Here is a 57,671-nt window from a genome sequence, read left to right as displayed (position 1 = left end):
AAAAGACGGTCACGATATTCCGTTTGAAACCTTCCTTGGATTTAAAGGGGACAAGGTTCCGGATATCGATTTGAACTTCTCGGGGGAGTATCAGCCAAATGCCCACAACTATACAAAGGTTCTATTCGGTGAGGACAACGTATACCGTGCTGGTACAATCGGAACTGTTGCCGAAAAGACCGCTTATGGGTATGTTAAGGGATACGCGAATGATCATCAGCTCCAAATCCGTGGGGCAGAAATTGATCGTTTGGTCAGTGGATGCACCGGTGTGAAAAGAACAACCGGACAGCATCCGGGAGGAATCATCGTAGTGCCGGATTACATGGATATCTATGATTTCTCACCTATCCAGTTTCCTGCGGACGATTCGAGCTCGGAATGGAAAACGACGCATTTTGACTTCCATTCAATTCATGACAACCTTTTGAAGCTGGACATTCTTGGACACGATGATCCGACTGTCATACGGATGCTGCAGGATCTGTCGGGAATCGATCCTAAAACGATTCCGACAGATGATCCTGAAGTGATGAAAATCTTCAGCGGTACCGAATCACTTGGAGTGACGGAAGAGCAAATCATGTGTAAGACCGGTACTCTAGGTATCCCGGAATTCGGGACGAGGTTCGTCCGTCAGATGCTTGAAGATACTAAGCCGACAACTTTTTCCGAGCTTGTCCAAATTTCTGGCCTTTCCCACGGTACCGATGTGTGGCTTGGAAATGCACAAGAGCTCATTCATAACAACATATGCAACCTGAGCGAAGTGATCGGGTGTCGTGATGATATTATGGTATATCTGATCTATCAAGGGCTCGAGCCTTCACTTGCCTTTAAAATCATGGAGTTTGTACGTAAAGGGAAGGGTCTGCAGGATGAATGGGTGGAAGAGATGAAGAAGAACGGGGTACCTGACTGGTACATTGACTCATGCTTGAAAATCAAGTACATGTTCCCGAAAGCCCATGCTGCAGCTTACGTATTAATGGCCGTTCGTATCGCTTATTTCAAAGTCCATCACGCTCTCCTTTACTATGCGGCTTATTTTACCGTCCGTGCAGAGGATTTCGACATCGAAGCGATGGTAAGAGGTTCTCAGGCTGTAAGAGCCAAGATAGAGGAAATCAATAGTAAAGGCCTGGATGCTTCTCCGAAAGAAAAGAATACTTTGACGGTCCTTGAGTTGGCACTTGAGATGTGTGAAAGAGGGTATAAGTTTCAGAAAGTAGATCTTTATCGTTCAAAAGCCGCCGAGTTTGTGATCGATGGAGATACACTGATCCCTCCGTTTAATTCTATACCGGGACTTGGGACCAATGCTGCCATCAATATCGTGAATGCAAGGAAAGATGGGGAATTCCTATCAAAAGAGGACCTTCAACAAAGAGGCCGCGTATCCAAGACCATTATAGAATATCTTGACAACCACGGATGCCTGGAAGCTTTACCTGAAAAGAATCAGTTATCCCTCTTTTAAGTTGATACCATGGGAATTGTTTGCATAAAAATGTTGATTATGGTATATTTTTATTGGAAATACTAAAGATAGCTCTAAAGGTAGAAGAGTGGGGTCGCACCCCACTCTTTCGTTATTACATGGAGATTTTTTGAACTATCATTTCTAGTCTTGGTGCAAGATTTTCCTATAGACCAGGAGGTAAGTATGAGCAAAATAACAACACTTGTAGAAGAAATTGTTACACCAATCTTAGATGACATGTCTTTAGAACTCATCGACATGGAATATGTAAAAGAAGGATCCAACTGGTTTCTTCGTGTATTCATCGATAAAGATTCAGGTGTTGACATTGAAGAATGTGGAATAGTAAGTGAAAGACTTAGTGAAAAGTTAGATGAAATTGACCCAATTCCTCATAATTACTTTTTAGAAGTTTCTTCACCGGGGGCTGAACGTCCTTTAAAGAAAGACAAGGACTTCGAGAAAGCCATTGGCAAAAACGTTTATGTAAAAACGTATGAGCCTTTGAACGGCGAAAAAGCCTTCGAAGGGACACTTCTTTCCTATACTTCAGACCAATTATCACTAGAAGTAACCATTAAGACTCGAAAAAAGAAGGTTGAAATTCCAACAGATAAGATAGCCATTGCACGATTGGCTGTTACATTTTCATAGGAACGAACCGCATTATAAAGGGGGATGAAACCACCATGAGCACGCAGTTATTAGATGCTCTAACTGTTTTAGAGAAAGAGAAAGGCATTGCAAGGGATGTCATCATTGAAGCGATTGAAGCAGCCCTTGTTTCAGCTTACAAACGAAATTTTAACCAAGCACAGAATGTCCGTGTAGACCTTAACCTTGATACGGGGACGATGAGAGTCTTCGCCCGGAAGGAAGTCGTAGATGAGGTATTTGATTCACGTCTGGAGATTTCAGTGGAAGATGCAGGAGAAATCAATCCAAGTTACGAAGTAGGAGACGTTGTGGAACTTGAAGTGACTCCTAAGGACTTTGGGCGTATTGCAGCTCAAACGGCTAAACAGGTTGTGACTCAACGTGTGAGAGAAGCAGAAAGAGGAATTATCTATTCTGAATTTGTTGACCGTGAAGAAGACATTATGACAGGTATCGTTCAACGCCAGGATAATCGTTTCATCTATGTGGCATTAGGAAAGATCGAAGCACTTTTACCTGTAAGTGAGCAAATGCCAAATGAAACATATAAACCTCATGACAGGATTAAAGTGTTCATTACGAAAGTAGAGAAGACGACAAAAGGTCCTCAGATTTTTGTTTCAAGGACACATCCTGGATTATTGAAACGACTATTCGAAATTGAAGTTCCAGAAATCTTTGATGGAACAGTGGAAATTAAATCAGTGGCACGTGAAGCCGGCGACCGCTCTAAAATTTCTGTTCATGCGGAAAACCCTGAAGTGGATCCGGTAGGTGCATGTGTAGGAACCAAAGGTGCCCGTGTTCAAGCCATTGTAAACGAATTAAAAGGTGAGAAGATCGATATCGTTCAGTGGTCGGAAGACCCAGTGACTTTCGTCGCCAATGCCTTAAGCCCATCCAAAGTATTGGATGTACAGGTGAATGAAGAAGATAAAGCAACCAGGGTCGTCGTTCCCGACTATCAACTGTCCCTTGCGATCGGTAAACGCGGTCAAAATGCTCGTCTTGCAGCTAAGTTGACAAACTGGAAGATTGATATCAAGAGTGAGACAGATGCAAGGGAATTAGGGTTGTATCCTCGCGAAGAGGCCTTTTTACCTCAGGATGAAGAGGAAGAGTACGACAACGAGCCTTTAAATATTGATTTTGAAAATCAAGATTAAGAGGTGAGTAAGATGGGTGTTAACAAGAAGATTCCTTTGCGCAAATGTGTAGCAACGGGTGAAATGAAACCAAAAAAAGAAATGATTCGTATTGTTAGATCCAAAGAAGGCGAGGTTTCCATCGATCCGACGGGAAAGAAATCCGGACGTGGTGCTTATCTTTCGAAGGATAAAGACGTCATTTTACAAGCTAAAAAGAAAAATACTTTAGCCAATCAATTACAAGCGAAAATAGATGAATCTCTTTACGATGAATTGATTAGCCTTGTGGAGAAGGAGTAACGTTTAGCGTATGAATCAGAATCGTTGGATGTCACTTTTAGGATTGGCAAATCGGGCACGTAAGATTATTTCAGGTGAAGAGCTTGTTATTAAAGAAGTTCGTAGTGGACGAGCGAAACTTGTCATTCTTTCCAAAGATGCTTCTGCTAATACAAACAAGAAAATCACGGACAAATGTAAATCGTATCATGTCCCGGTATGCTTAGTGGAAAACAGGCATGATCTAGGTCAAGCCATAGGAAAAGAGGCAAGGGTAGTCGTAGCCATCATGGATGCAGGCTTTGCCAAAAAATTATCCGAACTGCTCGATGAATCTCAGTGGGGGTGAACATATGAGCAAGACGCGTGTTTATGAATATGCAAAAAAATATAATGTTTCAAGCAAAGATGTAATCGAAAAATTAAAGCAACTTAATATTGAGGTATCAAACCATATGGCAACTATAGAAGATGACGCAGTAACGAAATTAGACGCAATGTATAAAGGTGATTCCAAAGGGCAATCTGCCCAAAAAGATTCAAAAACAAGTGCAAAGTCAGAAGATGCTCCTAATAAGGAGAAAGTAAAGACAGCGCCTAAAAGCCGTGAAGGAAAAAAACACGAGCAACAGCACCAATCAAAGGAGAAGAAGGTCTTCAATAATAACAATAACAACAAAAACAAAAATAACAGACAAAATAAGCAAAACAAAAATTTCAAACAGGCTCCTCAGCAACAACAGCCTGCCAAGAAAAAAGAACTTCCTTCAAAGATAACGTTCTCCGAGTCATTAACGGTTTCAGAACTTGCTAAAAAGCTTCATAAGGAGCCTTCTGAAATCATAAAAAAATTATTCATGCTTGGTGTCATGGCAACCATCAACCAGGAGCTGGATAAGGACTCAATCGAATTGATTGCAGGGGAATACGGAGTCGAAGTAGAAGAAGAAATTAAAGTGGATGCTACAGATCTGGAAGTTTATTTCACTGAAGATACTGAAGATCAGGTAGAAGAACGTCCTTCTGTTGTAACCATCATGGGTCACGTCGACCATGGTAAAACCACTCTGCTTGATTCAATCCGTAATACGAAAGTAACTGCGGGGGAAGCTGGCGGGATCACTCAGCATATTGGTGCTTATCAAGTGGAAGTGGACGGCAAGAAAATCACGTTCCTTGATACTCCGGGACATGCTGCCTTCACGACTATGCGTGCACGTGGTGCCAAAGTAACGGACATTGCGATTATCGTTGTAGCGGCTGACGACGGTGTCATGCCTCAGACGGTTGAAGCAATCAACCATGCGAAAGCGGCAGAAGTACCGATCATCATTGCTGTTAATAAAATGGATAAAGAAGCTGCCAATCCAGATCGTGTGATGCAGGAATTAACCGAATATGAATTGGTGCCTGAAGCATGGGGTGGAGACACTATCTTCGTACCATTATCTGCATTATCAGGTGAAGGGATCGACAATCTTCTAGAAATGATCGTTCTTGTAAGTGAAGTGGAAGAGCTTAAAGCAAATCCAAATCGTCTTGCACAAGGAACTGTCATTGAAGCTCAATTGGATAAAGGCCGCGGGTCTGTAGCTACTCTACTCGTTCAGAATGGAACGTTGAAAGTAGGGGATCCAATCGTAGTAGGAACTACATTCGGACGAGTCCGTGCAATGGTCAATGACCTTGGCCGCCGTGTGAAAGAAGCCGGACCTTCTGCTCCAGTTGAAATCACTGGTTTGAATGATGTTCCACAAGCGGGAGATCGTTTCGTCGTATTCGAAGATGAAAAGACTGCCCGTTCTGTTGGAGAAGCACGTGCATCCCAGGCGCTTCAAGCCCAGCGTGGAGAAAAGTCCAAGGTAAGCCTTGAAAACCTGTTCGAACAAATGAAACAGGGGGAAATGAAAGACTTGAACCTTGTGCTTAAAGCGGATGTTCAAGGATCGGTTGAAGCATTGGCAGCCTCGTTAATGAAGATTGAAGTTGAAGGTGTAAATATCCGGATCATCCACACAGGTGTGGGGGCTATCAATGAATCTGATATTACACTGGCTTCAGCTTCTAATGCCATTGTGATCGGTTTTAACGTTCGACCTGATGTAAATGCAAAACGTACGGCAGAAGCAGAAGGCGTAGAGATTCGACTACATCGCATCATCTATAAGGTAATGGAAGAAATCGAAGCCGCTATGCAAGGGATGCTTGACCCTGAATTCGAGGAGAAGATCATTGGTCAGGCAGAGGTCCGTCAAACATTTAAAGTGTCTAAAGTCGGTACGATTGCGGGAAGCTATGTAACAGAAGGTAAGATTTCACGAGATAGCGGAGTTCGACTAATCCGTGACGGAATCGTTATCTTCGAAGGTGAACTGGATGCCCTTAAGCGCTTTAAGGATGATGCAAAAGACGTAGCTAAAGGTTACGAATGCGGTATTACAATTAAGAACTTTAATGATGTGAAGGAAGGCGACGTCATCGAAGCCTTCATCATGGAAGAAATCACACGTAAATGATCACATATGTTGAATGTGAGTGCATGATTTATGACTCTCACTCATTGAAAGAAAAGAGGGCTGTCCTGCAAAGGATCATGACACGCCTTAAACAAAAATTCAATGTATCGGTTGCTGAAATCGGGCATCAGGATGTTTGGCAGCGTACCAGGATTGCCATCGTTGCCGTCGCTTCTTCCAAAGGAGCGAGCGAACGGGAGATCGAACACGCATTGAAATTCATGGATTCTTTTCCTGAGTGGGAACGACTGGATACCCAAATCGAGTCGCTATAATAAACGGGCTTATATCAACATATAACCATTAACGAAATATAAGAGGTGATATTGATGAGCCATCGTGCGAATCGTGTTAGCGAGCAAATGAAGAAAGAGCTCAGCGATATTATCGGACGCAAAATAAAGGATCCACGCATTGGCTTTGTAACGGTTACTGATGTACAAGTATCCGGGGATTTACAACAGGCAAAAGTGTATATTACCGTTCTAGGTGGGGAAGACCAGAGAGAAAATACTCTTAAGGGCCTCGCGAAGGCAAAAGGATTTATCCGCTCTGAAGTAGGGCAGAGGATCCGCCTTCGTAAAACACCTGAAATTATTTTTGAGTTTGATGAATCGATTGATTATGGTAATCATATTGAATCTTTATTAAGAAAAGTTCAAGATGAACCAGAAGAATCTAAAGATACAGAAGAGTAACATGAAAGGGCTGATCCGGACGGAAGTACAATTCCAAAGGGTCGGTCCTTTATGTTTTCCTTTTTGAAATATTCTACAATGCACACTGGAGGTATAAAGATGAATGGAATCCTGCCCCTATGGAAGCCACGGGGAATGACATCCCATGATTGTGTCTTTAAGCTGAGAAAGCTTCTCAGAACGAAGAAAGTTGGCCATACCGGTACTTTGGACCCTGAAGTCTCAGGGGTTCTGCCCATTTGCATCGGAAGGGCAACCAAGATAGCAGAGTATATTACGGCATCGGGAAAGACCTATGAAGGGGAAGTCACCCTGGGCTCCTCCACCACAACAGAAGACGCGTGGGGAGAGAAAGTTCAAGAAAAGAAGGTAGACCGAATGATAACGAGAAAGGAGGTTGAAGAAATCCTTCAAGATCTGACAGGAGACATCACTCAGACACCCCCAATGTTTTCGGCGGTCAAAGTGAATGGAAAGCGGTTATATGAATATGCAAGGCAGGGGATAGAAGTTGACAGGCCTTCAAGAACGGTTCATATCCATAGTCTTCAATTACTGGAGGATTGGAATGAGTTAGACAGGAATAATCCTGCTTTTTCTTTTGAAGTAGTATGTGGGAAAGGGACTTATGTAAGAACACTTGCCGTTGAAATCGGGAAAAGACTTGGGTATCCTGCTCATATGTCCGCCCTCACCCGGACGCAATCTGCCAGTTTTAGAAAAGAAGATTGTTTCACTTTCGAAGAGATACAAGAGTTCGTTCTGACTGAACGTTCACAAGACCTTCTTCTTCCACTGGAAATGGGGCTTTCTCATTTGCCGAAAAAGGCAATTAGTGATACATTAGCAGAGAAAGTGAAGAACGGAGCACGCTTAGAAGAGCCTGAGGATTGGCCAGAAGGCCCAGAGGTAGTGATGGAGTATCAAGGTAAGGTCATTGCCATCTATCAGCGGCATCCGGACAAGCCTGGGATTATCAAGCCTGTCAAAGTGCTTTTCAACGACTAGTGAAAAAGGTGAAATACTGTGAAAGTAATAACTGTACATCATCCACATTCAATTAGTAAGAATGATTTCCCCCCCCTGGTACTCGCACTAGGATATTTCGATGGGGTTCATAAAGGCCATCAGAGGGTGATCAGGGCAGCCGTAGATACAGCGAAGGATATGAACGTCTGTAGCGCTGTGATGACATTTGACCCGCATCCTTCCGTCGTATTGGGGCATAAACACAAGCATATACACTACATAACACCTCTTGAAGATAAGAAAGAAATCATTAAAGGACTCGGCGTGGATTATTTATTTATTGTCCGCTTTACATCAGAATTTGCAAGCTTGATTCCACAGGACTTTGTTGATCAATATATTATCGGACTAAATGTAAGGCATGTAGTGGCAGGGTATGATTATTCATATGGAAGACTAGGGAAAGGAACGATGGAAACTCTTCCATTTCACTCACGGGATAAATTTACATCCACGACTATTTCAAAACTTACAGATAATGAACTGGATATGAAAGTGAGCTCTACCTTAATTAGGGAAAACCTAAAAGAAGGAGACGTTTACAGGGTACAGAGGCTCCTTGGCAGACCATTTAAAATGAAGGGGACTGTCATACACGGAGATAAGAGAGGCAGGAAAATAGGTTTTCCCACAGCCAATATCGAGCTTTCTGATAACTATCTGACCCCAAAGGTGGGGGTCTATGCAGTCAGGATGAAAATTCATGATACATGGTTCAACGGTGTGTGCAACATTGGCTATAAACCAACGTTCAAGAATCCCGATGACTACTCCCTCTCTATTGAAGTTCATCTTTTCGATTTTCATACTTCCATTTATGGAGAAGAAGTGTTCATAGAATGGTATGATAGGATCAGGGATGAACAGAAGTTTTCCGGAATTGACGAATTAATCTCTCAAATCCAGAAAGATAAGGACCAGGCTATAGACTACTTTACGAAAATTTAACGATTACACTTGATTTTTATATAAAAGAGTAGTATTCTAAATAGCGTATGAAATGAACCTTTGCTTGGCATCACGATTCACCAACGGTTGCTCAGTAACAGGGGATTTGAAAGAAATTATTAGGAGGTGAAAAGGATGGCTATCACTAAAGAGCGTAAAAACGAACTTATCAGTGAATACAAAGTACATGAGAACGATACTGGATCTCCAGAAGTTCAAATTGCTGTCCTAACTGAAGAAATTAACAACCTGAACGATCACTTACGCGTTCACAAGAAAGATCACCACTCTCGTCGCGGTCTTCTTAAAATGGTAGGTCACCGTCGTAATCTATTATCTTACTTACGTAAGAAAGATGTACAACGCTACCGTGAGTTAATTAACAAATTAGGTTTACGTCGATAAACAGACAAAGGAAGCGGGATTATGTCCCGCTTTTTCTTTAGCTTTCATAAGTGGAAATCTTTGTATGATCCTCCACTTCTTTTTATACATTTTCTTTATTTAAAGTATTCAATTTGATTGTTTTTGTCTAAAATACATAATATGTACATAGAGTACTCGATTGACCAATGGACGGCTCAATCAACCACTATGATACAGCATCCTGTATTTACATAGTCAGTAAGATTTATTCAAGCGAATATAACAGCGCAAATGTGCATGATATAGATTATTTTTAAGTTTATCCGGGTTGGGTACAGGCCGAACCCTTTAGTGATATATAAAGAGAGGGGTACACTTTATGGAACAAACTAAACAAACCTTTTCCATTGATTGGGCTGGAAGAGAATTAACGGTCGAAGTTGGCCAATTTGCCAAACAAGCGAATGGAGCGGTAATGGTACGCTATGGTGATACGGCAGTATTAAGCAGTGCTACAGCTTCGAAAGAGCCAAAACCTTTGGATTTCTTCCCATTAACGGTTAACTATGAAGAAAGATTATATGCAGTGGGTAAAATCCCTGGAGGATTCATTAAACGTGAAGGTCGCCCAAGTGAAAAAGCAATCCTTGCCAGCCGCTTGATTGACCGTCCTATCCGACCATTGTTCGCAGATGGATTCCGTAATGAAGTTCAAGTCATCAGCATTGTGATGAGTGTAGACCAAAACTGTTCTTCTGAAATGGCAGCAATGTTTGGTTCATCATTAGCCCTTTCTGTATCTGATATCCCATTCGAAGGTCCGATTGCCGGAGTTATCGTGGGTCTAGTTGATGGTAAATTCATTATCAATCCTTCAGTTGAGGAATTAGAGAAGAGTGAAATTCATTTATCTGTTGCCGGTACAAAAGATGCCATCAACATGGTAGAAGCGGGTGCAGATGAGGTTCCGGAAGAAACAATGCTTGAAGCAATCATGTTTGGTCATGAAGAAATTAAGCGTTTAGTTGCCTTCCAGGAGGAAATCGTTGCTAAAGTCGGTAAAGAGAAATTGGATATCCAACTTGCTGAACTTGATCAGGATGTTGAAGCAGAAGTTCGTGCATTATGTGAAAGCGAACTGATCCCTGCCATCCAGGTCCAGGAGAAGCATGCCCGTGAAGAAGCGATAAAAGCTGTAAAAGATAAGGTAATGGCTGTATATGAAGAAGAAAAGGAGGCTGACGAAGCTGCCCTGAAGCAAGTGAAAAAAGTATTGGACAAACTTGTGAAAAATGAAGTTCGCCGTTTGATAACGGAAGATAAAGTCCGTCCTGATGGTCGTAAAGTAGACGAAATCCGTCCACTCTCTTCAGAAGTCGGTTTATTGCCAAGAACACACGGTTCAGGATTATTTACTCGTGGACAAACTCAAGCACTAAGTATTTGTACGCTGGGTGCTTTAGGTGATGTACAGGTTCTTGATGGGTTAGGAATCGAAGAATCAAAACGATTCATGCACCATTACAATTTCCCTCAATTCAGTGTAGGGGAAACAGGACCGATCAGAGGACCTGGCCGTCGTGAAATCGGACATGGAGCACTGGGAGAAAAAGCCCTGGATCCAATCATTCCAAATGAAAAAGACTTCCCTTATACAATCCGTCTTGTTTCTGAAGTGCTTGAATCTAACGGTTCTACTTCTCAAGCGAGTATTTGTGCAAGTACGTTAGCGATGATGGACGCCGGTGTGCCTATTAAGGCGCCTGTAGCAGGAATTGCTATGGGTCTGATCAAATCCGGTGAAAACTATTCTATCTTAACGGATATTCAAGGAATGGAAGATCACCTCGGTGATATGGACTTTAAGGTAGCAGGTACATCTAAAGGAGTAACTGCTCTTCAAATGGATATCAAGATTGATGGACTGTCACGTGAAATCCTTGAAGAAGCCCTTCAACAAGCGAAAAAAGGAAGAATGCAGATTCTAGAGAGCATGCTTTCTACAATCGGAGAATCAAGAACAAGTCTTTCTCAATATGCACCTAAGATCCTGACGATGCATATCAATCCTGATAAGATCAGAGATGTTATTGGACCAAGTGGTAAACAAATCAATAAAATCATCGATGAGACTGGTGTTAAGATTGATATCGAACAGGACGGTACAATCTTCATTTCTTCAACTGACGAAGAGATGAACAAAGTGGCTAAGAAAACGATTGAAGATATCGTCAGAGAAGTGGAAGCTGGACAAATGTATCTTGGAAAAGTAAAACGAATTGAGAAATTCGGTGCATTTGTAGAAATCTTCAGTGGCAAAGACGGCCTGGTCCACATTTCTGAGATTGCAGAAGAACGTATTCGCAAGGTGGAAGATGTAGTGGCAATAGGTGATGAAATCCTTGTAAAAGTACTCGACATCGATAATCAAGGAAGAGTCAACTTATCCAGAAAAGCCGTTCTTAAAGAACAGCGAGAAAAAGAAGAACAAAACCAAGGTTAATCTTTAAAGAATGGCAGGCTGTCCTGTAAGGAGCAATTTCTCTCCTCCGGGACGGCTTTTTTTATCTGTTGAACGGCTTTAGCGCCGGATGTTCTACGCTATTCTTTTCCTACATATGTTTGTAGGAGAAGGAAGGTGGACAGGGATGGAAAAAAAATACTTGATTGGAATTAGTCTAATTGCTATTCTGACTTTAGTAGTTGTAGAGAATCCTATAACAGATCGATATGTGACGGGATTAAAACAAGAAGCGGTAGTTGTGAATGGGGATAGTGGGACTAATGACTTGACCCGCATAATAAAAGAGGAAGCGAAATCGAGAGAAATTCCAGCCCAGGATGCTGTAATCGATACGGTTTGGAAAGCTACACCAGGATATAATGGATTAAAAGTAGATGTAGAGGCATCCTTGAAAAATATGAAAAAAGAAAAATCGTTTGATGAAGATAAACTGATTTACAAGCAAATACCACCTGAAAAACATTTACCAGATTTACCCGCTTCACCAGTTTATCGCGGAAATCCTGATAAACCCATGGTGTCCTTTATCATCAATGTAGCTTGGGGCAATGAATACATTCCCGATATGCTTGCAACTTTGAAAAAACATCAGGTATATGCTACGTTCTTTCTAGAGGGGAGATGGGTCAAGAATAACCCGGACCTGGCGAAGATGATTGTGGATGCGGGTCATGAGGTGGGTAACCACTCCTACTCCCATCCGGATATGAAGACGTTAGAAACCGCCAAGGTACGAGAGGAATTAAAAAAGACGAACGAAATGATTGAAGTGACTACGGGGGAAAAAGTGAAATGGTTTGCTCCTCCAAGCGGCAGTTACCGGGATGAAGTTGTGAGCATTGCGGATGAAATGCAAATGAGGACTATCATGTGGAGTGTGGACACGATTGATTGGCAAAAGCCACAGCCGGATGTATTGATTGAACGCGTAATGCGAAAGATGCACAACGGCGCGATTGTGCTCATGCATCCGACAGCTTCAACTGCGAATTCCTTAAATTCGTTGATCCTTCAAATAAAAGACAAAGATTTGCGGCTCGGTACGATCTCAAGTTTAGTAAAAGAAGAGAGAATCGTAGATGATGCAGATAATTCGTCACAACAGGGAAATAGTAAGAAGAAGCAGTAATTTTGCATCATGAATAGGAGGAACTTTCTTGATTAAGAAATATACATGCCAAAATGGACTGCGAATCGTGCTGGAAGAAATTCCACACGTTCGCTCCGTAGCAATAGGAGTCTGGATTGGGACCGGCTCACGAAATGAAACAGAACAAAATAATGGAATTTCCCATTTTCTGGAGCATATGTTCTTTAAAGGTACAAAGACTAAGACTGCACGCGAAATAGCAGAGTCATTCGACAGTATCGGCGGACAGGTCAATGCATTCACTTCAAAGGAATATACCTGTTATTATGCAAAAGTGTTGGACAACCATGCCGACTACGCATTACATACACTTTCAGATATGTTTTTTAATTCAACTTATGTTGAAGAAGAACTGACGAAGGAAAAAAATGTCGTATATGAAGAAATCAAAATGTATGAAGATACTCCGGACGATATCGTTCACGATTTACTAAGTAAAGCCATCTATGAAGAGCATCCACTTGGGTATCCGATCCTTGGTACCGAAGACACATTGAACTCATTCAATCAGGCTAAGTTAAAGGAGTACATGCATGATATGTATACTCCTGACCAGGTAGTCGTGTCTGTTGCAGGCAATGTCGACGAAACATTCATCAAGGAAGTCGAAAAGCTATTCGGGTCCTATGAAGGTGGCAAAGGGCCGGAAGATCGTATGAAACCTGTTTTTCACAACAACAAGCTCGCCCGTAAGAAAGACACGGAACAAGCCCATTTATGCTTAGGTTTCGATGGTCTTAAAATCGGTCATCCTGATATATACAATTTGATTGTGTTAAATAACGTATTGGGCGGCAGTATGTCATCCCGTCTGTTCCAGGAGGTTCGAGAACAGAGAGGACTTGCATACTCTGTATTTTCATACCACTCAGCATACGAGGACAGCGGCATGGTGACCATTTACGGAGGCACGGGGGCAAATCAGTTAGATCAATTATTCGATACGATAAACAGTACACTTGAAACACTGAAAGCAGATGGAATCACCTCTAAAGAATTACTCAACAGCAAAGAGCAATTAAAAGGGAACCTGATGCTGAGTCTGGAAAGTACCAATAGCCGCATGAGCAGAAATGGCAAAAATGAATTACTATTGAAACGTCACCGTACCCTGGATGAAATCGTCGAAGAAATTGATGGTGTGACGATGGATAAAGTCAATAGACTGGCCTTGAGCATCTTTACAGATGATTATGCTTCGGCTCTTATCAGCCCTGAAGGAGTTCTGCCAAAAAATATGAAGAATTAATCAAGAAAAGCAGACTTTATTGGTCTGCTTTTTTACATGCCAATCCTCTCCACCGAGGTTAAACTTTCTGCTTCTAAAACAATGGACAGTGTATACATTGTACTAAAGAGCATTTTTTTGGAGGGATACTAATAATGAGGCTAAGTGAATTAAGCGGGAAAGAAATCGTTGATTATAAAAAAGCGGAACGTTTAGGCATCCTGGGTCAAACTGATCTTGAATTCAATGATAAGTCAGGCAGTATCAACGCCCTCATCATACCAACAGGAAAATGGTTGAGAAAGCAAAGTGGAGAAATCAGGGTGCCCTGGCATCAAATCTGGACGATTGGGGCAGACATGATCATTTTGGAAGTATCGGAAGAATAACTGAAACAATACAATTGTGTAAACGGGTTAGTGCCCGTTTATTTTTTTTGATTACTTTTTCAAAACGTTCATATGCCCCTTTTCTTCTCACCCATTGGTCAGGTGCAACATACACTGTTGAAGTGAAAAGGGATTTAGAATAGCGATTATGTTAAAAGTAGGTGAAATCAGTGATGCTGACTGGAATGCAGATCGCAGTTCTAGGCGGAGATGCTCGTCAACTTGAGATCATTCGAAAGCTTACAGAGTTGGATGCCAAAATATCGCTCGTAGGTTTTGAACAACTAGATCATGCCTTTACAGGGGCTTCGAAGGAAAAACTTGATGAAGTGGATTTTTCGTTGATTGATGCCATCATATTACCTGTACCAGGCACGAATCTTCAAGGAGAAATAGATACGATTTTTTCCAATGAGAAAATCATGTTAACCGAAGAAATTGTAGCTGAGACGCCAGAGCACTGTACGATCTATTCAGGAATTAGTAATGCATACTTGGATAAAATCATGACTTCAACGAACCGTAAACTTATTCAGTTGTTTGAAAGGGACGACGTTGCCATTTATAATTCCATTCCTACAGTAGAGGGAACGATTATGATGGCTATTCAACATACAGACTTTACTATACATGGATCTGACATCATCATATTGGGTCTCGGGAGAGTCGGTATGAGTGTAGCTAGAACGTTTCATCATTTAGGTGGAAGAGTAAAGGTCGGGGTTCGTAAAAGTGAACATCTGGCAAGGGTGACGGAAATGGGGTTAGTGCCATTTCACTTGGATAATCTGGAAAAAGAAGTTGAGAATTGTGACATTTGTATTAATACAATTCCAGTGCATATCGTGAAGGCTGCTGTCATTGCTAAGATGCCTGCACATACGTTAATCATCGATCTTGCTTCAAAGCCTGGTGGTACAGATTTTCGTTATGCAGAAAAGCGTGGAATAAAAGCGCTATTAGCCCCAGGGCTCCCTGGAATTGTAGCACCGAAAACGGCTGGGCAGATACTGGCGAATGTCCTTTGTCAATTATTAGAGAAGGATTTTGATTTAGGAAAGGAGAGTTCATCATGAGTGTGAAAGGAAAACGTATCGGGTTTGGTTTGACAGGATCTCACTGTACGTATGATGCAGTATTCCCGGAAATCGAGCGATTAGTGAATAATGGAGCGGAAGTCATGCCGATTGTGACATCAACCGTTATGAACACCGAGACAAGATTCGGTAAAGGGGAAGATTGGATCAAACGAATCGAAGAAGTAACAGGTCATAAAGTCATCGATTCAATCGTCAAGGCAGAGCCACTTGGTCCGAAGATCCCATTGGATTGCATGGTGATTGCACCCTTAACAGGAAATTCTATGAGTAAATTTGCCAATGCCATGACCGATTCTCCTGTATTGATGGCTGCTAAGGCAACGATTCGTAATCATCGTCCTGTGGTGCTCGGTATTTCCACAAATGATGCTCTTGGATTAAATGGTGTGAATTTGATGCGATTAATTTCGACAAAAGACATCTATTTTATTCCATTTGGGCAGGATGCACCTGTTGCTAAGCCTAAATCAATGGTGGCCAGGATGACACTGATCCAGGAAACAATAGAAGCAGCGATGGAAGGAAGGCAGCTTCAACCCGTCATCATTGAAAGATATTTGGATTAATACAGGAAGAAGGTCATCTCATTATCCTTTTATGATGACCTTCTTTTCATGCATGTATAAGAAGGCTGCTTAAATGAAAGAACCGCAACTTGAAATAAAAAATTCCTATTGTCGAATAATTGTTTATGTTAAAATATTCTTTATTATAGTAATAGACTAAATTCATTTACCTATTGTACTATGAAAATACTGAATGGTTGGAAGGAGAGAAGATTTTGAATACAACGGGATTACATGTAGCTGTTGTGGGTGCCACAGGTGCCGTAGGACAGCAGATGCTTCAAACTTTAGATAAAAGGGATTTTCCTATAAAACAATTGACCTTGTTATCATCAGCTCGATCAGCTGGATCCACTGTTATGTTTAAAGGCAAGGAATGGACGGTAGAAGAAGCGAAGCCTGAAAGCTTTGAAGGAGTCGATATTGCATTATTTAGTGCAGGGGGTAGTGTATCCAAACTTCTTGCTCCTGAAGCCGTAAAACGCGGGGCAGTCGTTGTGGACAATACAAGTGCGTACCGGATGGATCCTGATGTTCCACTTGTAGTACCGGAAGTGAATGAAGAGGATATCAAGAAGCATAATGGAATTATTGCCAATCCTAACTGTTCGACTATTCAAATGGTTGCAGCACTTGAGCCCATCCGCAAACAATATGGCCTCACGAAAGTGATTGTTTCTACCTATCAAGCTGTTTCAGGTGCAGGGGCCGTTGCAATAGATGAACTTCATGCCCAGTCACAGGCCATTTTATCAGGGGAATCCTTTGAGCCTGCTGTTTTACCTGTTAAAGGGGACAAAAAACATTATCAAATTGCATACAATGCGATACCACAAATTGATACATTTCAGGATAACGGATTTACGTTTGAAGAGATGAAAATGATCAATGAAACAAAAAAAATCATGCATATGCCTTCGTTAAAGGTTTCTGCTACTTGTGTCAGATTACCGGTTGTAACAGGTCACTCTGAAAGTGTATATATTGAAATTGAGAAGGATTCTGTTTCAGTGAGTGAGATCCATGAACTTCTCCGGGAAGCGCCAGGCGTAACGCTTGAGGACATTCCTGAAGAACAAATATATCCAATGCCTGCTCATGCAGTGGGAAAACCGGATGTATTTGTAGGCCGGGTGCGTAAAGATCTTGATGAAGATAGGGGCTTCCATATGTGGGTTGTATCTGACAACTTACTGAAGGGAGCGGCTTGGAACTCGGTCCAGATCGCAGAAAGTTTAATGAAGCTTGGTTTAATTAAATAATAAAGAGGGATCGATCCAGCTGAAGATGTCTATCAATCCACTACTATTTTTATCATACCTCTTGAACATATGACAATGAGGTGTAGTCATGAAAGTGATCGTTCAAAAATTTGGTGGAACTTCTGTACGTGACGAGGTAAGCCGCCTCAAGGCAATGGCTCATACGAAACAAGCAATCGAAAAAGGATATAAAGTGGTGGTAGTCGTTTCGGCAATGGGAAGAAAAGGTGAACCCTATGCGACAGATTCACTATTATCATTAATCGGAGGCAGGAATACTTCAATCAGTAAGAGGGAGCAGGACCTCTTGTTGTCATGTGGAGAGATCATTTCGAGCCTTGTATTTTCCAATATGCTTCTAGAGCATGGGATCCGATCAACAGCTCTTACCGGAGCCCAGGCCGGCTTCCGGACAAATAATGATTTTAACAACGCAAAGATCATCGAGATGAAATGCACTCGTTTGGTAAATGAACTCGAGCGGCATGATGTCGTGGTAGTTGCAGGCTTCCAGGGAGCAACGAAGGATGGAGATATCACAACCATCGGCAGAGGTGGAAGTGATACGTCAGCTTCAGCACTTGGCGTCGCATTAAAAGCGGATTACATTGATATATTCACAGATGTGGAGGGAGTCATGACCGCCGATCCACGGATTTCTTCCAAGGCAAGACCCATTACGGTTGTTTCGTATAACGAAGTATGTAATATGGCATACCAGGGTGCCAAGGTGATACATCCCAGGGCGGTTGAGATTGCCATGAATTCGAATGTTCCAATCAGGATTCGCTCCACATACTCTAATGGCGAAGGTACCCTTGTTACCACGCTTGAGAATACGAAAGCGCACAAAGAGTTCAGGAGTCATCCCGTAACAGGGATTGCTCATGTATCCAACCTAACCCAAATTAAAGTGTTTGCTAAGGAAGATCAATACAATCTTCAAGCTGAGGTCTTTAAGGCTATGGCCAAAGAGGAGATAAGTGTAGATTTCATTAACATATCCCCAAGGGGAGTCGTTTACACCGTGGGGTCGTCAGTTGCTGATGATGCAATAAATGTTCTTAGGAACATGGGGCATGACCCCGTTATTGAATCGGAGTGTGCAAAGATTTCAGTGGTTGGAGCGGGAATGACCGGAGTACCGGGTGTGACCTCTGCCATTGTTTCTTCCCTTTCCAATGAAGGGATTCGCATTCTTCAATCTGCGGACAGTCATACGACCATTTGGGTGCTGGTGAAAGAAATGGACTTGATCAATGCCATCAATGCCCTGCATGATACGTTTCAATTACAAGAGAGAAGTGCTGCATTCAAAGTGGGATAATCACAAGAGGAGAGTGACTAGATTGAATTTTGGCCGTGTTTCTACGGCAATGGTTACGCCATTTGACCGTAAAGGAAATATTGATTTTACTAAAACGACTCAGTTAATTCAGTATCTGATCGACAACGGATCGGATTCGTTAGTAGTAGCAGGGACGACAGGGGAGTCACCTACCTTAACAAAAGAAGAAAAGGTTGCCCTATTTCGGCATGTAGTGAAAGTTGTGGATGGAAGGATTCCAGTCATTGCTGGGACGGGAAGCAATAATACCCATGCCTCGATAGAGCTTACGAAAAAAGCAAAAGAGGCAGGCGTTGATGCAATCATGCTGGTTGCCCCGTATTACAATAAACCGAGTCAGGAAGGGATGTATCAGCATTTTAAAGTAATCGCCGAATCGACAGACTTACCAGTGATGCTGTATAACATTCCAGGTAGATCGAGCGTCAACGTGTCACCCGAAACGATCATCCGCCTTTCAAAAATCGAGAACATCGTTGCCGTAAAAGAGGCAAGTGGTGATCTGGATAGTATGACTGAAATCATTTCACATACATCCGATGATTTTATGTTATTCAGTGGAGATGACGGTCTTACCCTGCCGGTATTATCCATAGGCGGAGCTGGAGTTGTGTCTGTAGCTTCCCATGTCATCGGAAACAAAATGCAGGATATGGTCTCTGCCTTTCTAAATGGGAAACCGGCAGATGCAGCACGTCTGCATCAAAGTCTCCTACCCATCATGAAGGGGCTGTTCATGAGTCCGAATCCTACCCCGGTCAAAACGGCTCTGCAGATGAAGGGACTGGACGTGGGCTCTGTTCGTCTACCTTTAATTCCACTCACAGAAGTGGAAAGGGCAAAGCTATCTCAATTATTGGAGAAGTCATTGTAAGCTAATCCATATTTAATTTTCAAAAGACCGTGAAGGATTGAGTTTCCTTTCCGGTCTTTTGTCATATCTATAGATTGTCATGATTTAATTGCTATAAAGAAGAAGGATTTACCCGTGCAGTATAGAAATAGTAGTTAGTATAGATGATTGCAGTGTTTTTCCTAATATTGATTAGTAAGGATAAAATTGGTTGTACTCCCAAATTCGTATCAAGTATAATGGATATAACTGATTGAAGATCGGGGAAGGAACAGCATAGGAGGACATAAATGTGAGTAAGACAAAGAATGAAAATATTAAAGTAATACCACTCGGGGGAGTAGGAGAAATCGGGAAGAACATGTATGTGGTAGAAGTGGATCATGAAATATTCGTGATCGACGCGGGACTCATGTTTCCGGAAAACGAAATGCTGGGAATCGATATCGTCATCCCGGACATTCAGTATCTGATTGAAAACAAAGACCGGGTCAAAGGAATCTTCCTGACTCATGGACATGAGGACAGCATAGGTGCGATTGGGTATGTATTAAGTAAGATCAAAGCGCCTGTTTACGGTACACGCTTGACAAATGCACTTGTAAAAGCTCGTCTGAAGGACGAAAATGTCAGGGAAGATGTGAAATTCTATACAGTACACTCAGATAGCTACCTTAACTTTGACGGAGTGAATGTCACGTTCTTTAAGACCACACATAGTATTCCAGATTCAGTAGGTGTTTGCATACATACATCTGAAGGAGTCATCGTCCATACAGGTGAATTCAAATTTGATCAATCAGCCAAACATTTGTATCGTCCGGATTTAGGCAAGATGGCACAAATAGGTGAGAAGGGCGTCCTTTGTTTGTTATCTGACAGTAAAGAAGCAGAAAGACCGGGATTTACGACATCTGAAGCAGTCATAGAGCAGCATATTACAAATGCCTTGCGGAAAGCATCAGGGAGAGTCATTGTGGCATGCTTCGCCTCGAACTTAATTCGGCTTCAGCAGCTATTTGATGCTGCAGACCAGAATAACCGTAAAGTGGCGGTAGTTGGAAAGAGCTTGAAGAGAGTGTATGATGTAGCCTTGAAACTGGGATATCTTCATGTCAGGGATGAAATGATCATCGGCATAGACGAAATTGGTGATTACCCCAAAGATGAAATCCTCATCATCGCGACAGGAACTCAAGGAGAACCGTTTGAGGCACTTCAACGGATGTCCAAGCGTTCACACCGTCTGGTAAACATCGAGGAAGGAGACACGGTCCTCATTACAGCCACCCCTTCTCCGGGCATGGAAGTGATTGTCGGCAGGACGATCGACATGCTTTTTAGAGCCGGGGCAAATGTATTGACCGCCAATAAAAAGGTTCATGTATCAGGCCATGGTAGTCAGGAAGATTTGAAGTTCATGTTGAATATCATGAAACCTAAATACTTTATTCCCATCCAGGGTGAATACAAGATGCTAGTCGCGCATACTCAGCTCGCACATGATACAGGACTTCCTCATAAGCAGATCTTTATTTTGGATAAAGGAGACGTCCTTCAATACAAGGACGGCAAGATGAGGATGAGCGGACGTGTACAGGCCGGGAATGTATTGATTGATGGCATCGGGGTTGGAGACGTAGGGAACATTGTCCTTCGAGATCGTAAATTATTGTCAGAAGACGGAGTTTTTACGGTTGTCGTCACGATTAACAGAAGGTCGAAATCGATTGTTGCCGGACCTGAAATCATCTCACGGGGATTCGTATATGTAAGGGAGTCCGAGGAATTGATCGAAGGGGCAGGGGGGATTGTGACCGATGTGGTTCATTCTTATCTGCAAAAAGGCTCCTTTGAATGGACAACCATCAAGCAGGAAATCAGGGATCAACTGAATTATTACTTATTCAATAAAACAAGAAGAAGACCGATGATCTTGCCGATTATCATGGAAGTTTAAAGTATGAGGCTATTTGTTTTCGAACAAATAGCCTCATATTTATTTGAAGCTAAAGAATGAAGTATGAAAACACTCCCATATTTAAATAATAACAAGAGAATGGGAATAAAAAGGAGATGTTTTCATGGAACAAAATCGTGAACGTATGCAGGACGAGCCGAACAAAGGACAAGATGATCAAAAAGACAAGCCTTCCGGGTTAATGGAGAAGATACAACAGTTAGGTCAAACCAATGTTCCACAGCTTTCTCAAGACTCTAATATCCATTGTCTGACGATTGTAGGACAAATCGAAGGACATATGCAGCTTCCGCCCCAAAATAAAACGACAAAGTATGAACATGTCATACCACAGCTCGTGGCAATTGAACAAAACCCTAAAATTGAAGGACTTGTTGTCATTTTAAATACAGTCGGGGGAGATGTAGAAGCTGGATTAGCCATTTCTGAAATGATTGCTTCACTATCCAAACCCACAGTCTCTGTAGTTCTCGGAGGAGGCCATAGTATCGGGGTGCCGATTGCTGTATCATGCGACTTCTCTTACATTGCAAGCACCGCTACCATGACGATTCACCCTGTTCGATTAACCGGGTTAGTCATCGGGGTGCCACAAACATTTGAGTATCTTGATAAAATGCAGGACAGAGTGGTGAGCTTTGTCACAAAACACAGCAATATTACAGAAGAAGATTTTAAGGATCTTATGTTTGCAAAAGGTAACCTTACCAGGGATATTGGGACAAATGTGGTGGGGGATGATGCAGTGGAATACGGGTTGATAGATGGTATTGGCGGTATCGGTACAGCAATCAAGAAAATCAATGAATTGATCGATCTGAGAAAGCAGTCAGATCAGCAAGAGGGGCTTGTTCAATGATTCTTTATACAGTGGTACCCAATGATCTTGTATTCCCGACAGAAGCCAGTGAATTCAGCGGTCAAATGATGATGGATTATCAGGGCATTCCCATCCTCGTCCAGCAGGAAGAAAACAAGTATCGAATCATCCGGGTCATGAGCAGTGATCCTGCACATTACTTGAATGAACAAATATGCCCAGGGGAATTTATCAACAATTAAGTGAGAAAGAGGATTTTCCCCAAATAGTGGTTATGCTATAATATACTTGCAAACGATTATTGATATGATAAGTTTACGGGAAGGGTCTGACACCTTAGGCACACACATTGCCCCAAAGGGTCAGCCCTTTCTTCATCTTTATGTACATAACTTTGGTAGACTTCAACAGAATTTAGGTGAATGGATTGGCAAAACGAAAAAAAAGAAAAAAACGTTCTCAAACTAGCTCCACATTAAAACAGACGATTAAATATGAGATTATCGGACTCATCCTTTCCGCCCTAAGCTTGATTTCCATCATTGAGCTTGGCGCTGTAGGGAAAGCACTTGTATATTTTTATCGTTTCTTCCTTGGGGAATGGTATATGATTGCCCTTTTATGGATGCTATATGTAGCGGGTTACCTTATGATTAAGCGAGAAGTACCAATGTTATTCAGCCGCAGATTGGTCGGGATATACATTATCATTGCAAGTTTCCTGCTATTGAGTCACGTGAAATTATTTGATCTCCTTTCCAATGGCGGGTCATTCGATAATCCAAGTGTCATTATGAATACATGGGATTTGTATTGGATGGATATCAGAGGTGAAACCAGTACATCGGATCTTGGAGGAGGTATGATCGGCAGCGTTCTGTTTGCCGTTTCTTATTTTCTTTTTGATTCACAAGGTGCAAGGATCGTAAGCGCAACCTTCATCATGATCGGCATCATTCTAGTGACAGGTAAATCCTTAGGTGATGTACTCGGAAGGGCGGGGAAGCGGTTCGGTGCCTTCATGAGTGGACAATGGTCAGCATTTAAGCAAGATATGAGTGATTGGAAAGAGGAACAATCCAAGAAAAAAGAGATAAAAGAGAAGAAGAAGCAAGATGCACCGCAGAAAAGCCAGGGATCGGTTGAGTCAGTGCTTCCTCAGGAAGAAGAAAAAAGGGAACCGATCATCTCGAATTTTGCAGAGCGTGCATATGGCGAAATTCCTAAAGATGATTCACCATCTCAAAGAGCTGTAACGGATGAAAAAGAAGAAGCTGAGTCGAACAATCTCAACCAGTCAGAAGGTGAAGCGGAGACTGCTCCCCCCATCACCTTCACTGAAGTGGAAAATAAAGATTACAAGCTTCCGTCAATTGCTTTATTAAAAAGCCCAAGAAAAACAGATCAAAGCAATGAATATCAATTGATCCACGCCAATGCCGCAAAGCTCGAGAGAACATTTCAAAGTTTCGGTGTAAAGGCAAAGGTTACACAAGTCCATCTTGGCCCTGCCGTAACTAAATATGAAGTGCATCCGGATGTAGGAGTGAAAGTAAGCCGAATCGTTAATTTAAGTGACGATCTCGCACTGGCCCTTGCAGCAAAAGACATCCGAATAGAGGCTCCGATACCGGGTAAGTCTGCTATCGGTATTGAGGTGCCGAATTCAGAAGTAGCCATGGTCTCCCTGCGTGAAGTACTTGAAGCGAAGGAACATAATAAACCCGATGCCAAATTGCAGATAGGCTTAGGGAGAGATATTACAGGTGAAGCGGTTCTCGCTGAGCTGAATAAAATGCCTCACTTACTGGTAGCAGGGGCAACAGGAAGCGGTAAGAGTGTTTGTATCAATGGTATTATTACCAGTATTCTTATGAGGGCCAAGCCCCATGAAGTAAAGCTTATGATGATCGATCCCAAAATGGTCGAGTTAAATGTATATAATGGTGTGCCCCATCTCCTGGCACCAGTTGTAACAGATGCCAAAAAAGCTTCACAGGCATTGAAGAAGGTTGTAAGTGAAATGGAGCGCAGATATGAGCTATTCTCTCATACTGGCACAAGGAACATAGAAGGCTATAATGAATATGTGAAGAGACAAAATAATGAGAACGATGATAAGCAGCCCCTTCTTCCATACATTGTGGTCATTGTCGACGAGCTTGCCGATTTAATGATGGTCGCTTCGAGCGACGTGGAGGATGCCATAACAAGGCTTGCGCAGATGGCACGTGCTGCAGGAATCCATCTAATCATAGCGACACAGCGTCCGTCAGTAGATGTTATCACGGGAGTCATTAAAGCCAATATCCCTTCGAGGATTGCGTTTGCCGTATCCTCTCAAACCGATTCAAGGACGATATTGGACTCAGGAGGGGCAGAGAAGCTATTGGGCAGGGGAGATATGCTGTTCATGCCTGTAGGAGCATCCAAGCCTACAAGAGTTCAAGGAGCTTTCTTATCAGATGAAGAAGTAGAAGAAATCGTTGATTTTGTCATCTCTCAGCAAAAGGCTCAGTATCAGGAAGAAATGATTCCCGACGAAGTGCCTGAAGATGAGAAAAAAGGCGAAGCGGAAGACGAATTATATAATGATGCCGTCCAGCTAATAGCAGAGATGCAGACTGCCTCTGTGTCCATGCTTCAAAGACGGTTCAGGATTGGCTATACGAGAGCCGCCAGACTGATCGATGAAATGGAAGTCAGGGGAGTCGTTGGTCCTTATGAAGGCAGCAAGCCGAGAACGGTCCTTGTGGGCAAGCCTTCAGAAGAACAAAGTTCATAAAAATAAGAGGTGTGTTACCCTAATGATTCAGAATGGGGTAACACACCTTTTTTTTAGGTGATTTTATGATTATAAAGCCATTTGAGTACTGGAAACATATAAAAATAAGTAGTTATCCACGAATATGTTATACTATTAAAAGCGTTTACAAAAGTAATGCTCTTGTTGCATGTATGTAAAGATTGATAATGAAATACGATACCCCTGTAAAAATATAGTTAAAATATCCCATGAAAACCCATTCAAAAGGTTATTTTTTCTAAAATATTACAAAAAAGGATTCGAAATTGTCATTCTAATCATTTTTTTCGACAAAATCACACAATGCTATTTATTTATCAAAAGAAAAGTGTTATAGTATTTTCGATTAGTAGGAAAGATATACATCAGAGGTCTGATGTCTTGAGAAAATGTGGTGGTGGTTCCAGTGACAATAAAAACAGACAATCGGCATTTATACTTACAGGTGATTGATCGTTTGAAGAAGGATATCGAGGCGGGAGTATACAAAGAGAAAGAGAAGCTTCCATCAGAATTCGATCTCTCCAAACAATTAGGTGTAAGTAGGGCGACTCTTAGGGAAGCTCTCAGAATTCTTGAGGAAGAAAGTGTCATCGTACGACGTCATGGAGTAGGTACATTTGTAAACGCGAAACCGCTCTTTACTTCCGGTATCGAGCAGTTGAACAGTGTAACGAACATGATTAAGCAGGCTGGTATGGAGCCAGGGACCATTTTCTTAAGCTCAACAACTCAAGAAGCTACTGAGGATGACGTGAAAAGGTTTACATGCAATGAAGAGGACGACGTGATCCTGATTGAAAGGGTTCGAACCGCTAATGGAGAACCGGTTGTATATTGTGTAGACAAGATTCCTGAGAAGGTAATGCCAAGGAATTTCACACATGAGGATAATTCGATTTTCACCGTTTTGGAAAAACGAGAGAATAAGAGAATCACTCATGCAGTGGCACAAATAGAACCAATGGGTTATCACGATAAAATCTCCCCTATTCTAAATTGCGAACCGGAGACGGCCTTACTCGTGTTAAAGCAAATGCACTTTGACGAGAATGATGAGCCGATCTTGTATTCCGTAAACTATTTCAGGTCAGACAAATTTAGCTTCCAGGTATTAAGAAAGCGCATATAACAGCAATCCATCTTACTACTAATTTATTACAATAATAGGGGGTACTCTAGGTGAAAAAACGTAAATTCGGTTTAGCGTTATCATTTGTTCTGGCGGCAGGTACATTATTAGGTGCTTGTGGAACAAGCGAGGACAAAGAAGGTGCATCTAGTGGTGAAGGTAACAAAGAAGATCAATTCACAGTAGCAATGGTTACAGACGTTGGTGGAGTAGATGATAAGTCTTTCAACCAATCAGCTTGGGAAGGCCTTAAAGCTTTCGGTAAAGAAAACGACCTGGAAAAAGGTAAAGATGGATTTGACTACTTACAATCACAATCTGATGCTGACTATGCTACGAACTTAAACAAATTAGCTCGTCAAGATTTTGACTTAGTATATGGTATCGGCTTCCTTATGGAAGGTGCAATCACTGAAATTGCACAACAACAAAAAGATTCACATTTCGCAATCGTTGATGCTGTTGTAGAGCAACCAAACGTTGCAAGCATCATGTTCAAGGAACAGGAAGCTTCTTTCCTTGCTGGTGTAACAGCAGGACTTGCGACTAAAACGAACAAAATCGGATTCATCGGTGGTATGGAGATTCCGGTAATCGAACGCTTCCACTCTGGTTTCATTGCTGGTGTTAAAGCAGTCAATCCTGATGCAGAAATCGTTGCAGACTATGCAGGGGCTTTCGACAAAGCTGAACTTGGACAAACAATCGCATCTAAAATGTACACTCAAGATGTAGACGTGATCTTCCATGCAGCTGGTGGAACTGGTAATGGTTTATTCAAAGAAGCACGCGACCTGAAAGAAAAAGATCCTTCACGTGAACTTTGGGCAATCGGCGTTGACTCTGATCAATCTGCAGAAGGTAAAGTAGGAGATCATAATATCATCCTGACATCAGCATTGAAACGCGTTGATAACGCTGTAGTAGATCTATCTACTAAAGCAAAAGAAGGAAACTTCCCAGGAGGGGAACAAATCCTTTACGGTCTTAAAGAAGACGGCGTTGGGCTTGCTGAATTAAATGCAGAGCTTTCCAACAAAGATGAAGTCATGAAAAAAGTAGACGAATGGAAAGAAAAAATTACTAGCGGTGAAGTAACCGTTCCTGAAACAATCAAGGATGCGGAAGCTTTCTCAGCTAACTAATAGCATATGGGACAGGTGGCCAGCTAACGCTGGCCGCTTATCCTGATAAATAAGAGATTCATATGTTAATAGAAATTTAATTGAAGTATAGAACTTTTCTATCTTTCATTTAGATTTTTATTCGGGGAAACCCTTTTTTTTCTGGCGTGTTAAGGTCTGACCTCTAACTACTAGATAAATATCCCTAGTCTATGCAAGGAGTGATTAGCAATGGATTACGTAATCGAGATGCTGAATATTCGTAAGGAATTTCCAGGCATCGTAGCAAATGACAACATTACCCTCCAGCTCAAAAAAGGTGAAATTCATGCGCTTCTTGGTGAAAATGGAGCCGGTAAGTCGACATTGATGAACGTGTTATTCGGCTTGTACCAGCCTGAGCAGGGAGAAATCCGTGTGAAAGGGCAAAAAGTGAATATTACCAACCCGAACATAGCCAATGATCTTGGAATCGGGATGGTTCATCAGCATTTTATGCTCGTCGATACCTTCACTGTAACGGAAAATATCATTCTCGGAAGAGAGCCGAAGTCCGGGGCAACAGTCGATATTAAAAAAGCTGAAAAAGATATTCTCGATATTTCTGAACGATATGGTCTGAAAGTAGATCCTAATGCTAAGATTTCTGAAATTTCAGTAGGTATGCAGCAACGTGTGGAAATATTAAAGACACTTTATCGTGGAGCAGAAATCCTGATATTCGATGAGCCAACTGCTGTATTGACTCCACAGGAAATCAAAGAGCTCATTCAAATCATGAAAACTCTGATTAAAGAAGGTAAGTCCATCATTCTCATCACCCATAAACTGAAAGAAATTATGGAAGTGTGTGATAATGTAACCGTTATCAGAAAAGGGAAAGGGATTGGGACTGTGAAAGTTACAGAGACCGATCCAAATCATCTTGCCAGCCTGATGGTGGGACGTGAAGTTACGTTTAAAACGGAGAAGAAAGAAGCTACACCTAGTGATAATGTTCTCGAGGTTCGTGACTTAAACGTAAAAGATCATCGAAATGTCCCTGTTGTAAAGGGCTTAAACCTTGAGGTGAAAGCAGGGGAGATCCTTGGCATAGCCGGTGTGGATGGAAACGGACAAAGTGAGTTGATCGAGGCCATCACAGGTCTTCATAAAGTCGACAGTGGTTCAGTTAAACTGAATGGTAAAGAAATCGCAAATATGAAGCCTCGCAAAATTTATGAGTCAGGCGTAGGTCATATTCCTCAGGATAGGCATAAACACGGCCTGGTACTCGATTTTCCTATTGGGGAAAATATGGTTCTTCAGACTTATTACCAAAAACCGTATTCCAACAAAGGGGTACTTAGTTATAAGAATATTTACAATCAGGCAAGAAAACTGATATCGGAATTTGATGTCAGGACTCCATCAGAATTTACCCTTGCCCGTGCTTTATCCGGGGGGAATCAGCAAAAAGCAATCATCGGCCGTGAAGTTGACCGCGATCCGGATTTATTGATTGCTGCACAGCCGACCAGGGGCCTTGATGTAGGGGCGATCGAGTTTATCCATAAACGTCTGATTGAACAAAGAGATAACGGAAAAGCGGTTCTTCTGCTGTCATTTGAACTCGATGAGATCATGAATGTAAGTGACCGTATCGCCGTTATCTATGAGGGTCAAATTGTGGCGATCGTCAATCCAAGGGAAACAACCGAACAAGAACTTGGCTTGTTAATGGCTGGTTCAAAAAGGAAGGAAGCGGGAGGGAAATCAAATGTCTAATCGATTAACAAATATATTAATCCCGGTAATCTCGGTCCTTTTAGGTATCATTGTCGGAACGATCATCATGCTGGTGAGTGGATATGACCCGATTGCCGGGTACGCTGCATTATGGAATGGGATCTTCGGGGAGATCTATTATGTAGGAGAAACAATCCGTCAAGTAACACCATATATTTTGGCAGGACTGGCTGTTGCCTTCGCCTTTAGAACGGGTCTCTTTAACATCGGGGTGGAAGGTCAATTGATCGTGGGCTGGCTTGCAGCTGTATGGGTAGGGGTTGCTTTTGATTATTTACCAAAGCTGATCCACCTGCCCCTTGCCATCATTGCGGCAGCATTAGCAGGAGCGCTATGGGGCTTTATCCCGGGACTTCTTAAAGCGAAATTCCGCGTACATGAAGTCATTGTCACGATCATGATGAACTATATTGCTCTTCATGTTACAAATGCCATTATCCGTGATGTCATTACTGATCGTAAAGATCGTACAGAAATGATTGCAGATACAGCTTCATTGAAATCACCTTTCTTTGAAAGTTTGACAGATTACTCCCGTCTGCATTGGGGGATTTTCATCGCCCTTGCATGTGTATTCATTATGTGGTTCCTGCTTGAAAAGACAACGCGTGGGTATGAGCTTCGTTCTGTAGGGTTCAACCAGCATGCTTCACAATATGCAGGTATGAACGTGAATGGGAACATCATCCTTTCCATGGTCATCTCGGGAGCTTTTGCCGGCCTTGCAGGAGCGATGGAAGGTCTTGGGACATTCGGCTATGCTTCAATCAAGGGAGGATTTACAGGGGTCGGATTCGATGGAATCGCTGTAGCCCTTCTTGGTGGTAATGCGGCCATCGGAGTTGTGTTCGCAGCTCTTCTATTTGGAGGACTTAAAGTAGGGGCGCTGAATATGCCTCTCGATGCTGGAATTCCAAATGAACTGGTAGACATCATCATTGCCCTTATCATTTTCTTTGTAGCATCTGGTTATATGATCCGTTATCTGATTCAACGATTTAGTAAAAAGGGGGTGAAATAAGTGGGTTTTATTGATATTTTGACAATCCTCATCCCATCAACTTTGCTTTGGGCAACACCACTTATTTTCACTGCTTTGGGAGGGGCGTTCTCAGAGCGTTCAGGTGTAGTAAACATCGGACTCGAAGGGCTAATGGTCATCGGTGCTTTCTCAAGTATTGTATTTAATCTTGCTTTTTCAGATACTTTCGGTGCAGCGACTCCTTGGGTCGCGCTGCTTGTGGCCATGGTGATGGGGGGACTGCTTGCTATTCTGCATGCCGTTGCTTCCATCACATTCAGGGCTGACCAGGTTGTATCAGGTGTAGCCATCAACTTGCTGGCAGTCGGTTTGACTCTCTTCTTAGTCAAACGTATCTATGGAAAAGGTCAAACGGATATCATCTCTGAAGGGTTTGGGAAGGTCGATGTTCCTTTACTTCACAAGATTCCGGTTATTGGAGATATCTTCTTTTCCAACACATACTGGCCGCCATTCGTTGCGATTCTTGTATCTTTCATTGTTTGGTTCATTATGTTCAAAACCCCATTTGGTCTGAGATTGCGTTCTGTAGGGGAGCATCCTATGGCTGCAGACACAATGGGAATCAATGTAACGAAAATGCGCTATATCGGTGTCATCATTTCCGGTGCTTTTGCAGGTGTCGGCGGGGGAGTATACGCTCAGGCGATTTCTTCAGACTTCAGCCATGCAACGATCAGCGGACAAGGATTCATGGCACTTGCAGCCTTGATCTTCGGTAAATGGCATCCACTTGGAGCCATGGGAGCGGCCCTCTTCTTCGGATTCGCTCAAAGTTTAAGCATCATCGGATCAAGCATCCCATTATTTGAAAACATTCCAAGTGTATTCCTATTGATCGCTCCATACGTGTTAACCATCCTTGCATTGACAGGCTTCATCGGACGTGCAGACGCACCTAAAGCGCTTGGTACACCATACATCAAAGGAAACCGTTAATCGTTAATAAAATCGAGATCAAGTGAAAAGGATATCCCGAAAATAGGGATATCCTTTTTCTTTGTTTAAACTCCGTTTGAAATGGTTTTCGCTTCAAACATAATGGGAAATTCATAGGCATATAATAGTTTACTCAAATGAGTATTTTACCAACAGTGGAAGATGCTTGAAATCAATCTCTCACTACATGTATAGTTATACATAAATACCACACAATAAGGGTGTTTATAATGATTGAAACCAAAATGATGGAAGCATGGAACTAAGGAGGACGGTACGATGACAGCCATTAACGAAATAGTCAAGAAGAAACATGGGTACACGCTACATATCGTTCAAACGGATAAGTATAAAACCAACAGCCTCGTTTTAAAAATGAAAGCACCCCTTGATCCGGAAACCGTTACATTACGGGGATTATTGCCCCATGTCATGCAAAGCAGTACGAAGACCTATCAGAGCACGACGGAATTACGCTCCTATCTTGATGAGTTATATGGAGCGAACTTTTTTGTGGATTTAGGGAAAAAAGGTGAGTACCATGTGGTCAGTATGTCTGTTGAGATCGCAAACGAAAAGTTTCTGAAGGACTCCGAACCATTACTTCAGAAAGGCATCGAATTCCTGGCAGATGTCTTGCAAAACCCTCATGTTGAAGAGGGTGGTTTCGACAAGAAAACAGTCGAAAAGGAAAAGCGGAATCAAAAGGTACGAATTCAGGCCGTTTATGATGACAAAATGCGCTATGCCAATTCACGACTTGTCGAAGAAATGTGTAAAGGCGAGAGATTTGCCCTTCATGTCAACGGTGTGAGTGAAGAAGTGGAGAGCATCACGGCCAAGAGTTTATACGAATATTATCAAAAAGTGATAACTGAAGATCAGTTTGATCTGTATATAATCGGTGATGTAGACGTTTCAGAAGTTGAAAATCTCTGTGATGAACTTTTCGAATTGAAAGAACGTAGTCCTCAATCTGTGGATTCTTCCGAGGTGAAGAGGAAAGAAAATGAAAACGTCGTAAAAGAGAAGCAGGATGTGAAACAAGGAAAGCTGAATATGGGTTACCGTACACATACGAAATATGGAGATGCTGATTATTTCGCCCTTCAAGTATTCAATGGTATATTCGGTGGATTCTCCCATTCCAAGTTGTTCATTAACGTGAGGGAAAAAGCGAGCCTGGCATACTACGCTGCGAGCCGCCTCGAGAGTCATAAAGGTTTATTGATGGTCATGTCAGGAATCGAATTCGAGAAGTATGATCAAGCGGTCGGCATCATCAACGAGCAGCTTCAAGCAATGAAGGACGGGGATTTTACAGATGGTGAGATCGAACAGACGAAAGCAGTCATCCGGAATCAGCTCCTTGAAACGATTGATACATCCAGAGGTCTGGTCGAGGTCCTATATCATAATGCAGTAGCACATGAAGAAATCGACTTGAAACATTGGCTTGATGAAATTGAAAAAACGACAAAAGAAGATATCGTGAAAGCGGCAAATAAAGTTGAACTCGATACAATCTACTTTCTAACAGGAATGGAGGGATAAAGATGAAGAAAATTTCCTTCGATCAATTACAGGAAAATTTGTATTATGAAAAGATGTCAAACGGGCTGGACGTATATATCCTTCCAAAAAAAGGATTCAATAAGACATATGCCACTTTTACAACGAAATATGGAAGCATAGACAATCATTTCGTCCCTCTTGGTGAAGATGAATTCGTCAAGGTACCCGATGGGATTGCCCATTTCTTGGAACACAAGCTATTTGAAAAAGAAGATGGAGATGTCTTCCAACAATTCAGTAAGCAGGGAGCATCTGCCAATGCCTTCACCTCCTTCACCCGGACTGCTTATCTATTCTCAAGTACGACCAATGTAGAACGGAATTTAGAAACGCTTATTGATTTCGTCCAGGACCCTTACTTCACAGAAAAAACGGTGGAAAAAGAAAAAGGAATCATTGGTCAGGAAATCACGATGTATGACGATAATCCGGATTGGCGACTATACTTCGGCGTCATACAGAATATGTATAAGAATCACCCCGTGAAGATTGATATCGCAGGTACCATTGAGTCCATTACTCCAATTACGAAAGATATGCTGTATCAGTGTTACAATACATTCTACCACCCGAGCAATATGCTTCTCTTTGTGGTGGGCTCAGTAGATCCCGATCAAATCATGAATCAGATCCGTTCAAATCAGGAAAAGAAGGATTATGAAAAGATGCCTGAAATCAAACGGAAATTTGAGGATGAACCAGAGACCGTTGCAGAGACGAAACAAGTGCTTAAGATGAATGTGCAGAGTCCTAAATGCCTGGTTGGCCTTAAAGCCCCAGAGCCGCATCAACAAGGCAAGGAAATGCTCAGACAGGAGCTATCCATGAATGTTTTCCTCGATATGGTGTTTGGAAAGAGCTCACCTCATTATTCTGAACTTTATAATGATGGCTTGATCGATGAAACATTCCATTATGACTATACGCAGGAAAATGGCTTTGGTTTCCTTACTGTAGGTGGTGATACGGAAAGACCAGATGAACTGGCTGAGAAAGTACAATCACTTCTTCTGAAAGCGAAAGAGGAATCTCTCTTCACAGAAGAAGGACTTGAGAGAACGAAGAAGAAAAAGATCGGTTCATTCCTTCGTGCCATTAACTCTCCTGAATATATCGCCAATCAATTTACACGCTACGCGTTTAATGAGATGGATTTATTTGAAGTAGTACCGACTCTTGAAGCGTTGAAATATGATGATATTCAGGCTGTTGCTGATTCGATTATTAGTGAAGAACGTTTTACCGTGTGTCAGGTAGTACCTAAATCATGACAGTAGGGGAGCTATTCTTTTTTAAGGGTAGTTCCTCTCTTTATGTTATATTTGTTTGGAGTGAACAGAATGAAATTCGCATTAATTACAGGATCATCCGGTGGTATTGGCAGCAGTACAGCCCTTAAACTGGCAGAAGAGGGATGGAACCTCTATTTGCATTACCATACCAATAAAAAGGCTGTGGAAGAGTTAATACATAAAGTGGAAGGATTCGGAGTGGAAGCGATCCCCATCCGTGCGGATCTGTCTTTACCGGAAGAAGTGGGGAGGCTTGTAGAGTCGATTTTCCGGCTTGATGCCATCATATATTGCAGTGGGAATTCAAGCTGGGGACTCTTCCAGGATCAAACTGAAAATCATATGGACGAGATGATCAATCTACATGTCAAAAGCCCTTTAATTCTTGTTCAAAAGCTGCTTCCAAAGATCATTGAAAGAAAAGGGGGCATCGTTATGGTCAGCTCGATCTGGGGTCAGATTGGCGGGGCTTGTGAGGTTGTATATTCAACCGTTAAAGGTGCCCAATTGGCATTTGTTAAATCTTTGAGTAAAGAACTCGCTCTAAGTGGTGTGAGAGTCAACGCAGTTGCACCAGGGGTTGTAGAAACCGCCATGATGAGCGCCTTCACAGACGACGATAAACATTCCTTGTATGATGAGATTCCAATGGGCCGCTTCGCCCAACCGGACGAGATTGCAGATTCTATTCAGTTTCTATTATCTTCCAAGGCGACGTATATTACCGGTCAAACCCTTTCTGTCAATGGGGGCTGGTACACATAAAATATTTCTTAGGGCAATTGTTTAAGGCGCATAATTTTCTTTCCGGGATACAAACTAAGGTTGTATTTCAATAAAGGAGGTCATGACAAATGTCTGTATTAGATAACTGGTCTGATTGGAAAAACTTTTTAGGGGACCGTCTTCACCAGGCAGAGCACGGCGGCATGGAGCATGAAACGGTAAATGATTTAGCATACCAAATTGGTGACTATCTTGCCAATCAGGTTGAAGCTAAAAATGATCAGGAAAAAGTATTAGCGGATTTATGGTCTGTCGCTTCTCCTGAAGAGCAACATGCCATCGCGAACATGATGGTGAAACTTGTTAACAACAATGGTACTCGCTAAGGAGAGGGATTTCCCTCTCCTTTTTCTTATATAAGGAACTTCCGCGATAATGGAAAGTGGCCCACCGGAAAGAGCACTTGTGAAATGAGAAATTCTACATATTTATATAGGTTTTGCTTTTCTATTACCTGAAAATCATTTATTATAATACCTAGATGTTTAAATACATGCTAACAATTTGTCAAAATCGGAATGTCACAGCCTTCAGGAGGGGACCAATGGAACGCAAAGAGTGGTATTTAGAATATGAAATTCAAAAGAATCGTCCAGGCCTCTTAGGTGATATATCCTCTTTATTAGGAATGCTCTCTATAAATATAGTGACCATAAATGGCGTAGATGAAGGAAGAAGGGGAATGCTTCTCCTTGCAAATAATGACGAACAGATCATGAGGCTTGAGTCCATTCTTCAAACGATGGATACGATCAACGTGACAAAGCTAAGGGAACCGAAATTAAGGGATCGGCTTGCCGTTCGACACGGACGCTACATCCAGCGTGATGCCGATGATAAGAAAACGTTTCGGTTTGTTCGTGACGAGCTCGGTTTATTGGTTGATTTTCTTGCTGAATTATTCAAGCAGGAAGGACATAAGCTTGTTGGGATAAGAGGGATGCCCCGTGTCGGGAAGACCGAATCCATTGTGGCATCAAGTGTATGCGCAAACAAGAAATGGCTTTTTGTCTCTTCTACTTTATTAAAGCAAACGATTCGAAGCAAACTGATCGAGGATGAATATTCCTCAGAAAATCTTTTTATTATAGACGGTATTGTATCGACACGACGTGCAAGTGAGAAGCATTGGCAGCTGGTGAGGGAAATCATGAGGCTGCCTGCTGTGAAAGTAATCGAACATCCTGATGTTTTCGTTCAAAACTCTGAATATTCACTAGAAGATTTTGATTATATCATTGAACTTAGAAACGATCCTGATGAAGAAATTACATACGAATTGGTAGAACAAAATAATCTATTTCAAAATTCCGATTTTGGAGGTTTTGATTTTTAATATTGGAAGGTGTTAAGTGGTGACGGAATTAGGAAATCGTTTAAAGGAAGCACGTGAGGCTAAAAGTTACAGCCTTGATGATTTGCAAAGGATAACGAAGATTCAAAAACGTTATTTAATCGGAATTGAAGAAGGGAATTATGATGCAATGCCCGGTAAATTTTATGTACGGGCATTCATTAAACAATACTGTGAAGCGGTAGGGCTTCCTCCAGAAATGATTTTTGAAGAGCATAAGGAGGATATCCCGACAACCTATGAAGATGAAATACCGGTCTCCCTTTCAAGGGTTCAGTCTCGTAAAAGTGTATCAGAAGGCTCTACGAAGGTATTTGACTTCCTTCCAAAGCTACTCATTGTCCTGTTCGTCTTGGGTGCACTGATAGCAGCTTGGGTATTTTGGCAAGGAAAAGTAGGGGACAAGGCACCTGAGGCCAATCCATCTGAAAATCGGACTCAAGTGGATGTGGATGAAAATAAGAGTGCTGAAGGTGAAAAACCTGAAGTAGCCGACGGTAAGAATGAAACTGACGAAGACAAACCTGCAGATGATCAAAAAGCCGGGAAAGATGAAGAAAAGCCGGAACAATCTTTAGAAGTAGTGAATTCGTCAGGGTATAAAACGACATATGAACTAAAAAATGCAGAAGAGTTCAAGCTGCAGTTGTCAGCGAAAGGGGACACTTGGGTGGGTGTTTATAATGCTGATGATAAATTGCTATTCGAAGGTTTATTAAAGAAGGATAACAAAAAAGAATTCGACTTCTCTGGCGAGAAACAGGCATATCTCATAATTGGGAATGCTTCGAACACAGATGTAACTGTGAACGGTAAACAACTTGAGTATAAAATCTCAGCCACGGATGTCGTGAGGCAGGATATCATCATCAATTATGAACCGAAAACAGCGCAATAATGTCAAGGAGAGGAGTTTTAATAACTCCTTTTTCTTACATACTAAATGTAGACCCGTTTTTTAAGTATTGGAGGTAGAAAGGTGAACTTACCTAATAAGATTACAGTATCAAGGATATTTTTAATTCCATTATTTTTAGTCATTATGCTCGCACCATTAAACTGGGGTGAGATGATGTTTCTTGGGGCGGAAATGCCCGTCAAACATTTTGTCGGTGCCCTGATCTTTATCATTGCGGCGACAACGGATTGGATAGACGGTTATTATGCAAGAAAACTGGATCTCGTGACGAATCTCGGGAAATTCCTGGATCCCCTGGCTGACAAACTCCTTGTTTCAGCCGCTTTAATCGTGTTGGTCGAGTTGGGACTTGCACCTTCCTGGATCGTCATCATCATCATCAGTCGTGAGTTTGCCGTAACAGGGCTTCGACTTGTCCTGGCAGGGGAAGGGGAAGTCGTGGCTGCAGGTCAACTCGGGAAAATTAAAACTTGGGCACAAATCATTGCCATTTCAGCCCTGCTCCTGCATAACGCTATATTTGAAATGATCAATCTGCCATTTGCAACCATTGCTCTATGGGTGGCGATGTTCTTTACAATTTGGTCAGGGTGGGACTACTTCAAACATAACAAGAAAGCATTTGTAAATTCGAAATAATAGAGTATACCAGGGGATGGATTCAACAAGAATCATCCCCTTCTTTTAACCAAATTTAGGGGGAATAAAGATGAATGCAGAAATCATTGCCGTTGGATCCGAATTGCTGCTGGGGCAAATCGTCAATTCCAATGCCCAATTCATTTCCGAACAATTGGCTGACTTGGGTGTGAATGTCTATTACCATACAAGTGTGGGGGATAACCCTGCCCGATTGAAGCACGCCATTGAAGTAGCACAAAAACGGGCGGATTTGTTAATCTTTACAGGTGGACTTGGACCCACGAAGGATGACCTGACTAAAGAAACCATTTCGAATTCTTTAGGGACGACTCTTAGCATGGATAACGAGGCATTGGAATCTATAAAGACATATTTTCAAACGGTCAATCGTGAAATGACACCGAATAATGAAAAGCAAGCCCTTATCTTAACAGACTCACACGTACTGAAGAACGAAAATGGCATGGCTCCTGGTATGTTATTGAAAAAGGAAGACAAGGCGTATATGCTTCTTCCCGGTCCACCATCTGAGATGCGGCCGATGTTCGAAACGTATGGAAAACAGGCGATCCTGAACTTAATGGAGAAAAAAGAAGTCATCCATTCACGGGTCCTTCGTTTCTTCGGGATCGGGGAAGCTCAGCTTGAAACGGAATTAGAAGAGCTGATCGAGAATCAAACCAACCCGACCATCGCCCCTTTGGCCGGTGATGGTGAAGTGACCTTAAGGCTGACGGCAAAGCATGAGTCAAGAGATATTGCCGTATCTTTATTAGATAAGGTAGAAAAGGAAGTTCTTCAGATTGTCGGAGAATATTTCTACGGTTACAACCACGACTCCCTTGTTGAAGTCGGCTTCAACTTGCTGAAGGACAAGTCCCTTACACTGTCTTCTGCAGAGAGTTTAACAGGAGGACTATTCCAAGGGCAGTTGACATCCATTCCCGGGGCTTCAGAAGTATTGAGTGGTGGTGTGGTCTGCTACCAGGATGAGGTCAAGAAAAAGATTTTATCCGTTAAAGAAAGCACCTTGAAACAATATTCGTCTGTCAGTGAACAGTGTGCCCGGGAACTTGCGGAAAATGTAAGGGAATTGTTTGCCACTGACATAGGAATCAGCTTTACCGGGGTGGCAGGACCAGGTCCATTCGAAGGTCAGCCTGCAGGGACTGTCTGGATTGGATTATCCATGAAAGATGGTATGACTAAGGCGTTCCCTTTGAATCTTGGAGGGGGCAGAAATGGAAACCGCAATAGAACGGCGAAGTACGGCTGGCATTATTTGATCAAGGAATTGAGTTAGGACAGAGCTGTCTCCTTTATAGGAGGCAGCTTCTTAACGTATTTGGTTGGATATCCCCCTCGATTTTGTTCCTTTCATTCTCCTCCTTCCTGTCTCATTCATCACTATATTCAGTCCTAATCTTCTAAAGAAAAAAACCGAATGAATGTTCGATTTTTTTCTTGTTTTCTATATTAAAAACGTTTATAGTATAGATAGGTTGGATTTGAGACAAGCTTATAAGTTGTCATAATCAAGTTCTATATTTAAAGGAGGAAGATTTGTGAGCGATCGTAAAGCAGCCTTGGATATGGCGTTAAAACAAATAGAAAAACAGTTTGGTAAAGGCTCAATCATGAAGCTTGGGGAACAGACTGATAGAAAAGTAGTCACATGCCCGAGTGGTTCACTTGCACTGGATGCAGCCCTTGGAGTAGGTGGATATCCACGCGGAAGAATCATTGAGGTATATGGTCCCGAATCATCCGGTAAAACAACAGTGGCACTTCATGCTATTGCAGAGGTTCAGGCTCAAGGTGGTCAAGCGGCATTCATTGATGCTGAGCACGCACTTGACCCGGAATATGCTCAAAAGCTCGGGGTGAACATAGATGAATTATTGCTTTCTCAACCTGATACGGGTGAGCAGGCACTTGAAATCGCTGAGGCATTGGTTCGCAGTGGAGCTGTGGATGCTATCGTGATTGACTCTGTTGCGGCCCTTGTACCGAAAGCAGAAATCGAAGGTGAGATGGGAGATGCCCACGTAGGTCTTCAAGCCCGTTTAATGTCACAGGCCCTTCGTAAACTTTCAGGTGCCATCAACAAGTCAAAGACCATTGCGATTTTCATTAACCAGATCCGTGAAAAAGTCGGGGTCATGTTCGGGAATCCCGAGACGACTCCAGGTGGACGTGCGCTTAAGTTCTATTCTTCTGTACGTTTGGAAGTCCGTCGTGCCGAAACCCTCAAGCAGGGCAATGAAATGGTAGGGAATAAAACGAAGATAAAAGTCGTGAAAAACAAAGTGGCCCCACCTTTCCGTGTAGCCGAAGTCGATATCATGTATGGGGAAGGGATTTCTAAAGAAGGCGAAATCGTCGATCTTGGGTCTGAATTGGACATCGTTCAGAAAAGCGGTGCCTGGTACTCCTACAATGAAGAGCGCTTAGGACAGGGACGTGAGAATGCGAAGATCTTCCTTAAGGAAAATCCTGAGGTCCGTAATGAAATCATGTTGAAAATCCGTGAACATTACGGATTGGATACCGGACGTGCCGAAACGGATGATCAAGGTGAATTAAGTCTTTTAGAAGACTAAGTGGGGATAGAGAAGCAGCCGTGATTTGGTTTGCTTCTCTTTATTATGTATGGGAATGTATGTATTGGTGGAAAATAGTAACAATCCTATTTCTCAATAATGAAGTGTAATCGGTTTAAATCAGGGATTACATACCGCGATTGACCAGCTATCATCGCATCTGGTCAAAAAAATTGAAAAAGATGGTGCTGCTGAAAAAGTATTACTAAGCCCACTATGACAGTGTCAATTTTTGTCGATTGCAAAAAAACCCTTGAGAAATCTAGTGATAGAGGGCTCAACCCCTTGACAATAAATTTTCAGAGATTTAAAATTAACATGTATATTTTACAAATTTTTCGAATGAATATTTGAAAGCCTAGCGCTGTATATTTTGTTCAATTGAGCAATGTACAAGCCGACATGTAAAAAACATGACAGTTCATAGCAAGAGGAGGTGAAATAATGCAACCTATTACAATCATCTTCATTTTGCTTGGCCTAATCGTCGGTGTAGTTGTTGGATACCTAATTCGTAAGTCCATTGCTGAAGCAAAGATTGCTGGTGCTAAAGGTTCAGCGGAGCAGATTTTAGAAGATGCGAAGCGCGAGGCAGATGCTCTGAAGAAAGAAGCACTTTTGGAAGCAAAGGATGAAAATCATAAACTTCGCACTGAAATGGAAAATGACCTTCGTGAACGAAGAAATGAATTGCAAAAACAAGAAAATCGTTTGATGCAAAAAGAGGAAAACCTCGATCGAAAAGATGAATCGCTTGATAAGCGTGAAGGCTTACTCGAGAGAAAAGAGGGGACTCTTAACGAGAGACAACAACATATTGAAGAGATGGAAAGCAAAGTGGACGAGATGGTACGATCACAGCAAACAGAGCTAGAGCGTATCTCGAGCCTGACTCGTGATGAAGCGAAAGGAATCATTCTTGATCGCGTTGAAAATGAACTCTCCCATGATATCGCCATTATGGTCAGAGAGCATGAAACCCGCGCCAAGGAAGATGCAGATAAGAAGGCGAAAGAAGTCCTTTCACTGGCTATTCAACGTTGTGCTGCCGAGCATGTGGCAGAGACAACGGTTAGTGTTGTGAACTTACCGAATGATGAGATGAAAGGTCGAATTATTGGACGAGAAGGACGTAACATTCGTACGCTGGAAACACTTACAGGAATTGATCTAATTATCGATGATACTCCTGAAGCGGTTATTCTTTCTGGTTTCGATCCGATTCGTAGAGAAACGGCTCGAATTGCATTAGAGAAATTAGTACAGGATGGACGTATCCACCCTGCACGAATTGAAGAAATGGTGGACAAATCCCGACGTGAAGTGGATGAATATATCCGTGAAATCGGAGAACAGACAACCTTTGAAGTTGGGGTTCATGGTCTTCACCCGGATTTAATCAAGATTCTTGGACGTTTGAAATACCGTACAAGTTATGGTCAAAACGTTCTAAAGCACTCAATGGAAGTGGCATACCTTTCCGGATTACTGGCAGCAGAGCTTGGTGAGGACGAAAGACTGGCTAAGCGTGCCGGATTACTTCATGACATCGGTAAAGCGATCGACCATGAAGTTGAGGGAAGCCATGTTGAAATTGGTGTGGAACTTGCAACGAAATATAAAGAACACCCTGTTGTCATCAACAGTATCGCCTCTCACCACGGAGATACGGAACCAACGTCCATCATTGCAGTCCTGGTTGCGGCAGCTGATGCATTGTCCGCTGCAAGGCCGGGAGCAAGAAGTGAGACGCTTGAAAACTACATCCGTCGTTTAGAGAAGCTTGAAGAGATCTCAGAGTCGTATGAAGGCGTTGAGAAATCCTTCGCGATCCAGGCTGGCCGTGAAGTTCGTATCATGGTAAGGCCGGAAGCCATTGACGACCTGGAATCCCACCGGTTGGCAAGGGATATCCGTAAACGGATAGAAGACGAACTTGATTATCCAGGCCATATTAAAGTAACGGTCATCCGTGAAACAAGGGCTGTTGAATACGCGAAATAAGAGCCTGACTTGAAGAGGGACGTCCCTTTTCAAGTCAGCTTTTTTTATTTTTATTCGCCCAGGGGATGACCGATCAAGAAGACTATTTCGGATGAATAGTCCTCTGGTTATTTGTGATACAATAACATTATGGCTTATTACATATAGAGAAGGGAATTTTCATGAAAATATTATTTGTTGGAGACGTTGTCGGTTCTATGGGCCGGGAGATGATCACAGAATACTTGCCTAAACTGAAGAAGAAGCATTCACCGGATGTTACGATCGTGAACGGTGAAAATGCTGCTTCAGGCAGAGGGATTACAGAAAAAATATACAAACAATTTTTACAAGACGGTGCGAACATGGTGACTCTCGGAAATCACACATGGGATAATAAAGATATCTTTAATTTTATCGATTCTTCTAAGCAAATGGTACGACCAGCCAATTTTCCAGAAGGAACCCCGGGGAGCGGTTTGGTGTTTAGAGAGGTATACGGGAAAGAGGTTGCGGTCATCAATGCACAAGGGAGAACCTTTATGCCTCCTCTTGATGACCCTTTTAAGGCACTGGATGAACTGGTTGATGAAGCCAGGAAGAGAACATCCATTATCTTTGTTGATTTTCATGCAGAAGCAACGAGTGAGAAACAGGCGGTTGGGTGGTTCTTGGATGGCCGTGTGTCGGCAGTGGTTGGAACCCATACGCATGTACAGACGGCAGACAACCGGATATTGCCAAATGGGACGGCCTTCATGTGTGATGTAGGGATGACTGGACCTTACGATGAAGTATTGGGAATGAGCAAGGATTCAGTCTTAAAGAGATTTCAAACCAGCTTACCCGTCCGTTTTGAAGTACCTAAAACGGGTCGTAAGATCTTAAGTGCATGTTTAATCGATATTGATAATAAAACAGGTAAAGCAAAGAAAATTGAGCGTATTCTCATAAACGAGGACCATCCATTCATGACAGAATATTAATGTTTTCCTTCCTTTTTCAGTGTTAGCGGAATGATTTGTCCATTTCCCGAATATAGTATCAGTGGAATCATTTATACCAAGTTTGTTCTTTACCACGGACATACGGTATGGGGGAAATGACAAGGAGGAAAAGGAATGGAAATATTAAAAGTTTCAGCAAAATCTAATCCTAATTCTGTAGCTGGTGCACTCGCCGGTGTTCTTCGTGAAAGAGGGGGAGCCGAAATCCAGGCAATCGGAGCTGGGGCTTTAAATCAAGCAGTTAAAGCCGTTGCCATTGCAAGGGGCTTTGTGGCACCCAGTGGTTTAGATTTAATATGCATCCCGGCATTTACGGATATTTTGATTGATGGGGAAGAACGTACGGCGATAAAGTTGATCGTAGAACCAAGATAATTAACCATAGGCTGTTCATTAAAGGTGAACCTTTAGTGGACAGCCTTTATACTATAGTAAAATGACGATAGTAATAAAGATCGGGAGGAGGAAAAAAAATGATATTTGATGCACACTGTGATGTATTGTTGAAGCTTTACTTAGAACCTGGTAGTGGAGCGTTTCAATCTAAACAATCCTTACATATTACATATCCCCAGCTTCTCCAAGGAAAGGGGAAAGTTCAGTTATTTGCCATTTATATTCCATCGGAGCTAAAGCCAGGACAACGGTTTCAAGCGGCGATGGAGATGGTGAATATGTTTTATCATCAGGTTCTCGACCGGAACCCAAAGATGAAATTAATAACTTCGAAGAGTGACGTAGAACGTCTTGCCGATGATGAAATTGGGGCATTGCTTACCCTTGAAGGTGCTGAGGCAGTGGAGGAGGACCTTACTAAGCTTGAAATCCTCTATAAGTTGGGAGTCCGATCTGTCGGTCTGACATGGAATTGGGCAAACGCCGCAGCAGACGGTGCCCTTGAACCAAGAGGAGGAGGGTTAACCAACTTTGGTCATGACATGGTAACATTCTTAAACGAAAAATGTATATGGACAGATGTTTCCCATCTCTGTGAGAACGCATTCTGGGATGTAATGGAAACGGCAGATTTTCCAATAGCCTCTCATTCCAATGCCTACTCAATTTGTCCTAATCCGCGAAACTTAAAGAATGACCAGATTGAGGCGCTCATTAAAAAGAACAGCGTGATGGGAATCACCTTTGTCCCACCTTTTTTAAATAAAAAAGGGACAGCAGAAATTGCGGATGTAATCCGGCATGTCGAACATGTATGCAGTTTGGGAGGGGAGGACCATATCGGATTTGGTTCAGATTTTGACGGTATAGATGAAACCGTAAAGGGACTGTCTTCATATGTTCAATATGATAACTTGATTAACTCACTTCATCGATACTACAGTGAAAAGCAAGTGAAAAAGTTCTTGTTTGATAACTTTTTTGAGAGGTTACCGGATTGATCGCCAAACGTGCCACTATAGGTCAACTTATAGTGGCATTATGATTTTCCAGATTAGAAAAGCAAACTTACAATCTCTTCAATACAGTAGTGATTTAAATGGAAAAGTGATAAACTGATAGAGTGAATGAAATGTAAAAGGTGCAACCGTAATAGATGATAGAGCCTAGTGAAGAGAATATGTTTCTTTAATGGGCGTTGCAAATATTGATTGAAGGGGTGTAATAAATGAAGGAACAGCTTTCATGGAAAGTTGGCGGCCAGCAGGGTGAAGGTATTGAGAGTACAGGTGAGATCTTCTCGATGGCCCTCAATCGCCTTGGGTATTTCTTGTATGGTTACCGCCATTTCTCCTCCCGCATTAAAGGAGGACATACCAATAATAAGATTCGTGTAAGTACGACACAAGTTCGTGCGATTGCAGATGATTTAGATATCTTGGTTGCATTCGACCAGGAAACGATTGATGTGAATTATAAGGAATTACATAGCGAAGGTGTGATCATAGCGGATGCAAAGTTCAAGCCGGAGAAACCGGAAGATACAGATGCATCCCTGTATATTGTGCCATTCACTGAATTAGCCACAGAGCTCGGAACTTCCCTTATGAAGAATATGGTGGCAGTAGGTGCGACATGTGCCGTTCTGAATCTTGATCCAGGGGTATTCAAGGAAGTGGTTGAAGAGATATTTGGCCGTAAGGGTGAAACAGTAGTAGAAAAAAATATGGAAGCGATCAAGCAGGGTTATCAAACGATGAAAACCCAGCTTGGTGACAATGTCGGTTCCCTTCAGATGAAAGAAGCTGACGGCAACAAGCGCATGTTCATGATCGGAAACGACGCCATTGCACTTGGTGCCCTGGCAGGTGGCGTTCGTCTAATGGCTGCTTACCCGATCACTCCGGCCTCTGAAATCATGGAATATCTCATTAAGAAACTGCCAATGGTAGGTGGGACCGTCATTCAAACAGAAGATGAAATTGCCGCTGCAACTATGGCAATCGGAGCGAACTATGGCGGCATTCGTTCGTTCACTGCTTCAGCGGGACCCGGACTTTCACTCATGATGGAAGCAATCGGGCTATCGGGGATGACAGAACAGCCTCTTGTAGTAGTGGATACACAGCGCGGGGGACCTTCGACAGGCCTGCCGACAAAACAGGAACAGTCCGATCTGATGGCGATGATTTACGGCACGCATGGTGAGATCCCTAAGATCGTCCTAGCTCCAAGCACCGTTCAGGAAGCATTCTATGATACAGTGGAAGCTTTTAACCTGGCGGAAGAATATCAATGTCCGGTGATCATTCTATCTGACCTACAGCTTTCATTGGGGAAACAAACTGTAGAACCCCTTGATTACGGTAAGGTGGAGATACGAAGAGGAAAGCTTGCTGTAAGTGAAACTGAATTGGAAGAATTAGAACCTAAGAAGTATTACAAGCGCTTTGAAGTGACAGAAGATGGAGTATCTCCGCGTGTCATCCCGGGAATGAAAAATGGGATTCATCATGTAACGGGTGTAGAGCATGACGAAACCGGAAAGCCATCTGAATCTCCTGTGAATAGACAAGCCCAAATGGATAAACGGATGCGTAAACTTGAGAACATCAAATTCCAGAATCCGATTCACACCCATGCACCTCATGAAGAGTCTGACCTACTATTAGTAGGATTCAACTCTACACGGGGAGTGATTGAAGAAGCAATGAGCCGCTTGGAATCAGATGGGTTGAAAGTGAACCATGCACACGTCCGTTTGATTCATCCTTTCCCTGCAGCAGAATTAGAGCCACTTATGCAATCTGCGAAGAAAGTGGTCGTGATTGAGAATAATGCTACCGGTCAACTAGCCAATATTATCAAAATGAATGTTGGGTACGGAAATAAAATCATTAAAATGACAAAGTATGATGGCACACCGTACTTGCCAAATGAAATTCATTCAAGATGTAAGGAGTTGAACTAATCCATGGCTACCTTTAAAGATTTTAGAAATAATGTTAAACCAAACTGGTGTCCAGGGTGCGGTGACTTCTCCGTTCAAGCTGCGATTCAACGGGCATCGGCAAACGTCGGGCTTGATCCGGAGCAGTTAGCGGTCGTTTCCGGTATCGGCTGCTCCGGACGGATTTCCGGATACATTAACTCATATGGTTTCCACGGAATTCATGGCCGGTCACTTCCAATTGCCCAAGGCTTGAAAATGGCGAACAAGGATTTAACAGTCATCGCTTCAGGAGGAGATGGTGATGGATTTGCCATCGGTCTTGGGCATACAATCCATGCGATCCGCCGTAATGTCGATGTGACGTACATCGTCATGGACAATCAGATCTATGGATTGACTAAGGGGCAGACGTCTCCACGTTCATCCTCCGGTTTCAAAACGAAGTCTACGCCAGAAGGATCGATCGAGCCGGCCCTTGCTCCAATGGAAATGGCATTGACAGCAGGTGCAACATTTGTAGCACAAAGTTTCTCATCTGACTTAAAAGAACTGACAGCGTTAATTGAAGCGGGACTTAATCATAAAGGTTTCTCGCTGATCAATGTGTTCAGTCCTTGTGTAACGTATAATAAAATCAATACGTACGATTGGTTTAAAGAGAATCTTACAAAACTTGCTGAGGTAGAAGGCTATGACCCGTCAAATCGTGAACAGGCAATGAATACGCTAATGGAAAAGGACGGACTTGTAACTGGCTTGATTTATCAAAACAAACAACAGCCGTCTTACCAGGACCTTGTGGCGGGTTACTCGGATGAACCCCTAAGCACTCATGATTTAACGTTAGATCAACGTAAGTTTGAAGAATTAGTAAAAGAATTTATGTAATGGTAGAAACCGGGCTTCTTCAGGAGCCCGGTTTGTTTTTTAGTTTATTGATTTCATCAATCAGAACCGCATTGGTGAATTGAAGATGATGGATGGTATTTTCATATCTTTTCAAAGTATCTTTGGATGTTTTGGATTCTCCTTCATCGACAGCTAAGCCCGCTTCCTTCATTTCTTTAATGCTCAATCTGAACTGTTTCAGTGTTTGAGTATACAAGTTGTTTTCCCCCTGAAGCCTTCTAAGTTTCTCCTGGAATTGTTGAATAGATGCATCCTTATTTTGTTGAACCATGAATGCATGGTCAAGTTGATCCTTTTGAAGTTCAATAACATTCTCGTAATAAATCTGGGATTCTGAGAGAAGACTATCTGCTTCAAATAATTCTATCTCATTTAAATAAATGCGTTTTTTTAAATATTCATTGTCATTCATGATACGAGCTTTTTCATCTTGGGCAAAGGCAATCTCGATATGCTGATTCCGAGATGCAGCTTCTTCATTCCTACCTTTCAATAGGGTTTCAAGCTCCCATAATTCGACTTCTCTTTTATATAAGCGTATCGCCAACTCGTGATTCGTTTTGAATAGAGAATCATTCTCTTTTAATAGGAAACTGTTATCATTTTGAATTGAAATGATTTCCTGTTCAAGGGATTCTTTTAATTCAAAAAGTTGTTCTATTTGTACCTTTGAATTCGCTATATGAGATTGAAGAAGTTTGCGAAGTTGCTCTTTAACCTGATTCTGAACGTTACGAAGCTTTTTTATTTCCATTTCCTGTCCTTTAAGAAGCGCTTGGTATTTTGAGGATTCGAGTTGTGTTTCAGAATCTTTAGTTTCAATCTGATGAAGATAGGTTTCGATCTGACTGCGTAAATGTTCATTTTCTTTTTGGAGGGAGAAGTACTTCTTTGAAAGGTATTCGTTTTCTAATGATTCACATTTTCGTTTGTACTTTTCCATTTCCGATTTATAATGGATGATTTGCTGCTGAAGCTGTAAGGGTGAAAGTTGTCTCATGCTTATATACTCCTTTCGGCAGTTTGCTATTCATATGTATATGTCAGTATCAGGATGAATGGTATTTGTCCATGAAAGAAGCCATGTAAACTTCCCAGCGTTTACATGGCCTTTATATTTATAATTAATATCATTGCAATGATAGGATAATTGTTCACGTTCGTAATATTCATTTAAAGGAAGTAGCGTAACCTTAAAAGTTTGAATCAATTTATATATGAATGTTTCAGTTTGTGTCAATATAAAAATCTGGCTTATTCAATCAGTTTTGTTTAACATTCCTCCTTTCCTTATGGTATATCATATGACGGCTAAGATGCTGCTGTACTGTCATTCGTCTATAGAAACTGCCTATTTTTTAATAGTATTTAAAAAACTATTAATACGCCTATTAAATTTTTTTTGAATAAATAGGTGTTTACTCTATACCAATTTCGTTCTCGTCCATAGGATATAGTGTGATATAAATATTCATTAAAAGAAAGGAAGATTTGTTTGAAGAAGCGTAAACAAATTAGGGGTTCCCAGACTCCTACACCAACACCGACGGGTATACCTTTGGATCCCAATGATTTAGCACCGGAATGTATCTTCGTAGATAAAGTTTATGACTGGGTGTTCTTCGCTAATAAGTATGAGAACAAGAACTTTATTCCAGATGAAGCATGTCGTGCGGCAGTTAGTGCAGCTTTAGCAGCGGGTCAGCGAGTAGAGGTGCAAACTGCCCCTGTAGATCCGTCTGACGTCAGCGTTTCAGGTTCCATCATTGAAAATGGTAACCCAGGGAAAGTCCTTATTGTCTGGACAGTTCCTGTAGATGTTACGATCCTGATTGATGGAGTAGCTGAGTGTTCATTTACTATTCGTACTCAGTTCACTGACGAAATCATGCTTTGCGTACCAGTTGGTATCACAAACGACAACTTAAATATCAAAGCGACTCAGGTTATTGCTACTTCGAATATGGGAGTATTAATGGGACCAGATCCATTTGGACCAATGATCCCATTGAAAGTCGTACTATGTAAAGATATCCAAGTTGAGTATCCAGTTAAACTTGAAGTCTTGGCTAAATTCTGCTTCCCACGTCCGAACAATATTCCAGTACGTGAGGAAAAACTAAAATGTGACTTAAGCCTGCTTGAGTTCCCTCGTCAATGTCCAGGATTATTCCCGGTTGATAACTGTGAATGCCAGGCAACTGCTCTAGCAAGAAATGAAGATACTCTTGCCACAATCGGTTCTGGTGCATCATCAGACGTGGTGACAGGTCTATCCACTCTAAGAGCAGAAATTTGTCAAGAATGCTCACTAGCAGACAGTACATGGTCCTATTCCTTCACAGATACTGAAGTAGGTCCAACACCAGCTCCGACTGGAACAGGATTCCAACCTGACTACAGCTTTACTTTTGATCCATCTTCTATCGACAACGTTACTTGCGGAGAGGAAGCATTGACAGCAGTTGGAGAAGGTGTCCGCTATTTTGATGGTGTACCTGAACAAATGTTCTACGAATTGCAAATCTTCACAGGTTTACTTGGACCGATCTCAGAAGGCTTCCGTTTAATCTTAAGAAACACTGCTAACGTTGTAATCTTTGATAGTGGTGTAGTAGAAGCTTTGGTCGAATACAGTGAATGTGACACATTTGCAGACTTACTTGGCGGATTGGATGATTAATTAAATCTGGGAGAGAGGTAACTCTCTCCTTTTTTTTAACATGTATACAAACCTTACATAAGATAATAAAAAAACTAAATGGAGGTGATGAATAAGATGAACGAGGAGGAGAGTAAGTCACAAGAATTTCCGGAAGTATTAAAGGATATTCATCTGATATCTGAAGAACTCGAGTCTCTATATAATCATTATTCAAACAGGATACGAAAAGTGTCTGAGGAGTTGTCCAGGGAACGATCAAAGCATAAGGTATATCAATTAGAAATTGCTGAAAATCATCATACCATTCAAATGTTGACGGAACAGATTGACTATTTGCTTCAAAATCTTGAAGTGAAGCATGAGCTTTATATTCAGTTGAAGCATGAGCTAAAAAAAGAAACTTTACATGACGAATTGAAGGAGATAAGCCCAGGCACTAAAATCCGAGAAGACAATGATAAAGGCATGTTTGAAGGGGATTTTTCGGAAGTTTCTGATCGTACATTTCCTTCTCCCATCCCTGAGATAAGAGTGATCTATGAAAGCACTCATAATCAAAAAAAATCATTGCTCGAAAGAATTAAAAATGATGCATTATCTTTGTTGGTTGATGCAAATAGATGCTTTTTACCAGGTAGTAAAAGTTCTATTGAGGTAGAGGAATACTCAAATAATTTCCATACACAACTAGAGTGGTTAAGGAAGCAACGAAAACAATATACAGTGGGAAAAAATGAAAGGTGGTATTCAAAAATGTGGAAATTTTTATGGGGTAAAGAAGAGAATAATCACCCTGAAATTCTGAAGAAGCTTGATCTGATTGAAGAGCAATTAGTTTCATATTCCTCCAAATTTAATGAAGTAAAGGAATCATTAAATATGGGCAATACGAGAGAGGAGATCACTCAAAGTTTCTTACAAAAAACGAGTGATTTGCATGATGAGCTAAAAAAAATTGAAGAACATTATGAGGAAGAGCTCCATGCATTGAAGAGTCAAATTGAAGATTTTAAGCAAAGAGAATCACATTTTGAAAGACAGATGGCCTTATTAGATGAAAAAAATAAGACTAAGCAGAGTGAAAAGAATCAAAGGGAAATCGAATTGGAACAAGAACTTGTGAAACTTCGTCAAGATCTCAAATCCCAATCGAATAAGAAAAATGACCTCTATAACAAAATGAAACAGCAGAAGAAACAAGCTCCTCAGGTAAATACCCAGTTTGAAGAATATGGGAATATTCCGATGTCTTCTGACTCGAAACGAACCATGTTTAACCCGAATAAATACATTCGATGAATTTGAAAGGGGGGAAGAAGATGCAATCGAAAGATCTAAATAAAATATACAAGCAGTCAAAAAGCACACCCATTGGAATCAAAAAAGAACAAAAAAAACAAATGGAAGCGAAGCGAACGAAGTTTAAATTTAAAGGCTGCGGGTGTAACGCCTAAAGAATCAATCATTCTATCTAGAAAGTTAAGTGAATGTTTAATAAGGCATTGTAAAAAAGAACTACCTAATGAAGCCTGTGGATTTATTTCTGGAAGAAATAATATATGTTCTGAAATATGGCCAACAACTAATGTAAATCCAAGCCCGTTTACTTTTGCCATTGATGTGAATGAAGAAAGAATGATTTCACATGAAATAAAGAAAAGAAATGAGGATTTGATTGCAGTATACCACTCTCACCCAAATGGGATGGCCATTCCTTCGAAAGATGATATCTTATTTGCTCCTGATTCCTCGATTTACTATTTCATTCTTTCAATTAGCCTGTCAAATGCTGAAATAAAGTGTTATAGAATTACGAAAGGATATGCCTTGGAAGTTGAGGTTGTTCAAAGAGAGTTATTTTAACTTAATGGCTCTCTTGAACTCTAATGTTTCAACATTCAGGGCATAATTAGCCTGGGACTATTAGTATGCTATTTACTCTCTCAGGGAGAAAATAACACGAATACCCATAATAAGAATTTTTTTATTTTTCTGACTCCCAATAAAATGAAATTTTTTATTAGTCTTGGTGAGAAGATTAGAATGATGTTCAAAATATAAGATCTAGCAAACTTTTTTTATATTCTATCACCACAATTATGAATGAAATAGTAATATCTTATCTTAAAAAGATTATTGTCATTCAAGAGTACGCTATTTACAATAGGAGGAGGTTGAATATGTATTGAATATACTAGTTACTGGAGGGGCTGGTTATATTGGCTCTCATACCTGTATTACTTTATTGGAAGCAGGATATTCAGTAATAGTTGCAGATAATCTATGTAATAGTAAAGTTGAAACCTTGGATAAAGTAATGAAAATAACCAATAAAGAATTAATTTTCTATCAAATTGATGTAACGGATGAATACGCTGTAGAGGAACTCTTTGTTAAACATTCTATTGATGGCATTATTCATTTTGCTGGTCTAAAAGCTGTTGGTGAATCATTAAATGACCCAATTAGTTATTATTTTAACAACATTGTTAGTACCATAGTCCTTGCTAAGGCAAGTGTTAAATATGGAGTGAATCGGTTTGTCTTTAGTTCATCTGCTACTGTTTATGGATCCAATAAAGTGCCATTTATTGAAACAATGGAATTAATGGAAACCACGAATCCTTACGGTGAAACAAAAATGATAAGCGAGAGAATTCTATCTGATGTATCTAATGCAATTCCTGAATTTTCAGTTGCAATTCTTCGATATTTTAATCCAGTAGGCGCACATAAAAGTGGATTAATAGGGGAGAAACCTAAAGGTGTTCCGAATAATTTAATGCCCTACATTACGCAAGTTGCTATTGGAAAACTCGATAAACTTAGAATTTTTGGAGGGGATTATGAAACAATTGATGGTACAGCTATAAGAGACTATATTCATGTTGAAGATCTTGCCGAAGGGCATGTAGCAGCCTTAAAAGGTTTAAAGAAAGGTGCACATGTTTATAATTTGGGGACAGGAAAAGGGACAAGTGTCATTGGCTTAGTAAAAGCTTTTGAAGAAGCTAATAAAGTCAAAGTACCTTATGAAATCGTAGGCCGCAGGCATGGGGATATTGCAATCTGTTATGCAGATGTATCTAAAGCAACTCAAGAGCTTGGCTGGAGAGCAAAGAAGAACATTATTTCTATGTGTGTAGACTCTTGGAGGTATGAAAATAATTCTAATAAATAATTGCTTAATACCCGTTGAGAGTATTTCATAGCTCGACGGGTTTTGTGTTGTATGATAGTTTGCTAGTCATCCAAAAGAAAAAAGAATGAATGTTTTTCCAGAGAAAAAGGACAAATAGTTATTGTCCTTAAATTTTTCTCAGAGTCATAATTTAGGAGTGACTTTTAATTCTTACATAAAACATGTAAATGAAGGGTTTGTAAGATGATATTTATTATACATAAGCTTTGAGCCCGTGTTTTGAACTATTACAGCTCCTCCAGCTTCTTCAAGGATAATTTGACCTGCGGCAGTGTCCCATTCCATGGTGGGAGCAAGTCGTGGATAATAATGTGCAGCCCCTTCAGCAATTAGACAAAATTTCAATGAACTTCCAACTGTAATGGTTTCTAGTTTCCCTTCCTTCTTTTTCAGTTCATTTAAATAAGAAATCGTTTCTTCTGATAGATGTGAACGACTGGTGACAACAGATTTGTGATCAGTCACTGAAACATTTGGTAAAGAGATCGGTTTATTTGCTCCTATTTGTTTGAATGCTCCTACATTTTTTTTAGCGTAATAGAGAGTGTCTAAAGCAGGTGCATAAATGACACCAAGTACAGGAGCCCCATTATGAATGAGGGCAATGTTCACTGTGAATTCGTTATTTTTTTTTATGAATTCTTTAGTTCCGTCTAAAGGGTCTACCAGCCAAAATGTCTCCCATCCAGAGCGTTCATGATAGGGGATAGAAGCACCTTCCTCACTTAGAATAGGGATATTTGCCCAACAGTCTGTTAGCTCTTTTATAATGAGATGATGGGAGAGTTGGTCGGCAGTTGTTAAAGGGGAGTCATCCTTTTTAAAGTCTATCTTAAAGTCTTTTTTATATATACTCATAATTTCTTTCCCTGCAATAATTGCTATTTTTTTAACTTGGTCTAACATCTATTTCACCTCTACTCGTAATGTAAGGCTTATAAGTCATTTTATTAAAAGGGTTCGTTTAAGTGAGCAAATTTAACAATTTTTGCTCCAAGCGATCAAGTTTAAAGACGAATATCATTTTATATTTTTGTTCACAGGTACTGATTGTATCTAAGATAGGTAAGGATTTTTTCCACTGATTCATCAATCGTCAAAGATTCTGTATCAATATGGATTTCAGGTGAATCAGGTTCTTCATAAGGTGAATCGATTCCTGTAAATCCTTTAATCTTTCCTTCTTTTACTTTCTTATAAAGGCCTTTTGGGTCTCTTTCTTCGCAGGCTTCAATACTTGCATAAACGTATACTTCAATGAATTCCCCATCGTCCATTAAAGACCTAACGTAATGACGATCCTTTTTGAATGGAGAAATAAATGCAGTTAGGGTAATAAGTCCTGCATCAATCATCAACTTAGATACCTCGCCGATTCTACGAATATTCTCTTTTCGGTCTTTGTCTGAAAAATCAAGATCACTGTTTAAACCGTGCCGGATATTATCACCATCCAGTCTATAGGTTCTAATCCCCATTTCATAGAGTGATTTTTCCAGTTCAACAGAGATTGTTGATTTTCCTGACCCGGATAACCCTGTAAACCAGAGGGTGGCACTTTTGTGTCGATTTAATGCATTTCTATGTTGTTTTGTCACTTTACCTTCATGCCATTTAATATTGTTTTCATTCATCATATTCACCACCTTCCATAATTAAATTAAATCCAGAACAAATAAATGAGTGTCGATGTGACAAGCATGGTAAGAAGATTTAATGGAAGACCTATTCTTAGAAAGTCTATGAATTTGTAACCACCGGGTCCGTAAACAATAAGGTTTGTTTGGTAACCAATCGGGGTAGCGAAGCTTGCCGAAGCAGCAATAGCTACGGCAACTGCCAATGGAGTGGGAGATATATGCAAGATAGATGCTACTTCAATAACGATAGGAAACATCAACACAGCAGCTGCACTATTTGTCATCAATTCTGTAAATAAATTGGTTAGCATGTATATAGATAAAATAACCGCAAACACACCAAATGGAGTGGTCAGTTTGATTAATCCATCTGCTATGAAGGATGCAACACCAGAATTGGTCAATGCATAGCCGATTCCAAATGAACAAGAAATGATAAGAAGAACATTCCATTGAATAAAATCTTTCATTTCCCTCGGACTGAGCAACTTAAACAAAATAAAAAGTATGACGATAATGGACATGGCCGATATCATTGGGAGAAAATCTAAAGTAACTAAAGCAACCATCATACCAAGTAATAAAACAGCGTACCATCCTTCACGGATATCTTCATTTGTTTGGACAATTTTAGAATGTTCGGAAGTAAAGTAGAAGTCAGTGGACTCAATCCGTTTGTTGAACTCGGGCCCGGCAACAAGTAATATGACATCCCCAGGTTTTATCATAATATCGCCTATTTTTGATCTTAGACGTTGGTTTTGCCTATGGACTGCGATGACTGCAGCATCATATCTACTTCTGAAATTTGTAGATTTTATCTTCTTGTTGATCAAGGGGGAATGATGGGAAATGACCGCCTCCACTAGTTTGTGTTTTTTCGGAAAATCTTCACCAATGCAACTTTGGAGCTCAAGTCCTTTTGTATGTTGTAGTTCAGTAATCGTTGAAATGTCCCCGGAAAATATTAATCGATCCCCTTCTTTAAGAATGGTCATATTGGAGACGGGTGCAATGGTTTTAGTCCCCCTCACGATGCTTACCAGAAATACACCTTTTAAACTTCTTAATTTTGCTTCCTTGATTGTAGCGTGTAAATATGGGTAGTCTTTTGTGATCAATGCTTCACCAGTAAATTCCCTAAGATTTTCAACCTCTTGCAAAGCAGTGCTTTTTCGATTTGGAAGAAGGTGAGGTCCTAAGTATATAAGATAAAGCAGTCCAAATATGGTGATAGGGATACCGACCTTTGCAAGTTCAAAGAAGGTAAAACCTTCAAATCCTTTATCTAACAATAGTCCATGAACGACTAAATTTGTTGAGGTGCCGATTAGCGTAATCGTCCCACCTAGGATGGTTGCATAAGATAAAGGAATAAGAAATTTAGAAGGAGAAAAGCCGTTTTCTTCGCACCATTTTTTAATTAATGGAGTGAATGCAATCACAATAGGGGTATTGTTTATAAAGGCAGAGAGCAAGGAAATGGGGGGGAGTATAGAAGTTAATGCATGTTTTGTAGATATAGATTTCTCCAACAATTTTTGTAAAAGCATATCAACCAATCCGCTCTTTTGAATTGTACCTGCAATAATAAAAAGGAGTCCGATCGTAAGCATTCCTTCATTAGAAAATCCATTGATTGCTTCCTTTACTGTAATAACCCCTGTAACCATGAACAGAAGAAGCGTAGAGGGAATAATGAATTCAGGTTTCCCTATTTCAAGGACCAGGCAAAATAGCATCAATATTACAACTATAGATACAAAATAAAACTCAATCATGGTGTTGGCTCCTTTTTATCCCTATACCTGTTTGTCTTCCATTTCTGCAAGCAGCACTTCTATCACTTCTGGCCTTGAGAATTCCTTAGGAGGTACCTGTCCATTTCTAAGCATATCTCGAACCTTGGTACCGCTAAGGTGGATATGAAATTCGTTATCGTGAGGACATGTTTTAGCAGTAGCCATAGAAGCACACTTGATACAATAGAATGCATGCTCAAACTTAAGTATTTCAATTTCGAGTTCCTCTTTATTAAATTGGTCAAAAATGTTTTGTGCTTCGTATGTTCCATAATAATTACCAACCCCTGCATGGTCCCTACCCACAATAAAATGAGTGCATCCAAAGTTTTTTCTGACGATGCTGTGGAAAACCGCTTCTCTAGGCCCAGCATACCTCATAGCAGCAGGAAAGACTGACAATAGCGCCCGGTCTTTAGGGTAATAATTCTCTATTAGTACTTTATAACTCTTCATCCGAATATCAGGAGGAATATCATCAGCTTTTGTGTTCCCGACAAGGGGGTGGATAAGTAATCCATCTACATTTTCAAGTGCTGTTTTTTGGAGATATTCATGAGCTCGATGAATGGGGTTACGTGTTTGAAAGGCCACAATAGTCCGCCATCCAAGTGATTGAAAAGTTTTCCTTAATTGTTTTGGAGTTTGGAAGTCTTTCGTAAATATACTTTCAGGTTTATTTAGTAAGGTTACGGGACCTGCTACATAATAATCTTCTTTTTCAAACACTTTGCTGACACCTGGGTGACTTGAATCGGCTGTTTTAT

General features: G+C 41.3%; 53 protein-coding genes (2 of these 53 running past the window's edge). 48 read left to right on the top strand and 5 right to left on the bottom strand.

The genetic code is table 11. From position 1 onward, the window contains the following. From KYJ26_RS18425 to KYJ26_RS18210, 44 genes are all read left to right on the top strand, one after another. On the top strand, positions 1-1,480 hold the final stretch of the coding sequence (locus KYJ26_RS18425) for a PolC-type DNA polymerase III (protein WP_219168836.1). Its footprint begins 2,840 nt before the window's first position; only the last 1,480 of its 4,320 coding nucleotides appear in the window; its start codon lies beyond the left edge, outside the window; the stop codon is at positions 1,478-1,480. A gap of 186 nt (positions 1,481-1,666) precedes the next feature. After that, complete coding sequence (gene rimP, locus KYJ26_RS18420) at positions 1,667-2,137, top strand: ribosome maturation factor RimP (RefSeq protein ID WP_098351744.1); 471 nt, start codon at positions 1,667-1,669, stop codon at positions 2,135-2,137. A gap of 35 nt (positions 2,138-2,172) precedes the next feature. Next, complete coding sequence (nusA, locus tag KYJ26_RS18415; RefSeq protein WP_061809955.1) at positions 2,173-3,306, top strand: transcription termination factor NusA; 1,134 nt, start codon at positions 2,173-2,175, stop codon at positions 3,304-3,306. A 12-nt stretch (positions 3,307-3,318) separates the two neighbouring features. Further along, positions 3,319-3,588 (top strand): RNase P modulator RnpM, encoded by a 270-nt coding sequence (gene rnpM, locus KYJ26_RS18410; protein WP_098351742.1) that lies wholly within the window; start codon positions 3,319-3,321, stop codon positions 3,586-3,588. Positions 3,589-3,598: 10 nt separating this feature from the next. Continuing rightward, positions 3,599-3,916 carry a YlxQ family RNA-binding protein gene (locus KYJ26_RS18405; RefSeq protein ID WP_219168835.1) on the top strand — a complete coding sequence of 106 codons (318 nt, stop codon included), beginning with the start codon at positions 3,599-3,601 and terminating at the stop codon, positions 3,914-3,916. Positions 3,917-3,920: 4 nt separating this feature from the next. Then, positions 3,921-6,083, top strand: a complete 2,163-nt coding sequence (infB, locus tag KYJ26_RS18400; RefSeq protein WP_219168834.1) for a translation initiation factor IF-2 — start codon at positions 3,921-3,923, stop codon at positions 6,081-6,083. Beyond that, the gene (locus tag KYJ26_RS18395; protein WP_219168833.1) at positions 6,080-6,358 is read left to right on the top strand and encodes a DUF503 domain-containing protein; all 279 of its coding nucleotides are present in this window, start codon (positions 6,080-6,082) and stop codon (positions 6,356-6,358) included. Before infB ends, KYJ26_RS18395 begins: the two co-directional genes overlap by 4 nt. A gap of 54 nt (positions 6,359-6,412) precedes the next feature. Continuing rightward, complete coding sequence (gene rbfA / locus KYJ26_RS18390; RefSeq protein WP_060669663.1) at positions 6,413-6,781, top strand: 30S ribosome-binding factor RbfA; 369 nt, start codon at positions 6,413-6,415, stop codon at positions 6,779-6,781. A gap of 99 nt (positions 6,782-6,880) precedes the next feature. Further along, the gene (truB, locus tag KYJ26_RS18385; protein WP_219168832.1) at positions 6,881-7,789 is read left to right on the top strand and encodes a tRNA pseudouridine(55) synthase TruB; all 909 of its coding nucleotides are present in this window, start codon (positions 6,881-6,883) and stop codon (positions 7,787-7,789) included. An 18-nt stretch (positions 7,790-7,807) separates the two neighbouring features. Next, positions 7,808-8,758: a bifunctional riboflavin kinase/FAD synthetase gene (gene ribF / locus KYJ26_RS18380; RefSeq protein ID WP_219168831.1), complete on the top strand. Its 951-nt coding sequence runs from the start codon at positions 7,808-7,810 to the stop codon at positions 8,756-8,758. A gap of 135 nt (positions 8,759-8,893) precedes the next feature. Continuing rightward, positions 8,894-9,163, top strand: coding sequence for a 30S ribosomal protein S15 (gene rpsO / locus KYJ26_RS18375; protein ID WP_034760125.1), 270 nt, complete (start codon positions 8,894-8,896; stop codon positions 9,161-9,163). Between the two features lie 340 nt (positions 9,164-9,503). Continuing rightward, the gene (pnp, locus tag KYJ26_RS18370) at positions 9,504-11,627 is read left to right on the top strand and encodes a polyribonucleotide nucleotidyltransferase (RefSeq protein ID WP_219168830.1); all 2,124 of its coding nucleotides are present in this window, start codon (positions 9,504-9,506) and stop codon (positions 11,625-11,627) included. A gap of 145 nt (positions 11,628-11,772) precedes the next feature. Continuing rightward, positions 11,773-12,777, top strand: a complete 1,005-nt coding sequence (locus tag KYJ26_RS18365) for a polysaccharide deacetylase family protein (protein WP_219168829.1) — start codon at positions 11,773-11,775, stop codon at positions 12,775-12,777. A gap of 28 nt (positions 12,778-12,805) precedes the next feature. Further along, positions 12,806-14,047: a M16 family metallopeptidase gene (locus KYJ26_RS18360; protein WP_219168828.1), complete on the top strand. Its 1,242-nt coding sequence runs from the start codon at positions 12,806-12,808 to the stop codon at positions 14,045-14,047. A gap of 134 nt (positions 14,048-14,181) precedes the next feature. Continuing rightward, on the top strand, positions 14,182-14,415 hold the full coding sequence (locus tag KYJ26_RS18355) for a YlmC/YmxH family sporulation protein (protein ID WP_219168827.1): 234 nt from the start codon (positions 14,182-14,184) through the stop codon (positions 14,413-14,415). 173 nt (positions 14,416-14,588) lie between these two features. After that, positions 14,589-15,491 (top strand): dipicolinic acid synthetase subunit A, encoded by a 903-nt coding sequence (gene dpaA / locus KYJ26_RS18350; protein WP_219168826.1) that lies wholly within the window; start codon positions 14,589-14,591, stop codon positions 15,489-15,491. Continuing rightward, positions 15,485-16,081, top strand: a complete 597-nt coding sequence (gene dpaB / locus KYJ26_RS18345) for a dipicolinate synthase subunit B (protein ID WP_219169351.1) — start codon at positions 15,485-15,487, stop codon at positions 16,079-16,081. Before dpaA ends, dpaB begins: the two co-directional genes overlap by 7 nt. A 215-nt stretch (positions 16,082-16,296) precedes the next feature. Next, positions 16,297-17,343 (top strand): aspartate-semialdehyde dehydrogenase, encoded by a 1,047-nt coding sequence (asd, locus tag KYJ26_RS18340; protein WP_257475122.1) that lies wholly within the window; start codon positions 16,297-16,299, stop codon positions 17,341-17,343. A gap of 88 nt (positions 17,344-17,431) precedes the next feature. Beyond that, entirely contained in the window at positions 17,432-18,670 is a 1,239-nt protein-coding gene (gene dapG, locus KYJ26_RS18335; RefSeq protein WP_219168825.1) for an aspartate kinase, read from the top strand. Positions 18,671-18,692: 22 nt separating this feature from the next. After that, entirely contained in the window at positions 18,693-19,565 is an 873-nt protein-coding gene (dapA, locus tag KYJ26_RS18330; protein ID WP_257475121.1) for a 4-hydroxy-tetrahydrodipicolinate synthase, read from the top strand. Positions 19,566-19,836: 271 nt separating this feature from the next. Next, positions 19,837-21,504, top strand: a complete 1,668-nt coding sequence (locus tag KYJ26_RS18325) for a ribonuclease J (protein ID WP_219168824.1) — start codon at positions 19,837-19,839, stop codon at positions 21,502-21,504. Between the two features lie 145 nt (positions 21,505-21,649). After that, complete coding sequence (locus KYJ26_RS18320) at positions 21,650-22,384, top strand: ClpP family protease (RefSeq protein ID WP_219169345.1); 735 nt, start codon at positions 21,650-21,652, stop codon at positions 22,382-22,384. Beyond that, a complete protein-coding gene (locus KYJ26_RS18315; protein ID WP_219168823.1) occupies positions 22,381-22,587 on the top strand; it encodes a YlzJ-like family protein in 207 nt (68 codons plus the stop codon). Before KYJ26_RS18320 ends, KYJ26_RS18315 begins: the two co-directional genes overlap by 4 nt. A 185-nt stretch (positions 22,588-22,772) precedes the next feature. Next, entirely contained in the window at positions 22,773-25,130 is a 2,358-nt protein-coding gene (locus KYJ26_RS18310; RefSeq protein WP_219168822.1) for a DNA translocase FtsK, read from the top strand. Positions 25,131-25,557: 427 nt separating this feature from the next. Beyond that, positions 25,558-26,283 (top strand): GntR family transcriptional regulator, encoded by a 726-nt coding sequence (locus KYJ26_RS18305; RefSeq protein ID WP_206850891.1) that lies wholly within the window; start codon positions 25,558-25,560, stop codon positions 26,281-26,283. 50 nt (positions 26,284-26,333) lie between these two features. Then, complete coding sequence (locus KYJ26_RS18300) at positions 26,334-27,428, top strand: BMP family lipoprotein (protein WP_219168821.1); 1,095 nt, start codon at positions 26,334-26,336, stop codon at positions 27,426-27,428. A gap of 210 nt (positions 27,429-27,638) precedes the next feature. After that, positions 27,639-29,174, top strand: coding sequence for an ABC transporter ATP-binding protein (locus KYJ26_RS18295; RefSeq protein WP_219168820.1), 1,536 nt, complete (start codon positions 27,639-27,641; stop codon positions 29,172-29,174). After that, positions 29,167-30,216, top strand: a complete 1,050-nt coding sequence (locus KYJ26_RS18290; RefSeq protein WP_219168819.1) for an ABC transporter permease — start codon at positions 29,167-29,169, stop codon at positions 30,214-30,216. Before KYJ26_RS18295 ends, KYJ26_RS18290 begins: the two co-directional genes overlap by 8 nt. Continuing rightward, positions 30,217-31,176, top strand: coding sequence for an ABC transporter permease (locus KYJ26_RS18285; protein ID WP_219168818.1), 960 nt, complete (start codon positions 30,217-30,219; stop codon positions 31,174-31,176). A 279-nt stretch (positions 31,177-31,455) separates the two neighbouring features. Then, complete coding sequence (gene yfmF / locus KYJ26_RS18280; RefSeq protein ID WP_219168817.1) at positions 31,456-32,730, top strand: EF-P 5-aminopentanol modification-associated protein YfmF; 1,275 nt, start codon at positions 31,456-31,458, stop codon at positions 32,728-32,730. Positions 32,731-32,732: 2 nt separating this feature from the next. Further along, entirely contained in the window at positions 32,733-34,022 is a 1,290-nt protein-coding gene (yfmH, locus tag KYJ26_RS18275; protein WP_219168816.1) for an EF-P 5-aminopentanol modification-associated protein YfmH, read from the top strand. Between the two features lie 69 nt (positions 34,023-34,091). Then, positions 34,092-34,808, top strand: a complete 717-nt coding sequence (gene ymfI / locus KYJ26_RS18270) for an elongation factor P 5-aminopentanone reductase (protein ID WP_219168815.1) — start codon at positions 34,092-34,094, stop codon at positions 34,806-34,808. A gap of 89 nt (positions 34,809-34,897) precedes the next feature. Next, the gene (locus KYJ26_RS18265) at positions 34,898-35,155 is read left to right on the top strand and encodes a DUF3243 domain-containing protein (RefSeq protein WP_098351717.1); all 258 of its coding nucleotides are present in this window, start codon (positions 34,898-34,900) and stop codon (positions 35,153-35,155) included. Positions 35,156-35,373: 218 nt separating this feature from the next. Then, complete coding sequence (locus tag KYJ26_RS18260) at positions 35,374-36,165, top strand: DUF3388 domain-containing protein (protein WP_219168814.1); 792 nt, start codon at positions 35,374-35,376, stop codon at positions 36,163-36,165. A gap of 19 nt (positions 36,166-36,184) precedes the next feature. Next, entirely contained in the window at positions 36,185-37,081 is an 897-nt protein-coding gene (locus KYJ26_RS18255) for a helix-turn-helix domain-containing protein (protein WP_219168813.1), read from the top strand. An 81-nt stretch (positions 37,082-37,162) separates the two neighbouring features. Then, positions 37,163-37,741 (top strand): CDP-diacylglycerol--glycerol-3-phosphate 3-phosphatidyltransferase, encoded by a 579-nt coding sequence (gene pgsA, locus KYJ26_RS18250; RefSeq protein WP_219168812.1) that lies wholly within the window; start codon positions 37,163-37,165, stop codon positions 37,739-37,741. Between the two features lie 70 nt (positions 37,742-37,811). Next, a complete protein-coding gene (locus KYJ26_RS18245) occupies positions 37,812-39,047 on the top strand; it encodes a competence/damage-inducible protein A (protein WP_219168811.1) in 1,236 nt (411 codons plus the stop codon). Between the two features lie 262 nt (positions 39,048-39,309). Further along, positions 39,310-40,347: a recombinase RecA gene (gene recA / locus KYJ26_RS18240; protein WP_219168810.1), complete on the top strand. Its 1,038-nt coding sequence runs from the start codon at positions 39,310-39,312 to the stop codon at positions 40,345-40,347. 444 nt (positions 40,348-40,791) lie between these two features. Then, positions 40,792-42,351, top strand: a complete 1,560-nt coding sequence (rny, locus tag KYJ26_RS18235; protein ID WP_219168809.1) for a ribonuclease Y — start codon at positions 40,792-40,794, stop codon at positions 42,349-42,351. A 161-nt stretch (positions 42,352-42,512) separates the two neighbouring features. Further along, the gene (locus KYJ26_RS18230; RefSeq protein WP_219168808.1) at positions 42,513-43,316 is read left to right on the top strand and encodes a TIGR00282 family metallophosphoesterase; all 804 of its coding nucleotides are present in this window, start codon (positions 42,513-42,515) and stop codon (positions 43,314-43,316) included. A gap of 135 nt (positions 43,317-43,451) precedes the next feature. Further along, the gene (spoVS, locus tag KYJ26_RS18225) at positions 43,452-43,712 is read left to right on the top strand and encodes a stage V sporulation protein SpoVS (RefSeq protein ID WP_034760060.1); all 261 of its coding nucleotides are present in this window, start codon (positions 43,452-43,454) and stop codon (positions 43,710-43,712) included. Positions 43,713-43,810: 98 nt separating this feature from the next. After that, on the top strand, positions 43,811-44,734 hold the full coding sequence (locus tag KYJ26_RS18220; RefSeq protein ID WP_219168807.1) for a dipeptidase: 924 nt from the start codon (positions 43,811-43,813) through the stop codon (positions 44,732-44,734). A gap of 227 nt (positions 44,735-44,961) precedes the next feature. Beyond that, entirely contained in the window at positions 44,962-46,704 is a 1,743-nt protein-coding gene (locus KYJ26_RS18215; RefSeq protein ID WP_219168806.1) for a 2-oxoacid:acceptor oxidoreductase subunit alpha, read from the top strand. A gap of 3 nt (positions 46,705-46,707) precedes the next feature. Continuing rightward, positions 46,708-47,574, top strand: a complete 867-nt coding sequence (locus KYJ26_RS18210; RefSeq protein ID WP_219168805.1) for a 2-oxoacid:ferredoxin oxidoreductase subunit beta — start codon at positions 46,708-46,710, stop codon at positions 47,572-47,574. Between the two features lie 19 nt (positions 47,575-47,593). On the opposite strand, the gene KYJ26_RS18205 is transcribed toward KYJ26_RS18210, so the two are convergent. Continuing rightward, positions 47,594-48,595 carry a coiled-coil domain-containing protein gene (locus KYJ26_RS18205; RefSeq protein WP_219168804.1) on the bottom strand — a complete coding sequence of 334 codons (1,002 nt, stop codon included), beginning with the start codon at positions 48,593-48,595 and terminating at the stop codon, positions 47,594-47,596. A gap of 495 nt (positions 48,596-49,090) precedes the next feature. On the opposite strand from KYJ26_RS18205, the gene KYJ26_RS18200 reads away from it, so the two are divergent. The 4 genes from KYJ26_RS18200 (at position 49,091) to galE (ending at position 53,441) form a co-directional block, all read left to right on the top strand. Beyond that, positions 49,091-50,278, top strand: coding sequence for a hypothetical protein (locus tag KYJ26_RS18200; protein ID WP_219168803.1), 1,188 nt, complete (start codon positions 49,091-49,093; stop codon positions 50,276-50,278). A gap of 96 nt (positions 50,279-50,374) precedes the next feature. Continuing rightward, the gene (locus KYJ26_RS18195) at positions 50,375-51,559 is read left to right on the top strand and encodes a hypothetical protein (RefSeq protein WP_219168802.1); all 1,185 of its coding nucleotides are present in this window, start codon (positions 50,375-50,377) and stop codon (positions 51,557-51,559) included. 72 nt (positions 51,560-51,631) lie between these two features. Continuing rightward, entirely contained in the window at positions 51,632-52,123 is a 492-nt protein-coding gene (locus KYJ26_RS18190) for a M67 family metallopeptidase (protein WP_219168801.1), read from the top strand. Positions 52,124-52,445: 322 nt separating this feature from the next. Next, positions 52,446-53,441 (top strand): UDP-glucose 4-epimerase GalE, encoded by a 996-nt coding sequence (gene galE, locus KYJ26_RS18185; RefSeq protein ID WP_219168800.1) that lies wholly within the window; start codon positions 52,446-52,448, stop codon positions 53,439-53,441. 171 nt (positions 53,442-53,612) lie between these two features. Here galE and cysQ read toward each other — a convergent pair whose 3' ends face one another. The 4 genes from cysQ to sat all read right to left on the bottom strand — a co-directional run. Beyond that, positions 53,613-54,368 carry a 3'(2'),5'-bisphosphate nucleotidase CysQ gene (gene cysQ, locus KYJ26_RS18180; protein WP_219168799.1) on the bottom strand — a complete coding sequence of 252 codons (756 nt, stop codon included), beginning with the start codon at positions 54,366-54,368 and terminating at the stop codon, positions 53,613-53,615. A 131-nt stretch (positions 54,369-54,499) separates the two neighbouring features. After that, entirely contained in the window at positions 54,500-55,099 is a 600-nt protein-coding gene (gene cysC, locus KYJ26_RS18175) for an adenylyl-sulfate kinase (protein ID WP_219168798.1), read from the bottom strand. A 23-nt stretch (positions 55,100-55,122) separates the two neighbouring features. Further along, on the bottom strand, positions 55,123-56,883 hold the full coding sequence (locus tag KYJ26_RS18170) for an SLC13 family permease (RefSeq protein ID WP_219168797.1): 1,761 nt from the start codon (positions 56,881-56,883) through the stop codon (positions 55,123-55,125). 21 nt (positions 56,884-56,904) lie between these two features. Next, positions 56,905-57,671: the 3' portion of a sulfate adenylyltransferase gene (gene sat, locus KYJ26_RS18165; protein ID WP_219168796.1), read on the bottom strand. Its footprint extends 388 nt past the window's final position; 767 of the gene's 1,155 nt are visible here — the last part of the coding sequence; the start codon falls outside the window, past its right edge — the gene reads right to left on this strand; its stop codon occupies positions 56,905-56,907.

The sequence above is a fragment of the Rossellomorea orangium genome (assembly GCF_019334305.1).
GTDB lineage: Bacteria > Bacillota > Bacilli > Bacillales > Bacillaceae_B > Rossellomorea.
This window is presented reverse-complemented; position numbering and strand designations above follow the sequence as displayed.

Coding starts and splice junctions, on each gene's coding strand:
- rimP (WP_098351744.1), top strand. CDS start 1,667: ATGAGCAAAATAACAACACTTGTAGAAGAAATTGTTACACCAATCTTA.
- nusA (WP_061809955.1), top strand. CDS start 2,173: ATGAGCACGCAGTTATTAGATGCTCTAACTGTTTTAGAGAAAGAGAAA.
- rnpM (WP_098351742.1), top strand. CDS start 3,319: ATGGGTGTTAACAAGAAGATTCCTTTGCGCAAATGTGTAGCAACGGGT.
- KYJ26_RS18405 (WP_219168835.1), top strand. CDS start 3,599: ATGAATCAGAATCGTTGGATGTCACTTTTAGGATTGGCAAATCGGGCA.
- infB (WP_219168834.1), top strand. CDS start 3,921: ATGAGCAAGACGCGTGTTTATGAATATGCAAAAAAATATAATGTTTCA.
- KYJ26_RS18395 (WP_219168833.1), top strand. CDS start 6,080: ATGATCACATATGTTGAATGTGAGTGCATGATTTATGACTCTCACTCA.
- rbfA (WP_060669663.1), top strand. CDS start 6,413: ATGAGCCATCGTGCGAATCGTGTTAGCGAGCAAATGAAGAAAGAGCTC.
- truB (WP_219168832.1), top strand. CDS start 6,881: ATGAATGGAATCCTGCCCCTATGGAAGCCACGGGGAATGACATCCCAT.
- rpsO (WP_034760125.1), top strand. CDS start 8,894: ATGGCTATCACTAAAGAGCGTAAAAACGAACTTATCAGTGAATACAAA.
- pnp (WP_219168830.1), top strand. CDS start 9,504: ATGGAACAAACTAAACAAACCTTTTCCATTGATTGGGCTGGAAGAGAA.
- KYJ26_RS18365 (WP_219168829.1), top strand. CDS start 11,773: ATGGAAAAAAAATACTTGATTGGAATTAGTCTAATTGCTATTCTGACT.
- KYJ26_RS18355 (WP_219168827.1), top strand. CDS start 14,182: ATGAGGCTAAGTGAATTAAGCGGGAAAGAAATCGTTGATTATAAAAAA.
- dpaA (WP_219168826.1), top strand. CDS start 14,589: ATGCTGACTGGAATGCAGATCGCAGTTCTAGGCGGAGATGCTCGTCAA.
- dapG (WP_219168825.1), top strand. CDS start 17,432: ATGAAAGTGATCGTTCAAAAATTTGGTGGAACTTCTGTACGTGACGAG.
- KYJ26_RS18320 (WP_219169345.1), top strand. CDS start 21,650: ATGCAGGACGAGCCGAACAAAGGACAAGATGATCAAAAAGACAAGCCT.
- KYJ26_RS18315 (WP_219168823.1), top strand. CDS start 22,381: ATGATTCTTTATACAGTGGTACCCAATGATCTTGTATTCCCGACAGAA.
- KYJ26_RS18295 (WP_219168820.1), top strand. CDS start 27,639: ATGGATTACGTAATCGAGATGCTGAATATTCGTAAGGAATTTCCAGGC.
- KYJ26_RS18290 (WP_219168819.1), top strand. CDS start 29,167: ATGTCTAATCGATTAACAAATATATTAATCCCGGTAATCTCGGTCCTT.
- yfmF (WP_219168817.1), top strand. CDS start 31,456: ATGACAGCCATTAACGAAATAGTCAAGAAGAAACATGGGTACACGCTA.
- yfmH (WP_219168816.1), top strand. CDS start 32,733: ATGAAGAAAATTTCCTTCGATCAATTACAGGAAAATTTGTATTATGAA.
- ymfI (WP_219168815.1), top strand. CDS start 34,092: ATGAAATTCGCATTAATTACAGGATCATCCGGTGGTATTGGCAGCAGT.
- KYJ26_RS18265 (WP_098351717.1), top strand. CDS start 34,898: ATGTCTGTATTAGATAACTGGTCTGATTGGAAAAACTTTTTAGGGGAC.
- KYJ26_RS18260 (WP_219168814.1), top strand. CDS start 35,374: ATGGAACGCAAAGAGTGGTATTTAGAATATGAAATTCAAAAGAATCGT.
- KYJ26_RS18245 (WP_219168811.1), top strand. CDS start 37,812: ATGAATGCAGAAATCATTGCCGTTGGATCCGAATTGCTGCTGGGGCAA.
- rny (WP_219168809.1), top strand. CDS start 40,792: ATGCAACCTATTACAATCATCTTCATTTTGCTTGGCCTAATCGTCGGT.
- KYJ26_RS18230 (WP_219168808.1), top strand. CDS start 42,513: ATGAAAATATTATTTGTTGGAGACGTTGTCGGTTCTATGGGCCGGGAG.
- spoVS (WP_034760060.1), top strand. CDS start 43,452: ATGGAAATATTAAAAGTTTCAGCAAAATCTAATCCTAATTCTGTAGCT.
- KYJ26_RS18220 (WP_219168807.1), top strand. CDS start 43,811: ATGATATTTGATGCACACTGTGATGTATTGTTGAAGCTTTACTTAGAA.
- KYJ26_RS18215 (WP_219168806.1), top strand. CDS start 44,962: ATGAAGGAACAGCTTTCATGGAAAGTTGGCGGCCAGCAGGGTGAAGGT.
- KYJ26_RS18210 (WP_219168805.1), top strand. CDS start 46,708: ATGGCTACCTTTAAAGATTTTAGAAATAATGTTAAACCAAACTGGTGT.
- KYJ26_RS18205 (WP_219168804.1), bottom strand. CDS start 48,595: ATGAGACAACTTTCACCCTTACAGCTTCAGCAGCAAATCATCCATTAT.
- KYJ26_RS18195 (WP_219168802.1), top strand. CDS start 50,375: ATGAACGAGGAGGAGAGTAAGTCACAAGAATTTCCGGAAGTATTAAAG.
- cysQ (WP_219168799.1), bottom strand. CDS start 54,368: ATGTTAGACCAAGTTAAAAAAATAGCAATTATTGCAGGGAAAGAAATT.
- cysC (WP_219168798.1), bottom strand. CDS start 55,099: ATGATGAATGAAAACAATATTAAATGGCATGAAGGTAAAGTGACAAAA.
- KYJ26_RS18170 (WP_219168797.1), bottom strand. CDS start 56,883: ATGATTGAGTTTTATTTTGTATCTATAGTTGTAATATTGATGCTATTT.